This window comes from Fimbriimonadales bacterium (genome assembly GCA_035559795.1).
Taxonomy (GTDB): domain Bacteria; phylum Armatimonadota; class Fimbriimonadia; order Fimbriimonadales; family ATM1; genus DATMAR01.
In genome coordinates, this window is record DATMAR010000003.1 from 57,672 (window position 1) to 115,342 (window position 57,671).

Annotated in this window: 56 protein-coding genes and 1 tRNA gene (2 of these 57 cut by a window edge); 33 read left to right on the forward strand and 24 right to left on the reverse strand. The window is 46.9% G+C overall.

Going from position 1 to position 57,671, the window contains the following annotated elements; translation table 11 throughout:
• Both fabF and VNK96_00830 read left to right on the forward strand, forming a co-directional pair.
• Positions 1–1,069: the 3' portion of a beta-ketoacyl-ACP synthase II gene (fabF, locus tag VNK96_00825; protein ID HWP30259.1), read on the forward strand. 209 nt of this gene lie to the left of the window's left edge; the window shows 1,069 of its 1,278 coding nt (coding positions 210–1,278); the start codon falls outside the window, past its left edge; the stop codon is at positions 1,067–1,069.
• Entirely contained in the window at positions 1,053–1,481 is a 429-nt protein-coding gene (locus tag VNK96_00830; protein HWP30260.1) for a hypothetical protein, read from the forward strand. Before fabF ends, VNK96_00830 begins: the two co-directional genes overlap by 17 nt.
• 342 nt (positions 1,482–1,823) lie before the next feature.
• Here VNK96_00830 and VNK96_00835 read toward each other — a convergent pair whose 3' ends face one another.
• Positions 1,824–2,552, reverse strand: a complete 729-nt coding sequence (locus VNK96_00835) for a hypothetical protein (GenBank protein ID HWP30261.1) — start codon at positions 2,550–2,552, stop codon at positions 1,824–1,826.
• Between the two features lie 138 nt (positions 2,553–2,690).
• Here VNK96_00835 and VNK96_00840 point away from each other — a divergent pair, with 138 nt between their 5' ends.
• On the forward strand, positions 2,691–3,413 hold the full coding sequence (locus tag VNK96_00840) for a hypothetical protein (GenBank protein HWP30262.1): 723 nt from the start codon (positions 2,691–2,693) through the stop codon (positions 3,411–3,413).
• Between the two features lie 59 nt (positions 3,414–3,472).
• Here the strand turns inward: VNK96_00840 and groL are convergent, their stop codons facing one another.
• Positions 3,473–5,101 (reverse strand): chaperonin GroEL, encoded by a 1,629-nt coding sequence (gene groL / locus VNK96_00845; protein ID HWP30263.1) that lies wholly within the window; start codon positions 5,099–5,101, stop codon positions 3,473–3,475.
• A gap of 39 nt (positions 5,102–5,140) precedes the next feature.
• A complete protein-coding gene (groES, locus tag VNK96_00850; GenBank protein HWP30264.1) occupies positions 5,141–5,428 on the reverse strand; it encodes a co-chaperone GroES in 288 nt (95 codons plus the stop codon).
• A 102-nt stretch (positions 5,429–5,530) separates the two neighbouring features.
• Between groES and lgt the strand changes: the two genes are divergently transcribed.
• Together lgt and VNK96_00860 are read left to right on the forward strand one after the other, a co-directional pair.
• Positions 5,531–6,319 (forward strand): prolipoprotein diacylglyceryl transferase, encoded by a 789-nt coding sequence (gene lgt / locus VNK96_00855; protein ID HWP30265.1) that lies wholly within the window; start codon positions 5,531–5,533, stop codon positions 6,317–6,319.
• A 33-nt stretch (positions 6,320–6,352) separates the two neighbouring features.
• On the forward strand, positions 6,353–7,219 hold the full coding sequence (locus VNK96_00860; protein ID HWP30266.1) for an alpha/beta fold hydrolase: 867 nt from the start codon (positions 6,353–6,355) through the stop codon (positions 7,217–7,219).
• A gap of 302 nt (positions 7,220–7,521) precedes the next feature.
• Here VNK96_00860 and VNK96_00865 read toward each other — a convergent pair whose 3' ends face one another.
• The 3 genes from VNK96_00865 to VNK96_00875 form a co-directional block, all read right to left on the reverse strand.
• On the reverse strand, positions 7,522–8,109 hold the full coding sequence (locus VNK96_00865) for a thioredoxin family protein (protein HWP30267.1): 588 nt from the start codon (positions 8,107–8,109) through the stop codon (positions 7,522–7,524).
• Between the two features lie 117 nt (positions 8,110–8,226).
• Positions 8,227–10,281: a CARDB domain-containing protein gene (locus VNK96_00870; GenBank protein ID HWP30268.1), complete on the reverse strand. Its 2,055-nt coding sequence runs from the start codon at positions 10,279–10,281 to the stop codon at positions 8,227–8,229.
• Positions 10,282–10,311: 30 nt separating this feature from the next.
• A complete protein-coding gene (locus VNK96_00875) occupies positions 10,312–10,758 on the reverse strand; it encodes a cupin domain-containing protein (protein HWP30269.1) in 447 nt (148 codons plus the stop codon).
• A 147-nt stretch (positions 10,759–10,905) separates the two neighbouring features.
• Here VNK96_00875 and VNK96_00880 point away from each other — a divergent pair, with 147 nt between their 5' ends.
• The 4 genes from VNK96_00880 to VNK96_00895 all read left to right on the forward strand — a co-directional run bounded on the left by VNK96_00880 (position 10,906) and on the right by VNK96_00895 (position 13,875).
• Positions 10,906–11,622, forward strand: a complete 717-nt coding sequence (locus VNK96_00880; protein HWP30270.1) for a Crp/Fnr family transcriptional regulator — start codon at positions 10,906–10,908, stop codon at positions 11,620–11,622.
• A 425-nt stretch (positions 11,623–12,047) separates the two neighbouring features.
• Positions 12,048–12,683 carry an AAA family ATPase gene (locus VNK96_00885; GenBank protein ID HWP30271.1) on the forward strand — a complete coding sequence of 212 codons (636 nt, stop codon included), beginning with the start codon at positions 12,048–12,050 and terminating at the stop codon, positions 12,681–12,683.
• Positions 12,628–13,143 carry an AAA family ATPase gene (locus tag VNK96_00890; protein ID HWP30272.1) on the forward strand — a complete coding sequence of 172 codons (516 nt, stop codon included), beginning with the start codon at positions 12,628–12,630 and terminating at the stop codon, positions 13,141–13,143. Before VNK96_00885 ends, VNK96_00890 begins: the two co-directional genes overlap by 56 nt.
• 432 nt (positions 13,144–13,575) lie before the next feature.
• Positions 13,576–13,875 (forward strand): hypothetical protein, encoded by a 300-nt coding sequence (locus VNK96_00895; GenBank protein ID HWP30273.1) that lies wholly within the window; start codon positions 13,576–13,578, stop codon positions 13,873–13,875.
• A 49-nt stretch (positions 13,876–13,924) separates the two neighbouring features.
• On the opposite strand, the gene VNK96_00900 is transcribed toward VNK96_00895, so the two are convergent.
• Entirely contained in the window at positions 13,925–15,916 is a 1,992-nt protein-coding gene (locus VNK96_00900) for a pyridoxal-dependent decarboxylase (protein ID HWP30274.1), read from the reverse strand.
• A gap of 122 nt (positions 15,917–16,038) precedes the next feature.
• Here VNK96_00900 and VNK96_00905 point away from each other — a divergent pair, with 122 nt between their 5' ends.
• Positions 16,039–17,415, forward strand: a complete 1,377-nt coding sequence (locus VNK96_00905) for a hypothetical protein (GenBank protein ID HWP30275.1) — start codon at positions 16,039–16,041, stop codon at positions 17,413–17,415.
• Entirely contained in the window at positions 17,405–18,214 is an 810-nt protein-coding gene (locus VNK96_00910; GenBank protein ID HWP30276.1) for a Crp/Fnr family transcriptional regulator, read from the forward strand. Before VNK96_00905 ends, VNK96_00910 begins: the two co-directional genes overlap by 11 nt.
• Before the next feature lie 56 nt (positions 18,215–18,270).
• On the opposite strand, the gene VNK96_00915 is transcribed toward VNK96_00910, so the two are convergent.
• Entirely contained in the window at positions 18,271–18,843 is a 573-nt protein-coding gene (locus tag VNK96_00915; protein ID HWP30277.1) for a molybdenum cofactor guanylyltransferase, read from the reverse strand.
• 335 nt (positions 18,844–19,178) lie between these two features.
• Here VNK96_00915 and VNK96_00920 point away from each other — a divergent pair, with 335 nt between their 5' ends.
• From VNK96_00920 to VNK96_00930, 3 genes are all read left to right on the forward strand, one after another.
• A complete protein-coding gene (locus VNK96_00920; protein HWP30278.1) occupies positions 19,179–19,493 on the forward strand; it encodes a carboxymuconolactone decarboxylase family protein in 315 nt (104 codons plus the stop codon).
• Positions 19,494–19,531: 38 nt separating this feature from the next.
• Positions 19,532–20,656 carry a hypothetical protein gene (locus VNK96_00925; protein HWP30279.1) on the forward strand — a complete coding sequence of 375 codons (1,125 nt, stop codon included), beginning with the start codon at positions 19,532–19,534 and terminating at the stop codon, positions 20,654–20,656.
• Positions 20,657–20,744: 88 nt separating this feature from the next.
• On the forward strand, positions 20,745–22,292 hold the full coding sequence (locus VNK96_00930; protein ID HWP30280.1) for a VCBS repeat-containing protein: 1,548 nt from the start codon (positions 20,745–20,747) through the stop codon (positions 22,290–22,292).
• 188 nt (positions 22,293–22,480) lie between these two features.
• Here the strand turns inward: VNK96_00930 and VNK96_00935 are convergent.
• Positions 22,481–22,555: transfer RNA gene (locus tag VNK96_00935), tRNA-Thr, on the reverse strand.
• 273 nt (positions 22,556–22,828) lie between these two features.
• Here VNK96_00935 and VNK96_00940 point away from each other — a divergent pair.
• Genes VNK96_00940 through VNK96_00950 form a run of 3 tightly spaced genes read left to right on the forward strand, consistent with a single transcriptional unit; the run spans position 22,829 to position 25,535 of the window.
• Complete coding sequence (locus tag VNK96_00940; GenBank protein ID HWP30281.1) at positions 22,829–23,305, forward strand: hypothetical protein; 477 nt, start codon at positions 22,829–22,831, stop codon at positions 23,303–23,305.
• The gene (locus VNK96_00945) at positions 23,305–23,874 is read left to right on the forward strand and encodes a prepilin-type N-terminal cleavage/methylation domain-containing protein (protein HWP30282.1); all 570 of its coding nucleotides are present in this window, start codon (positions 23,305–23,307) and stop codon (positions 23,872–23,874) included. Before VNK96_00940 ends, VNK96_00945 begins: the two co-directional genes overlap by 1 nt.
• Positions 23,871–25,535 carry a hypothetical protein gene (locus tag VNK96_00950; GenBank protein HWP30283.1) on the forward strand — a complete coding sequence of 555 codons (1,665 nt, stop codon included), beginning with the start codon at positions 23,871–23,873 and terminating at the stop codon, positions 25,533–25,535. Before VNK96_00945 ends, VNK96_00950 begins: the two co-directional genes overlap by 4 nt.
• A gap of 116 nt (positions 25,536–25,651) precedes the next feature.
• Here VNK96_00950 and VNK96_00955 read toward each other — a convergent pair whose 3' ends face one another.
• Together VNK96_00955 and VNK96_00960 are read right to left on the reverse strand one after the other, a co-directional pair.
• Positions 25,652–26,383 (reverse strand): phytanoyl-CoA dioxygenase family protein, encoded by a 732-nt coding sequence (locus VNK96_00955; protein HWP30284.1) that lies wholly within the window; start codon positions 26,381–26,383, stop codon positions 25,652–25,654.
• 17 nt (positions 26,384–26,400) lie between these two features.
• The gene (locus tag VNK96_00960) at positions 26,401–27,459 is read right to left on the reverse strand and encodes a M42 family metallopeptidase (GenBank protein ID HWP30285.1); all 1,059 of its coding nucleotides are present in this window, start codon (positions 27,457–27,459) and stop codon (positions 26,401–26,403) included.
• A 167-nt stretch (positions 27,460–27,626) separates the two neighbouring features.
• Here VNK96_00960 and VNK96_00965 point away from each other — a divergent pair, with 167 nt between their 5' ends.
• Both VNK96_00965 and VNK96_00970 read left to right on the forward strand, forming a co-directional pair.
• Positions 27,627–28,793, forward strand: coding sequence for an ABC transporter permease (locus tag VNK96_00965; GenBank protein ID HWP30286.1), 1,167 nt, complete (start codon positions 27,627–27,629; stop codon positions 28,791–28,793).
• On the forward strand, positions 28,790–29,437 hold the full coding sequence (locus VNK96_00970; GenBank protein HWP30287.1) for an ATP-binding cassette domain-containing protein: 648 nt from the start codon (positions 28,790–28,792) through the stop codon (positions 29,435–29,437). The genes VNK96_00965 and VNK96_00970 overlap by 4 nt, the downstream gene beginning before the upstream one ends.
• Before the next feature lie 60 nt (positions 29,438–29,497).
• On the opposite strand, the gene aspS is transcribed toward VNK96_00970, so the two are convergent.
• Entirely contained in the window at positions 29,498–31,288 is a 1,791-nt protein-coding gene (gene aspS, locus VNK96_00975; protein HWP30288.1) for an aspartate--tRNA ligase, read from the reverse strand.
• 46 nt (positions 31,289–31,334) lie between these two features.
• Here aspS and VNK96_00980 point away from each other — a divergent pair, with 46 nt between their 5' ends.
• Both VNK96_00980 and VNK96_00985 read left to right on the forward strand, forming a co-directional pair.
• Positions 31,335–32,681, forward strand: a complete 1,347-nt coding sequence (locus VNK96_00980) for a right-handed parallel beta-helix repeat-containing protein (protein HWP30289.1) — start codon at positions 31,335–31,337, stop codon at positions 32,679–32,681.
• Positions 32,681–33,724, forward strand: coding sequence for a quinone-dependent dihydroorotate dehydrogenase (locus VNK96_00985; protein ID HWP30290.1), 1,044 nt, complete (start codon positions 32,681–32,683; stop codon positions 33,722–33,724). The genes VNK96_00980 and VNK96_00985 overlap by 1 nt, the downstream gene beginning before the upstream one ends.
• Here the strand turns inward: VNK96_00985 and VNK96_00990 are convergent.
• The 3 genes from VNK96_00990 to VNK96_01000 all read right to left on the reverse strand — a co-directional run bounded on the left by VNK96_00990 (position 33,719) and on the right by VNK96_01000 (position 35,571).
• Positions 33,719–34,663 (reverse strand): M48 family metallopeptidase, encoded by a 945-nt coding sequence (locus tag VNK96_00990; protein HWP30291.1) that lies wholly within the window; start codon positions 34,661–34,663, stop codon positions 33,719–33,721. The two genes, VNK96_00985 and VNK96_00990, sit on opposite strands and share 6 nt — an antisense overlap.
• 31 nt (positions 34,664–34,694) lie before the next feature.
• Positions 34,695–35,279 carry a LemA family protein gene (locus tag VNK96_00995; GenBank protein ID HWP30292.1) on the reverse strand — a complete coding sequence of 195 codons (585 nt, stop codon included), beginning with the start codon at positions 35,277–35,279 and terminating at the stop codon, positions 34,695–34,697.
• A gap of 148 nt (positions 35,280–35,427) precedes the next feature.
• A complete protein-coding gene (locus VNK96_01000) occupies positions 35,428–35,571 on the reverse strand; it encodes a hypothetical protein (protein HWP30293.1) in 144 nt (47 codons plus the stop codon).
• 223 nt (positions 35,572–35,794) lie between these two features.
• On the opposite strand from VNK96_01000, the gene VNK96_01005 reads away from it, so the two are divergent.
• Entirely contained in the window at positions 35,795–36,100 is a 306-nt protein-coding gene (locus VNK96_01005; protein ID HWP30294.1) for a hypothetical protein, read from the forward strand.
• Positions 36,097–36,537 (forward strand): hypothetical protein, encoded by a 441-nt coding sequence (locus VNK96_01010; GenBank protein ID HWP30295.1) that lies wholly within the window; start codon positions 36,097–36,099, stop codon positions 36,535–36,537. Before VNK96_01005 ends, VNK96_01010 begins: the two co-directional genes overlap by 4 nt.
• A 193-nt stretch (positions 36,538–36,730) precedes the next feature.
• Here VNK96_01010 and VNK96_01015 read toward each other — a convergent pair whose 3' ends face one another.
• On the reverse strand, positions 36,731–37,717 hold the full coding sequence (locus VNK96_01015; GenBank protein HWP30296.1) for a DUF3187 family protein: 987 nt from the start codon (positions 37,715–37,717) through the stop codon (positions 36,731–36,733).
• Between the two features lie 19 nt (positions 37,718–37,736).
• On the opposite strand from VNK96_01015, the gene VNK96_01020 reads away from it, so the two are divergent.
• Positions 37,737–39,812, forward strand: a complete 2,076-nt coding sequence (locus VNK96_01020) for a S9 family peptidase (GenBank protein ID HWP30297.1) — start codon at positions 37,737–37,739, stop codon at positions 39,810–39,812.
• A gap of 12 nt (positions 39,813–39,824) precedes the next feature.
• Positions 39,825–40,139 carry a hypothetical protein gene (locus VNK96_01025; GenBank protein HWP30298.1) on the forward strand — a complete coding sequence of 105 codons (315 nt, stop codon included), beginning with the start codon at positions 39,825–39,827 and terminating at the stop codon, positions 40,137–40,139.
• Between the two features lie 175 nt (positions 40,140–40,314).
• Here VNK96_01025 and VNK96_01030 read toward each other — a convergent pair whose 3' ends face one another.
• A complete protein-coding gene (locus VNK96_01030) occupies positions 40,315–41,370 on the reverse strand; it encodes a SurA N-terminal domain-containing protein (GenBank protein ID HWP30299.1) in 1,056 nt (351 codons plus the stop codon).
• 18 nt (positions 41,371–41,388) lie between these two features.
• On the opposite strand from VNK96_01030, the gene VNK96_01035 reads away from it, so the two are divergent.
• Complete coding sequence (locus tag VNK96_01035) at positions 41,389–41,775, forward strand: hypothetical protein (protein HWP30300.1); 387 nt, start codon at positions 41,389–41,391, stop codon at positions 41,773–41,775.
• Here VNK96_01035 and VNK96_01040 read toward each other — a convergent pair.
• Positions 41,760–42,545, reverse strand: coding sequence for a FliA/WhiG family RNA polymerase sigma factor (locus tag VNK96_01040; protein ID HWP30301.1), 786 nt, complete (start codon positions 42,543–42,545; stop codon positions 41,760–41,762). The two genes, VNK96_01035 and VNK96_01040, sit on opposite strands and share 16 nt — an antisense overlap.
• Before the next feature lie 465 nt (positions 42,546–43,010).
• Entirely contained in the window at positions 43,011–43,640 is a 630-nt protein-coding gene (locus VNK96_01045) for a hypothetical protein (protein ID HWP30302.1), read from the reverse strand.
• A gap of 61 nt (positions 43,641–43,701) precedes the next feature.
• Here VNK96_01045 and VNK96_01050 point away from each other — a divergent pair, with 61 nt between their 5' ends.
• From VNK96_01050 to VNK96_01070, 5 genes are all read left to right on the forward strand, one after another.
• Positions 43,702–44,178: a DinB family protein gene (locus tag VNK96_01050; GenBank protein ID HWP30303.1), complete on the forward strand. Its 477-nt coding sequence runs from the start codon at positions 43,702–43,704 to the stop codon at positions 44,176–44,178.
• Between the two features lie 79 nt (positions 44,179–44,257).
• The gene (locus VNK96_01055; GenBank protein ID HWP30304.1) at positions 44,258–44,752 is read left to right on the forward strand and encodes an NADH-quinone oxidoreductase subunit A; all 495 of its coding nucleotides are present in this window, start codon (positions 44,258–44,260) and stop codon (positions 44,750–44,752) included.
• Position 44,753: 1 nt separating this feature from the next.
• Entirely contained in the window at positions 44,754–45,356 is a 603-nt protein-coding gene (locus VNK96_01060) for an NADH-quinone oxidoreductase subunit C (protein ID HWP30305.1), read from the forward strand.
• A 2-nt stretch (positions 45,357–45,358) separates the two neighbouring features.
• Positions 45,359–46,576, forward strand: coding sequence for an NADH dehydrogenase (quinone) subunit D (nuoD, locus tag VNK96_01065; GenBank protein HWP30306.1), 1,218 nt, complete (start codon positions 45,359–45,361; stop codon positions 46,574–46,576).
• A gap of 7 nt (positions 46,577–46,583) precedes the next feature.
• On the forward strand, positions 46,584–47,204 hold the full coding sequence (locus tag VNK96_01070; GenBank protein ID HWP30307.1) for an NAD(P)H-dependent oxidoreductase subunit E: 621 nt from the start codon (positions 46,584–46,586) through the stop codon (positions 47,202–47,204).
• A gap of 191 nt (positions 47,205–47,395) precedes the next feature.
• On the opposite strand, the gene VNK96_01075 is transcribed toward VNK96_01070, so the two are convergent.
• The 3 genes from VNK96_01075 to hslU form a co-directional block, all read right to left on the reverse strand.
• On the reverse strand, positions 47,396–49,675 hold the full coding sequence (locus VNK96_01075; protein HWP30308.1) for a DNA gyrase subunit B: 2,280 nt from the start codon (positions 49,673–49,675) through the stop codon (positions 47,396–47,398).
• 131 nt (positions 49,676–49,806) lie between these two features.
• On the reverse strand, positions 49,807–51,342 hold the full coding sequence (locus VNK96_01080; protein HWP30309.1) for a hydantoinase B/oxoprolinase family protein: 1,536 nt from the start codon (positions 51,340–51,342) through the stop codon (positions 49,807–49,809).
• A 284-nt stretch (positions 51,343–51,626) separates the two neighbouring features.
• Entirely contained in the window at positions 51,627–53,075 is a 1,449-nt protein-coding gene (gene hslU / locus VNK96_01085; protein HWP30310.1) for an ATP-dependent protease ATPase subunit HslU, read from the reverse strand.
• 40 nt (positions 53,076–53,115) lie between these two features.
• On the opposite strand from hslU, the gene nuoF reads away from it, so the two are divergent.
• On the forward strand, positions 53,116–54,441 hold the full coding sequence (gene nuoF / locus VNK96_01090; protein ID HWP30311.1) for an NADH-quinone oxidoreductase subunit NuoF: 1,326 nt from the start codon (positions 53,116–53,118) through the stop codon (positions 54,439–54,441).
• 73 nt (positions 54,442–54,514) lie between these two features.
• On the opposite strand, the gene VNK96_01095 is transcribed toward nuoF, so the two are convergent.
• The gene (locus tag VNK96_01095; GenBank protein ID HWP30312.1) at positions 54,515–55,519 is read right to left on the reverse strand and encodes an isocitrate/isopropylmalate family dehydrogenase; all 1,005 of its coding nucleotides are present in this window, start codon (positions 55,517–55,519) and stop codon (positions 54,515–54,517) included.
• Between the two features lie 63 nt (positions 55,520–55,582).
• Positions 55,583–55,882, reverse strand: a complete 300-nt coding sequence (locus VNK96_01100; protein ID HWP30313.1) for a hypothetical protein — start codon at positions 55,880–55,882, stop codon at positions 55,583–55,585.
• A gap of 898 nt (positions 55,883–56,780) precedes the next feature.
• On the opposite strand from VNK96_01100, the gene VNK96_01105 reads away from it, so the two are divergent.
• Positions 56,781–57,671: the 5' portion of an ATP-dependent Clp protease ATP-binding subunit gene (locus tag VNK96_01105; GenBank protein HWP30314.1), read on the forward strand. Its footprint extends 1,590 nt past the window's final position; the window shows 891 of its 2,481 coding nt (coding positions 1–891); its start codon is at positions 56,781–56,783; its stop codon lies off the right edge, out of view.

A 57,671-nucleotide genomic window follows, 5' to 3' on the forward strand; every position in this document is an offset into this window, starting at 1 on the left:
AAAGGAGGCGCGCAGATTGACGCGTTTCATTCAATTCGCAGTCGCCGCAAGCGATATGGCGATTCGTAACGCATGCTTGGATCTGGAAAGCGAAGACAGAAACCGAATCGGCGTGCTTATCGGGTCGGGAATCGGAGGGTTGGATATACTTACCGAAAATCTGAGAAGGCTTTTTTCCGATGGACCCGATAAAGTCTCTCCGTTTTTAGTTCCTTATATGATTCCCGATATGGCGAGTGGTTACGTTTCGATTCGTTACAATTTGAAAGGTCCGAACAGTTGTGTCGTAACGGCGTGCAGCACAGGGGCGAACGCAATCGGCGATGCTGCGGCAATTATCAAACGCGGGGAAGCGGACGTGATGATTGCAGGGGGGGTTGAAGCGCCTATCGTGGAAATTTCATTGGGGGGGTTCTCCGCTGCTCGCGCATTGAGCACGAGAAACGATGACCCGGAACACGCAAGTAGACCTTTCGATGCAAAACGCGATGGTTTCGTGATGAGTGAAGGTGCAGGGATTCTGGTATTGGAATCATTAAGCCATGCACGAGAAAGAAATGCAAAAATTTTCGCAGAAGTCGTAGGCTATGCACAAACTGCCGACGCGTTTCACATCACGCAACCCGAACCGAGCGCAGACGGAGCGGCTCGTTCTATGGCATTGGCAATGAAGTATGCTTCTTTGAATCCAGAAGACATCACGTATATCAACGCTCATGGCACTAGCACGCCTTACAACGACCGATTGGAAACGCTCGCAATCAAAAAAGTATTCGGCGAACATGCGTACAAAGTACCCATTAGCAGTACGAAATCCATGATTGGGCATTCCCTCGGTGCGGCTGGGGCTTTGGAATCCATCGTGTGCATCAAAGCCTTGCAAGAAAACTGGATTCCGCCGACAATCAATTATGAATTTCCAGATCCTGAATGCGACCTGGATTATGTTCCGAACAAGGCTCGACAAACGGAGATGCGTTTCGCAATGAAGAATTCTTTCGGTTTCGGAGGTCACAACGCAACTTTGATATTCGCTAAGGCGGGATTGCTCGATGGAACAAATGACTAAGGATTACAGTGCATCGAAAAGAAAGGCTTACTTCTTTTTTACAATCGGTTGGATATTGACTTTGGTGAACCTTTTCGGAGTCGCATGGGCGATCTATCTTCCTTTCGATTTGAGCACGCGCATAGATAGATTCGGCGGATTGTTTTTCTTCGACGAGCAAGGACGTTACGCCCTTTGGATGTCTCTCGCTCTTTTGGGTTTTTCGATTCTCGCAATATTAGAGATTCTTTTCACGAATAAAATTGTCATCAAACTCGTAGATGACATTCCGGAAACGTATTACGCCGAATCCGCATTTCGGCTCGCTTATATCACCTCTTGGGTTACGGTGATATTCTGCATGACTTCCTTCATGTACGACATTCGCTTCGCCAGAGACTGGCTGAAGATTTACGAACAAATACAGAGGTAGCTACGCTTTCGCTTATAAGCCTCAACTGCAGGAGCAGTTGAGGCATCGAAAGTAGGAGCGCCGTAAGGCGCGATAAGATAATTATTTATAAACAAACCAACCACTAAGAATGGCAAACCAACATATACGTTCCCAAACAGATTTTGGGAACGAGAATCAGATGCTTATGCTCTCGCTTATAAGCCTCAACTGCAGGAGCAGTTGAGGCATCGAAAACCGTTTTTGCAGAATGATTCCTTCAAGAATTCCTTAGTATGGTACGTGCTCGAGCAAATTCTTCAATAAAGGTTGGGTATGCGCTTGGGCAGTTTCCTTAAAAATAATAAAAATCCCGATTTCTTATCAAGTAAGTCTCGCTAAATATCCTGCCAAAGCCTTCGGATTGAAGCGGTTTTCGGGTTTGGGCTCGCCGTATTTCAGTGCGTTCACAATCGGATTCTGTGTATTTTTCAAAAGTTCCCCCCCCAAATATTCCTCGGAGCGAATCCATCTCAAAATTTGATGCGCAAGAGGAAGGCGTTCCTCTTGCGACAGCGCTTCAGGCCAATCCAAATGAATCGCCTCTACGGCGAGAAGCGGCGCCGTCAACTCGACGGGGCGAACGAGATTCACCACGAGCGCATTCCGCGCGAGGTTCGGAAGAAGTTGATTCACTTCCTCGAAAATCGGATTCAACAAAATCGCGCGCATAAAATCGAGTCGTTCTTCCTTCGAAGTTTCCGCATGCTCGCGTTCGGGCAATTGTATGCCGTTCAAAACGCACCATGCTTGCAAAAGGTCGATTTCTTCGTCTTCTTCTCCATAATGACCCAGCCCGAAGGCGAGTACGACATGAGTTGCATCTTTCAGTGATGCCTCCATAGAATCGGTCGTGACCCGCAAATTAGAACGGCTTTCCGCAGCGAAACAACGCGCAAGACGCTCCGATAAATCGAGGCGTTCCTCGTTCGTGTCTACCAAATAAAGCATGGAATCGGGCTGCCACCAACAATTGAAAATCCCCGCGAATACGGGCGCACAGCAACGTAGACTCCCCGAACCCACGAAAACGATTTTTGCGCTGGTGTCCATAGGCAGATTTTACTTGGTGGAAGAGAATGTGTCTTTTTACTTGTTGCTCGAAAAGAATTCGAGTTTCATCGAGTCAGCCCTCAACATATACTTTTCATTGTATTATAAGAATAGAAGCGCTACAACAGAGCAAGAAAAATGAACCGTTGGAGCCCTATATCCGTCCGAGTGGCAATCGGGTTCAGTACCCTTATCCTTTCCTGCCCGGGATGGGGACAAAGTTTCAATATAGACCTCGATTTACCCACAGACCCACCGCTCGGAGGCGGACCTCCGAGCGATTCTTTCCCTGGCGCCGCAGGACAGCCCGGTAAGTGGAATGCCCTCGACGCTACATGGATAGGAGCTTTTCGGCTAAAAGATTTGAAAGGAAACTCCACCCACGTCACCTTAACCGTCGTCAAAGGTTCGGGGTCAGCCGGAGGATGGTCTTATATTTATAACGGAAATACGGGTGATTATGCTTTGTTGTTGAATGATATTGCGAGAGTAAGTGAAACCGGTAGTATTTATCGTTTCGAAGGACTCTCGGATGGAAGATACTTGCTGTATTCGTATGCAGTGAATGCCATAGGATACGAAGCTCCCGTCGAGGTAACGGTTCCCGGAGCGTTTCCTCCTAACCCTCAAATCGTAACGGGTCCGATGCCCGGAAACGACTTCGAATTGGGAATTACCCATGCAGTCCATACGATAGACGTCGTGGGGGGGCGTCTCGAAGTTGCTTTTAACGCTACTTTCCCTAAGGGGCACATCAACGGTTTTCAAATCGTTGCAGTTCCAGAACCATCGTCTTTGCTTTTTATTACTGCTTTTACGATTATCTTATTCAAGAGAGTTCGTAAGAATACGTCGAAGTAACGAATAAAAACGAGGCAACCGTTAGAGGTTGCCTCGTTTTGTTTCCAATCACGAACGACTTACATATCGTAGTCTTCCATTCCACCCGGATGGGGGGGCGTTGTTTTCTTCGGTTCTGGTTTCTCTACGACCAACGCCTCCGTCGTGAGAACTAATCCAGCGATGGAAGCGGCATTTTGCAAAGCGAAGCGAGTTACTTTCGCCGGGTCAATGATGCCAGTTTTCACCATATCTACATATTGCCCGGTGCGGGCATCGAGCCCGATTCCGCTTTTGCTCGCGCGAACCTTCTCGACAACCACGCTGCCTTCATAACCCGCATTTTCGGCAATCGTGCGAATCGGCTCTTCTAACGCGCGTTTGACGATGTTGATACCGGTTTGTTCGTCCGGGTCATCGCTTTTTACTTTCTCGAGCCCTTCGATGCACGAGAGCAAAGTTACGCCGCCACCCGGAACGATGCCTTCTTCGACAGCGGCGCGCGTCGCGGAAAGCGCGTCTTCATAGCGTGCTTTCTTTTCTTTGAGTTCTGTTTCGGTGCTCGCACCGACTTTAATAACGGCAACACCGCCGCTCAATTTGGCAAGTCGTTCCTGCAATTTTTCTTTGTCGTAACTCGATTCGGTCGTTTCGATTTGCTTTTTAATCACGTTGATGCGACCGAGGACGTCTTCTTTCTTTCCGGCGCCTTCGATAATCGTCGTGTCTTCGCGTGTTACGACGACTTTCTTCGCCGTGCCTAACATTTCGAGCGTAACGTTTTCGAGTTTTATGCCGAGGTCTTCAGAAATGAATTTGCCGCCGGTGAGAATCGCGATGTCTTCGAGCATCGCTTTTCTTCTCTCACCGAAACCTGGAGCCTTCACGGCACATACTTGAAGAACGCCGCGAATTTTGTTGAGGACTAATGTTGCAAGTGCGTCGCCTTCGACATCTTCCGCAATCACCAATAAAGGCCTGCGCGAAGCGGCAATTCTTTCCAAAAACGGCAGAAATTCCTGTGCATTGCTGATTTTCTTTTCATGCAAAAGAATGAGCGGATTTTCTAATACTGCCTCCATTCGTTCCGGGTCTGTAACGAAATAGGGACTGATATATCCGCGATCGAATTGCATTCCCTCCACCACTTCGAGGGTCGTTTCTCTGCCTTTACTTTCTTCGACGGTAATCACACCGTCTTTTCCCACTTTGTCCATCGCTTCGGCGACATGTTTGCCGATTTCAGGGTCGTTGCCAGCAATGCTCGCCACGAACGCGATTTGCTCTTGGTTTTGCACCTTTTGCGCCATTTTTTGAATTTGACCGACGACGGCTTCGACTGCCTTGTCAATCCCTCGACGCAAAGCGACTGGATTTCCTCCTGCAGCGACATAACGCAAACCTTCCGTTACAAGTGCCTGCGCAAGAATCGTCGCCGTGGTCGTTCCGTCACCGGCTACATCGCTCGTTTTGCTTGCGACTTCTTTGCAGAGTTGCGCACCCATGTTTTCGAAGGGGTCTTCCAACTCTACTTCCTTAGCGACGGTAACGCCGTCTTTGGTAATCGTGGGGCTTCCCCATTTCTTATCCAAGACGACGTTTCGCCCTTTGGGACCTAAAGTGACTTTTACTGCGTTTGCGACTTTATTGACACCGCGCTCCAACGCGCGTCGCGCATTTTCATCGTATAAAATTTGCTTTGCTGCCATTATTTAGAAACCTCCTTTATTTGTAATTGCTTTACTGCTTTATTTGATGATTGCGAAGATTTGGTCTTCGTCGAGAATCATGTACTCCTTTCCATTCACAGTGACTTCGTTGCCACCGTATTTCGAAAACAACACCTTGTCGCCGACCTTCACCGTCAAATCTACTCGGGTACCGTCTTCTAAAATTTTTCCATCACCGACGGCAACGACCTTTCCGATTTGCGGTTTCTTTTTTGCCGTGTCGGGGAGGTAGAGCCCTCCTGTAGATTTGTCCTCTTCTTCGAGAGGTTCTATAACGACTTTGTCGTACAGGGGTCGAATATCCATCTACAAAAACCTCCGTTTTTGAATTAGCACTCTCTGGTTTAGAGTGCTAATTATACCCGTCTCGGGAACTTTTGTCAAGTCCCGGTAAACTCTTTAGTAATAATGCTTCCGGAGCTCTTCCGTTTAGGTCCCATTCCCATCCGCAGTTTCGGTTTGATGGTCGTTCTCGGGACACTCGCCGCCCTTTGGATGGGGATACGCAGGGCGAAACGATTTCGAATTCCTGGAGAAGGATTAGTCGAGTTAGCCTTTTGGATGGTGTTGATCGGCATCATCGGCGCGCGACTGGTGTACGTTGCACTCGAATGGAAGTCTTACTCCCAAAACCCTTGGGCAATTTTTAAATTTTATGAAGGCGGAATAACGAGTTTCGGAGGGATTTTATTCGGGTTGCTCACGATGGCGATATGGTCGAGGAGGGCGAAGATTTCTTTCGTACGAGTGTTGGACCTTGCAGCTGCACCAGTTTTAGTCGCATTCGGAATAGGAAGAATCGGATGTTTTCTCAACGGTTGTTGTCATGGGGGACCTTGCGAGTTGCCGATCGCTGTGCATTTTCCGAACGTTCCTTACGCCGCTCATCCAGCGCAACTTTATGACACGGCGATGAATTGGATAGGAGCAGCTATCCTTTTGTGGATTGAAAGAAGAAGCCTCGTAAATGGTTTGGTCTCGTTGAGTGCAGGGATGCTCGCCGCGTTAGGGTTCGTATTTTTCGGAGTTAGCCGTTTCATTTACGAAATCTTTCGGATTGGTGCGAGTTCAGAACCGGTTGTTCAAGGTGCATCGGTAACAAGCGCACAACTCGCTGCGATTTTCATGGTCGCTTTCGGGTTGCTTTGGCTTTTGCGTTTACAATGGAAACGAACGGCGACGGCGCATCTCGAATGACAGACGCTGGCAAAGGGAAAGCGAGCCTCTAAGATGACGACTCTTCTTATCGCACTTGCGGTAGGGGGGGGAGTGTATCTGCTTTTTTTGTTCCTGGTCGCATGGATTGCGATTCATCCTCCACGTTCTCCGATATTTTTATCTCCTTCTGCATTGGGTGCTCCCACCGAAGAAATCGAATTCGAAAGCGATGGATTGAAATTGCGTGGTTGGTGGGTGCCCCACCCCGACCCACGTGGTGTGTTCGTCCTCGCGCATGGTTATGTGATGAATCGCTCAGAAAATGCCGCGTTAGCCGCTCGATTCTACGATTCGGGTTTTTCCTCTTTACTGTTCGATTCACGCGGATGTGGCAAGAGCGAGGGAACAAACGTCGGATTCGGTTGGCTCGAGAGAATCGACGTTTTGAATGCATTGCGTTTCGCTGCTGCAAAGGCACCGAATCTTCCGAAAATTCTTCTCGGCTCCAGCATGGGAGCGGCGGCATGTGCTTTCGCTCTCGCCGAAGAGCCGTCTTTAGCGGATGGACTCGTTTTAGACAGTTCCTATCATGATTTGCCTTCTGCAACATCGGGATGGTGGAATTTTTTGGGGGGGAAGACCGCGTCGGTCGTTTTATTTCCTGTGATGTTCATAGGTTGGCTTCTCACTGGAATTAATCCTTATCGCGTGAACGTTGGCGATGCTTTAAAGAAAATCGATAAAAAAATTCTGATACTGCACGGTAAGCGAGATGTCATGATTCCGCCTTTCCATGCCGTGAAAAATCACGAAGTATGTAGTAACTCTCGATTGATATGGTCTGAATCCGCTGGGCATGCTGAGATGCGCTGGATAGAAACGGAACGATATATCAAAGAGGTTATGGATTACGTACGGGAAATAGTTATTGGAAAATAAATGCGTTCCCAAGCGGAGTTTGGGAACGAGAAAAATTATTTCACCCCCTCCTTAAAGGTTCCCCCTCTTCGCTTCGCTCGAAGGGAACCGGGATGTTAAAGTGATCTTAAGTGCTTCAAACAGAGTTTCGGAGCGAGAAAACAGAGTTTATAGAGTTTGGAAACGAGAAACAGTAACGAAAAGAAAGCGTTCCCAAACGGAGTTTGGGAACGAGAAACACGAGAAACGAGAAATTATTTTTTGTTATGCGTCAATATTAGGAAACGCTTGGAAGTACTACGATTCCTAATTTTAGAAATCAATTACCTCATAACCAATTTCATGTACTCGGGTTCGTTTCCGGGTTTCCACTTTATGCTGCATCCGACACTCGGCTTTTGGTTTTCGCTGGGTTTTTCTCCTGCGAGGACCGCATCCAAAGCGTGGCGTAAATCGGAGCCAGTAACGGGAATGTTATTTCCGGGGCGGCTGTCATCGAGTTGCCCACGATAAACCAATTTCTTGTTTTCATCGAACACGTAAAAATCAGGAGTGCAAGCCGCACGATAGGCTTTAGCAACTTCCTGGGTTTCGTCTACGAGATACGGAAACGTCCAGCCCCATTCTTCCGCCTTGATCTTCATATTCACGACGGAATCTTCGGGATATTGCTCTGGGTCGTTCGAATTGATTGCAAAAATGGCAACTCCTTTTTCGGAATATTCCCTTCCGATTTCCCCCAATTCTTTCGCTACATGCATGACATAGGGGCAGTGGTTGCAAACGAACATAATCAAATACGCCTTTGCGTCTTTAACATCGTCCAGGGAGACTATTCTTCCTTCGGTATCTTTCAATCGAAACGAGGGTGCTTCCGACCCTAAAGGTAGCATCGTCGAAGTCGCAGCCATAATCGAACCTCCTTTAAAGTTCTTTTTTGCTTTATACCCAAATTGAAAATTCCCTATTTATTTGTAACGTAGATTCGGGAAAGGTTGTCGCTAATCATCATCTCAGCACGGCAGAAATTATTTCAGCACCACCTCGACTAACCCACTTTCCAATCCATGTTCACCGACGGACGCCACGGCGAAACGATTCACTTTCGAAAACCAATAGAGTTCATCAGGAGCGCTGCGCAAATCTAAAACGACTTCCCGAGCGTTCGGGCCGAGAGTCGCCACAGGAAACCACGGATGGTCGTTCAGCCCATCGTTGGAAATCCGCCGATACACACGAAATCCAATCACGCGGTCGAGATAGTGTTGCGAACGCTTTTGAGGAGGTAGGTCCCATGTAACTTTTACATGGTTGTCATCCAACTTCGTAACGGCGACATCTATAGGCGCGAGAGGTGAATCTTCAGAGCCGTAGGAGGTCTTCAAAAGCATTTCGAAACGATTTCGATGCCCTCTGAAATACGCGACGTTGAAATCGAAAATCTCCAACCAAAAGTAACACGGTTTTTCGTCTTTCGTGACTTTCACGAGCATCAAACCTCGTTCGCCTACTACGTTGATATTTCCGAACGGATTCGGTTTGCGATGAAAACCATTGAGAGTTCGAACTTCTTTCACAGGACGATTCAGCAAACGGAAAACTCCATTTTTGTCCGTTTTTCCGGTAATCACGGGGTCTTTCGAAACCCTCTTTCCGAAATTTCCGTCTTCTATAACCGGATAAAAGACAGCGCCATTTCGCTCTATCGGTTTTGCATTTTTATCTACTTCCGCCCCCCTCTGGAAAATCTCAATTCGAGCGTCTGGAACTCCTTTGCCGTTGATATCCACGATGCGCAAAAAATTCTCTTCGGGAATTGCGAAATAGAAATCACCGAAATGCCCACGAGGTTTGTCCCAAGAAGTGTTGAGATATCCTGCGCATACTTCGGACCACAAATGCGGTCCGTGCCAATGCATCATCGTGAGTGGGCGCGTCATGAAATGCGTAACTTTTTCGCCTGTATCCGGCATCGTGTGATAATCGTCTCCATCGTAATCTAACGCATATAAATCGGTTAATCCTAATTGATGTCCTAATTCATGAGGGAGAGACCATTCCGTTTGATTGCGCCATTCCTTCGTGGGGGGCTGCCAATTCTTTTGACGGTCTTGGTCGTCTATCCAAATCCACAGCCCTTGGTCGTATCGAATTCCGTCTGGCGCAACGAGTTTCTCGACTTCTTTTTCGACATCGTCTGCATACACGATTCTGTCCAATCGCACTCTCGCTTTAATTCCATTCGGTGCGGATGGATAAATGCTGTTTTCGAAAAGTAAATTCATAATTTCGATATGCCAGCGATAAAAATCCTCGAAAGAAAACGTTCCGTATGCCGTTCGATTCTGATGCCATGCATTCACACGTCCTTTGTGCACGACATAAACTAAAGCGAAACCCCACATCGGGTCGGTTACTGAATTATTGATCGTCGCGATTTCGGCTTGCTGTGGAACGACACGCGCAGTGATATAGTGCTCCCCCTCTCTCCATGGAGTCTTATAACTGAATGTCGTCTCCTCCATCTCTTTCAAAGAACGATTGAATTGTTCTTCTTTCATTACCTTTCCATCGAGAATCCATTGAAAACGGAACGGCTTCGACGAGGCGAATCCGACATTTTTTACATGCGCAGTGAGCGTGAGAAGTTCTCCTTCTTTGTATTTCAGTTTTAATTTGCGAGCCGCTCTTTCTGGAAAAAGATAACTATCTTCGCCGAGGTCTTCGATTAGAGCACTTCCCTGCATTTTCGGTCGTCCGAAAATGTCGTAAGACACTCGACCATGAAGACCTGCTAATTTCGGATTGATTTCGATGAAGGTAACGGAAAGGTCGGGAAGATTCGGTTTTTTATCCCACTCCTCTCCGCGTTCGATTGTATAGCTCTCTACTGTACTGCGAGGATAGGTAAGAAAGCCGGGAGAACCTACTTCTTGAAGCAACTGCCAAACTTGAATTCGAATCCCTTCGTCTCGAATGTAGACTCCTGTTTTCACTCGACCGTCTTTCAACTTCAGTGTATCTGCAAAACAGGGTATCGAAAAGAATAAAATGAATAGAGCGATAAGAAAATGAAAACGCATCGAATTCCCTCCTTTTAGGGTCAATTTAATTTATTTATCGTCCACGAAAATACGGTCTTTTCCATCGAAAGTCGGAGAGAAAACAGAAACGACCACACACTCCTGACTTTGCAATGTAAACCCGTGAACAGTATTTTTAGGAATATACATCAAATCGCCTGACTTTACCGTGTATGTGCGATTTCCCAAACGCATCGTTCCCGTGCCCGATACCACATACACTACCTCTTCGTGTTTGGCATGATAATGCGATTTTATTTGCGATTTCGCTTGGATTACATTAACCGTGCAATGCTCTCCTTGCGTAAAAATTCGTACAGGGGAATTCTCTTGCGGTTTTATATGCTCGAGTATGGAGTCTACCGACATGAGTTTCGGTTCGAATTGGCTTCTCTTGTCGGGTGTGGATTGGCTTCCGGTCCAACTCGTTAGCAGGCATAGAGAAACACTGCATAAAGCAAAAACATAAAACTTCATATGACACCTCACATCTTCTCGTAGGAGCGCCATAAGGCGCGACCTGCATTACCTTCCCGTAGGAGAGGCTATAGTTCCAGGTCTAGGTTCACATATAAACCTGATTTTCATCATACCGAAGCCTAAACTGGTACAATAGTGTCAACGATGCCCGGGGAACAAGAAAAAGCGAAAGGGCGCGTGCCTGTCATGGAGGCTCTTGAAATGAGTTCCCTACTCAACGCCCTTCGCCCCGACCAGAAAGCATCGCTCGCGGCGTCTGCCATTCCAGCACAAGCCTCGAAGGGAGAGGTAATTTGGGTGGCCGGAACCAATCAGGAATATTTCGGGCTCGTGAGGTCGGGTTTCGTAAAGATGGTACGAGCGGATACGGGGGGGACAGAAACAGTACTCGAACTTATGGGTCCCGGTCAAATTTTCGGAATGCTCGGCCTTATCGAGGGGAGCGGTTGTCCACTGAGTGCAGTCGCTATTACGGATGTCTCCTATCTCAAAATTCCCAAGCGAGCGCTTTTGCCGATTTACGAACAAAGCATGGCACTGAAAGAACAGTTGATTCGTCGAATCACGACAAGACTCCACAACACACATGAAGTCTTGGCGCACATGACGAGAGGGCGAGTCGAAGAGCGAATCGCTTCTATTTTACTTTTGCTCGCGCAATCCTACGGTGAGAGAATAAACGACAGCATTGAAGTGCAAGTACCTTTGACGCGTCAAGATATCAGCGATATGGCGGGTACGACCGTCGAGACGACAATACGAATATTGAGCCGTTGGCAAAAAGACAAAATTATATCTACATCGAAACACTACATCACGATTCTCGACGAGCACGCCTTAGAATCGTTTTTAACAGTTTGAATTCGTTTAACGGTGTTATTTTGCCTTCACTAACATCACAAGTGACTCCGACATTTCGATTGGTTACGTTCATAGTAAGCCCAGGGATTAGCGGGATTTTTAGATTATCATGAGGGGCACGAACCCTCCGCTGGTTTTCTTCGTTCCCCCTATCGGAGGGATTGACAACGCTGCCGAAGGGGGTAAAAATTACAACAATAGGTCGCTGGTTCATCTGAAGGGGTGTATGGAACAAAGGACAGGTATACAATACTTACTTTCGGAGACTGCATTAGGAGTATCAAGAAAGTACCGGAAGTGGTAAAGAAAAACATATAACAACAGAAATTGTTGAGTAATATTCGAATTTTGTTAAGAAACGAGTTATCTGCCCTTGCCAAGAAAGAAACTATGACTAAAAATAGAAATATAAAGGAGGTCAAACCATGGCCATAAGGAAAATCAGAATATCGAACTTCAAGAGTTTTGAGAATATAGAAGTAGAGCTTGGTGACTTCAATATATTGATTGGAGCTAACGCTTCTGGGAAATCTAATTTTATACAGGTATTTAGATTTTTAATGGATATACCAACCCATAAATTGGATAATGCAATATCTATGCAGGGAGGCGTTGAATATCTCAGGAATATAAACATCGGTTCATCAAAATGTCTTTCATTAGAAATAGTATCCGACAATAAATTTGCACGATATGGACGAGTGTTAAAAACAAAAGCGAAAGAGCCGATGGGAATGGAAGTTTATGAAACGATTTATAAATTTGCCATTAAATTTAACAAAAGAGGAAGTGGATATGAAATTAACGAAGATAAATTAACACAAAGAATTAACATTGTTAAATTTAAAATTCATAAGAAAAAAATAGAAGAAAGAAAGAAAATTGGTCAAGGAGAAATGGTTTTTTCAAATATAAAAGGAAGACTTAATACTGACTTAAAACTGCAGGAAGGGCTGCCAATAGAAAAGGATGATATTATCCCACGTTTTTTGAGAGACTTTAAATTTGGGCACAAAAACCTTGCTTATAGGACATCCCTTCATTTTCTCACCTCTTTTTGATTTTTTCACTGATGCTATCGAAATATATGATTTTGATCCCAAGTTGCCAAAGAAAGCCATTCCCATAACTGGAAAAGCCGATTTGGAAGAAGACGGAAGTAACTTAGCCATCGTACTCAAAGATATCATAAAAAGCAAGGATAAAAAAAGAAAACTCTCCAATTTGGTGAGGGACCTTTTACCATTTGTGGATACTTTAGATGTGGAAAGGTTTGCAGATAAATCTTTGCTCTTTACCTTGCGAGAAATATACGCTAAAAATCGGTACTTGCCAGCATCATTGATTTCTGATGGGACAATAAACATAACGGCTCTAATTATCGCTTTATATTTTGGAAGAAAATCATTAATAATAATTGAAGAACCTGAGCGGAATATACACCCTTACCTCATCTCCGAGATAATTAAATTTGATGAAAGATGCATCGCGGGAAAAACAGATTATTGTTACCACTCATAATCCCGAAATAGTTAAGCATGCAGATTTGAAAGATATCTTACTTATCTCCCGGAATAAAGAGGGTTTTTCTACTATCTCGAAGCCTGGTGAAAAAGAGGATGTAAAAACATTCTTGAAAAATGAAATAGGGGTGGAAGAACTTTATGTGCAGAATTTACTGGAGATGTAAGGTATGAATTATAAGAGGTTATTTCTTTTTATTGAAGGCAACGACGATGAACGTTTCTTCGGAAGGATAATAAAGCCTATATACGAAGAAAAATATGATGTAAAGCTATGGAAATATGCACATCAAAAAAATAAAAAAATCGAAAATTTTCTTAAGAGTGTAAAATCCATGAAAGCTGATTATATCTTCGTAGCAGATATTAATCTAGCGCCATGCATAGCGGATAAGAAACAAATAATACAAAAAAAATAAATAATCTAGATATGGATAAAATAGTGGTGATAGTAAAAGAAGTAGAGAGCTGGTATCTTGCTGGACTAGACGACGACTCCTATAAAAGACTTGGAATGAAATGTTTTAACGTTACTGATGATACTACTAAAGAGCAATTCAACAATGTTATCCCTCGTAAATTTAATTCAAGAGTGGATTTCATGATTGAAATTCTTAACCTTTTTTCTATAGAGATAGCAAAGCGTAAAAATAAATCATTTAAGTATTTCTGTGAGAAAACATGTTCACGTGATTTAAGAGATAATGAAACAACTGACAATATAGCATAAAAGGTTCTCGTCTTACAGTATTTACCCAAATTTTACGCTTCTTAAAAACTTAGTGATATAAAGTTTTTGCTTCAATCTTTTCTCTCGTCATAGATTCCCAGATACTATTCGCTTCTCGATACAATTCTTCTACGAATTCGCTCAAGAAGTATCTTCCTTTTTCCTTTGCGAGCGTGTACCAAGGATTCATCAAAACGACGCGTAGGAGGAAAACGCCTTCCTTTCGGTACTCCTCGATAGACACACCAAGACGTTTCAAAAAATCCGCAAGCGTTTCTTCGGAATAACGTTCTGTGGTAATCAACGTGCGGCTGATGAAGAATTTCTGAGTATAGACAGAAGAGCGGGCATCAGGGGATATGCTGAATTTTTGGAAAATCCGCGAATTCAATTCGTTGATTTCCGCTAATGACGAGACACGATTCACAGGGCGGAAAAGAAAGCAAACAACATTCGAATCGGGGGGGCAAAGCAATAATCCTTCGCAAGTTGAGTTTTCTGCAAATTCGTTCCGCCGTTCCAAAAGCGCGGCGAATTCGCTCGCGTTTCGAACGGTTTCTCGAATCAATAGTCCATGTCCTTCGTTATCGAGAGGAATAAGCGTGTGGCTCAACCAAACCGAGGCGGCTGCGGCTCCCGGTTTGCTCCCTTCCAAGATGTAAGAGCCGATGCCATCCGTAAATTCCGGTGCAACGCTTATCGGCAACTTTTCGATATACGGAGCGTATTGTCGTACGACCCATTTGACAAGTTTGGATTTAAAGCATATCGCTCCGGCAGGATAAGGGCAGTATCCTAATTTGTGGGGGTCTACGCTGTTCGAGTCGCATTTCCCCAAATCTTCGAGTGCATCACAAACCGACTTTTCCGGAAGATGCAGATCGATTTTCCGAACTTCCCCCCCTAAAAGCACTTCCGCAGTCGGTTCTCCCAACCCTATACGCTTCGGAACCGTTACCGTGCGAAGATAACCACCATAAGCGGAGTCAGCATGAATCCAAAAAGAAGATGCCCCCCCTGATTCGCGTTCTTCTCGAAGCGAAGTTATGGCATCCACTGGGTCTATCGCTCCCTCTTCGGTCGTTCCAACCACGGGCACGACTGCTAAAACATGTTTTCCTTCCTTCTCGATTTCGTGGATCTTCTCTTCCAAGTCTTTTACCTTCATCCGAAAATGTCTGTCTACTTTGACTCGAATCAACGAATGACGCCCTAATCCCAATATGTCTGCAATTTTTGAGAAACTATAGTGGTGCGTTTCGGGCATCAATAACACGGGCTCGGATTGCAACATATTACAGACCGACACTAACCCATACTCCGCGACATTATAAGGTGAATTCCGATACGACTCCAAAAATCGTGCAAATTCATCGGGTTCATTACCGAATTTCGCAAGAAAGGCACTCCAACACTCCTCGAGGAAACCCAATGCGCGCTGAGGAGACATACCGAGAAGTTTCGTTTGCGACATCTCCGACAAAGGCGATTCGATACCAAGTTCCTTTACTACATCGCGCAAAACGAAAGGCAAATACTTTACGGAACGTGCAACCCACAATCCTTCTAAATTCGCTATAGTGCCGCAACTCGTGAGATGCGCCCAAGAATTCTCGTCGTATCCCAGCATTTTCGCAATCATTTGGGCGGCTTCTAATTCGAGACGAACCGTAACGGGGGCTGCTTCTGAAGTTACGTTGTTCGGATTATAAAGCATGGTTGCGAAATATCCAGCGATGCTCGGCATGGTTTGCGCAGAAACCATGTGGGCTGCATAGCGAGGACTGTGAAACGGAAAATCAGCCTTGAGCCTCGCCAGAAGTTCCATCAATCGGTCTTCGAACCGGTCGTTAAATTCCTCCTGCATGCGACGCATGCTCGAATCCACGATAAACCCATCTTCGGGAAAATAATTACGGCACCAGTGATGGTAATCGTCTACGATTCTTCGAATTAAAGAAGCGAATTCCTCACCATGTTCCGCTTTAGAACCCGAAAACCAAGCGCTAATCGAATGGAGCGAATCTTTACATTTTCTCACAGAGATAAAATATTTTTGCCTTTTCTCCCTCGCAAAACCATGATAAAAATCATATTCTTCGAATTCGCAAAAATATGATGTACATCATGGAAAGTATTCATTTTTGACCCTATGATGTTCGTGTGATTTCCGAAAAACGAACACTTCGGCGCATCCCCCTTCGTGCGGCACCTGCCAAGAATGCAAATTCGAGTGAAGTGGCAGCCCAAACCTCTATATACCGCCCATTTTTCCTCGCAGGCATTCTCAGCGTACTAACCGCCGGATGCTTGCTCGGAGCAGTGGCTTTGTTAGGTATCTCTTTCAACCAAAACTACACTTTAAGCGCATGGAGCCCTTACATTCTCGCCCACGCCAATTCCCAAGTCTATGGATGGGTCGGTTTTTTCATCATGGGCTTCGCTCTGCAACAACACTCGCCCTCCCTATCGAAGGTCGTTTTATTTTATCGGTTGGCTTTCATTTCTCTGGTTTTGATGGGTTTAGGAATCGCACTGCGTTTCGCGGCTGAACCTCTATCGAGCGTAGAACCCGAAATTTGGATACCCATCGGAGTTCTATCCACAGTGATGCAAGCCATCGCTGTTGCGCTTTTCATAATCAATATTAGAATAACGCGTTTTGTCGCGCCTGACAGCACTTCTACATGGCAAACGAAGTTCGTATTCCTTTCCCTCTTTTGGTGGCTCATTGTCGCTTTTTCCGAACCTTTTTATTTCTTGAATTCTCACCAATCGGATTCTACGGCGAGCATCATGTTCATCGCGAAATGGTTTCCGCCGTATCGTGATGTGCAATTCCTCGGTTTCGTTTCCATGATGATTTTCGGGGTGGCTTTTTCGAAACTCCATTCCTGCTTCGGATTCGAAGCGGCAGAACGCAAATGGGGACATATCGGGTTATCGCTATGGACGATAGGATTACTCATGCGAATCTTCGGATGGTTGAGCGGTTTCGACGCTGGTTTTTCGGGGGGGAGCAAAATCATTTTCAATGCTGGCAATTGGCTTCTGCTTTTAGGTGCGATTCTTCTCGTTTGGAATACGAAAGTGTTCTCCACACCGGAAGTCTCTCTTCCCTCGCATAAATTTTTACGCGCTGCGTTTTCTTGGTTATTGATTGGGGGGGTGCTAATGGTTCTCGAACCGTTTCATCTACAAGCGATAGGCGCACCGTTTTCCCATGCCTACGTAGGCGCTATACGCCATGCTGTCACCGTCGGTTTCATTTCACAAATGATCGTAGGCGTATCGTTATTGGTCGTCTCGCGAATGAACGACGTAGACCCTACGAAACAAGGCGAACTGTGGTCTGTTTTTTGGCTTTTGAATTTAGGAAATGCTGCGAGAGTCTTTTTAGAAATCGGCACGGATTATTCATCTTACGCTTTTCTCCCGATGGGTCTAACCGGATTCATCGAACTCTCTGCCCTGGGTATTTGGGCATGGAGTATATCGCGAATCATGTTGCGCAAACAGATGGTGAGTTATGCAAACTAAATCGAACCTAACAAAAGCTAAGAAACTCTATTCCAAACTTTGGAACAATTTCCACATTCTAAAGAAAGAACTTCTGCACGCATCTCCACAAAAGATTTTCGAAGCGAGCCACTTAAGTGAAATTCTAACACCGAAAGAAATCGCTCTTATGTCGGAGCAATCCTACCTTGCGTCCGCTGAGCGTGGAGAAATCCTTTGGCTCGCCGGCATGCCCGCGGATTACGTAACTTTGATCGTGAAAGGTTTCGTAAAACTTACGAAATTATCCGTTTCAGGGCAAGAAGTCGTCGTAGACATTTTAGGACCGGAGCATTGGGTGGGATTAGTTACGGCAGTCGAAGGCTTAGGACATCCTTGTCATGCCGTAGCAGGAACTCGCGTTTGGTACTTGAAAATTCCCACTTCAGCATTTATGAGTGTTTATACAAAGAATACGAAATTGAAAGACAGCGCATTGAGAGAGTTAGGGGAACGACTTCGACGCGCTCACGAAATGATGGCTCGTTTATCCTCGGGAAATCTCGAGGAACGATTAGCGGCAACATTGCTGATTCTAAGTAGTCAATATGGCGAAAACACTCCAAAAGGCTTAAAACTTAAAATTCGTTTACCTATAAAAGATTTAGCAAATATCGCGGGGGTCTCGTATGAAAATACAGAGCAAATCTTAGATATTTGGAAAAAGCGCAATATTTTACATATCGACCATCGCAATATTCTCATCCAAAACCAAGAGGCACTCGGTGAAATAGTAGCCCAAATCTCGATTCCGCCTTCCACAGAAACGACTTTGCAATGAAACAAAAAGAGGGGGACTCGAAAATTTAGAAGAAAATGTAGATATTCTTTGATCTTTCATCTCTTCCGAGATGACGAGGAAAGAAAGTGCTCTAATTCTTCCGGAGTATTTATATTTCGTATCGCCCAAGGGTCGAAATTCTCGAAAAGTTCATCCTCCTCAACCACTTTTACCCTGAGACGTTTTATCCAACCCATCACTCGTTTTTCTCCCGACTCGACTAAATCTTTTAAAATTCCGAATGCTTCCCTCTTATACAAAGCGCAAAGGGGCTGTAGTTCGCCATCCACCCTCGGTATCGCGACATCCCCCCCCATAGAACGTTCATAAAGAAAGGGAACCAACTTTGCATCGAAGTTCGGAATATCGCAAGAGACTACGAACACGTAATCTTTTTCGGGCACGAACTTCGAGAGCGCACGAGCAGGTCCTGCATATGCCTCTTCGTCTTTCAAAAACCTGCAGCCTTCGATAGGACGATTCCCTAATACCGTAATTGGAATGCCCAATCCGCGAAGCTCTTGGACGATTCGTTCGGCGATGGTCTTGTCTCTTATTTTTATCTCTCCCTTATCACAGCCCATGCGAAGGCTCGCGCCTCCTGTAAGAAGAACAGCCTCGATTTCCACAGCAATAAGATTACCTTTACAAAATAAGATTACCTTTCTAAAATGGTTGCCTTATGTCTAAATCATGTCCTTTATAATGCCTTTTTAGGGGGTGTGATAGACGACTCGTTTTCGAATTCGTTCGTCTAAACACACAACCTTCCTGCATAACCGCCGTAAGGCGCATGATCAGAGGTACATCTTGTAGGAACGTCGTAAGGCGCGATTCTTGCAGAGCACTTAAAGTCGCGATCAAAAAACAAACGTAATGAGGAGTCGTAATCCGAATCCCTCTGCTATTATTGAAGGGAATAGTAGCGGCGTCGAGCCGTAAATAAAACATCAGGAGGAAAAAAATGAGCAAACTGCCGAAACATTACACGGAGTTTTTAGAAAAGTATCCGAAAATTGCCGAGACATATCGTGCTTTAGGTGACGCAGTCTCCTCAGTGGGACCGCTGGATACTAAAACGAAGGAACTCATCAAATTGGCTCTCGCAATCGGTAACCGCCAGGAGGGAGGTGTGCACAGTCATACTCGTAGGGCACTCGAAGCAGGAGCTACGAAGGACGAAATCCGGCACACCGTTTTGCTTTCCCTTACGACGATTGGCTTTCCGAACATGATGGCGGCTCTTTCTTGGGTCGAAGACGTTCTGGAAAAAGATTGAATCCACGCGATTGAAAAAAGCATAAAAAAGGAAACTAAATGCAATTCGGTTGGAACATACGCACCACCACCTTCGACACTGATTCGGAGGCGTTAGAAAAAGAAATCGAATTCCTGAAGAAAGTCAACACGAAATTCGTCCGAGACCAAGGTGCTGCTGCAGATGCAGTATTTCATCGCAAACGAAACATCCTTTTTCATCCGGAGCATGAACATCGAGTTATTCGCGCCTTGGAAAAGGCGCGCATCGAATTTCGCATCGTCCTCGTTCATTCAACACCTTGGGTCATCGATGCTGCCCCCCCAGAATGGGTGCAAGCGATGCGCGACTATCGCCACCCGGATGGGACGCAAATCCCCCCCTGGCATATCGCTCCTGCGCTCGTTACGCTCGGTTTTTTCGGAAAGCATTCCGCATGCGACGAACTGCGCGACGCGATGAGGCATTGGGTCATCTTCGCGGGAGCCTATTTTCGTGGATTTCGCAACGTTCGCGCCGAAATCGGCAACGGTTCCGATAATCAACGCTGGCACAAATGGGGTCCTTGGTCGTTTCTCAATCCTGCATGGCGAGCGTTCGTGCAAGAAAAACTAGGCGTGCGTGAAATTTATTCTTTCAAAGAAGTTTTGGATTTCGAAGCGGAACTCGGAGATTTATTCACATTCCACTCGGGAGGATTGCCCATAGATCCCGCCTCAGGCTTTGCTTATATGGGCAAAGACGGTGTTATAACGCTTACCGGACCGAGAGAGACGGAACAAATGCCCGAGGGTCGCATTCAAACCCCCCCCGTGCAATGGTACGGACCTACACCGAAAATCATTTCCGAATGCGGAGTGACCGACAAACTTATTCCGGAGCGAGGAAAAAAATTTCTCGAAATGATCAAGTTCTTGGAAAGTAAAGGCGTTACTCATATCGGATTTTTCGAAGGGACAGAAACCCGCCTGTGGCCTTTCGTCGCAGAAAGCGGCGCGACCCTCTCGCTTTGGGGTCTCGGAAAACGCCCGTATCGCGATTACCTGGACTTGGTGCGCGAGCACCTGAATGGTGAATTCCCCGAGTTCTCTGCCCTTTTCGCCCTTCGCCACACCGAGCCAGGATTGGCGGAACTCTTCGAATTTTTGGAAAAGCAGTCCATCTTACCGCGAACGCCTATATAATATAATCAATACTTTTCGAGAGCAGCAGGCTTCGCTTGCGAAAAAAATTATCATTCTCGGAAACTCTACATTAGAGGCTCTGCAATAAATGAAAACGTTGATTCTATTTCTGCTCGCGTGTATTGCGCAAATTAGTTTCGCCCAACTCAATTACGTCGAATCCTCGACGGGACTCCAAGCTCCCGCCATGGAAGCGGGACCGACTGAAATCGAATTCGCCGACGTAAATGCAGATGGCAATCTTGATATCGTTTGCATCGGTGACCACGGCTCTCCCTATATCGGCTCAGGCGAACACGGTGTCATGGTATGGTTCGGAGACGGGTTGGGAAATTGGTCGGTCCTTCAAGTCGGGAATTTCGGATACGGGGGGGTCGCTCTCGGTGATATCAATAACGACGGTTTGATGGACATCGGATATGCAATGCATCACAATTACTCTTCGACGGATTTCGGAAATCAACTTATGGAAGTCGCGCTCGGAGACGGAACGGGAACGAGTTGGATTCCATGGGACGATGGGTTAGCGACGAACGGTGAGACATACGGAATGTTCGGATGCGATTTTGCCGACATCGACAACGACGGGGATTTGGATTTCGGCTCTATTTCTTTCGGATGCTGTGCTGGAGTTCATGTGTATCGAAACAATGGCGATGGAACGTGGACGCAAACGTTCGGATTCACGGGGGGGAATTCGACACTGGTTTTCGTCTTCGGCGAAATCAACGGAGATGGATTTGTTGATTTTGCTTGCGGACATGGCCAAGGTGCTGGTTCTGTGTATTTAGGCGACGGCAAAGGTGGATTCAAACCCGGCGATGGCAATCTCCCCCCCGCTGGCAATTACGGACGTTACGGAATTTCTCTCGGAGATATAAACGACGACGGAAAAGACGATCTGGCATATGTAACCGGCAGCGGAGCCATCAAAGTCTACAGTTGGGCTTCCGATGGAAGTTGGACGAATCTCACCGGCTCACTTCCCACTTCCGGTTTTTACGGGACGCAAATCGCGGACATGAACTTGGACGGTCATGGTGACATCGTCGGTTTTGCACTGGGAAGCATCAAAATTTTCACCGGTGACGGGAACGGGAATTGGACGCTCATGGCTACGATCACGACTCCCAACTCGTGCGACCTCGCGGCTTGGCGCGCTGGTTACGACTTCGACCATAACGGTTATCCGGACGTCGTTCGAATCGCAGAAGAAAACTGTTCATGGTCGGGGGGGCAGAACCGACCTCGAGCATATAAAGAAGCCTCGACTCCTCAATCCCCGTGGATTTTTCCGAAAACCCCGAGGGGGGGCGAGACTCTCGTGGCAGGCTCCGTGCGATTCATCGAATGGCATGCTGCCGTCCCACAAGAAGTCATGCCTGCAACCATGAGCATCGAAATTTCCACCAAAGGTGCTTCGGGACCTTGGCAAACCATAGTCAGTGGAGCTCCGAACAATGGCCGCTTCCAATGGCAAATTCCTCGCACTCTCCCTTCTTCGAAAAATTGCTATTTGCGCTTTACGCTGACGACTTCGAATGGCACAATTCGCACGACTACTTCGAAACCCTTTTCGATCGTGCACACATATTCTCCGACAGATCCGAAACCAGCCCCCCCAAGAGGCGGATAGTTTCCGAAGGCTAAAGTTGTAATATAAAAAACACTTGTCTATTCACGTTCCTAAAACGCGCCGGAACATCGTTCCGCTTTTGTCGCATAGCAAGTTTTTTGCCCGGAAACTAAAGAGAAATCCCTTCGATACACATCCACTTGGGCTCTATCGCTCCTTAAAAAGGAGCCGTCAACTAATGAATAGTCTGGAGCCGGCGACAGGATTCGAACCCGCGACCCGCGGTTTACAAAACCGCTGCTCTACCACTGAGCTACGCCGGCAAAGCAAACATTAGTTTACTTTCTGAAAATACCCAAGTAAAAACACCGTGCATCGTTCACTCTTTCCTCCCCCAACTTAGAGACCACGAATTTTAAAACAAAAAACGAGGTGGCGCGGTAGTCAATACACTTTTCTGATAAGCAAAGCGCTTTTCCCAGACGGCGCGAGGATTCGAGGGGAAGGACAGAAAAAGTGCCAGTTTTTTCGGGGGATTTCTCCAAATATAGCGCAATCTACGGAAGAAATCTTTTGTGCCAAGCGTTTTCTGCCGAGTGCCAGCTTCTTTGTTCGCGCGTAAGACGGGCAGACATGAGAAGGGTTTCAGCGTCGTAGACTGCCTGTTTGCCTTTCTCGTGCTCGGAATAGGTTCTCTCTCTCTCATGGCTTTAATGAGCACCCTCGGTCGCAGTCACTATATGTCCGACGAGATGTCGAGGGCAGTGCAGATCGCCTCGCGTCAATTGGAGCAACTCCGGATTGTGAAATACGAGAACCTCGAGCCCGAGAAGTTGTCCTCCTTAGGTTTGATTGACCCTTGGGACGGCTCTGGACCGTTGACGTTCTCGAAACTTCCCGGCGAAGAAGCGGTGAAATTCTCTGTTTCGCATTCCCTGAAAAAAGGAATCGGTGAAGTAGAGATCAATGACGTGAGCGACACCGTACGCGAGGTCATCGTTCGCGTGAAATGGGAAGCGCCCTCAGGAAAGACTCGCTCGGTGGAACTCTCCGCCATCATAGGAAAATACTGATGAAAAAACGAGGTGCAACTTTAATAGAACTCATGGTGGGGGTTTCTCTCACTGCGCTTCTCATTCTTTCTGCGCTTACGCTGTTCACGGAAGGTTTGAGTTCGCTCAATCGAACGGACACGCGTTTGGTTCTAACACAAGATGGCGCACTAACCATGCGAAGAATTACAGAATCTCTTCGCGAAGCGTGTTCCGTAGAAATTTCACCCGATGGACGCACTTTGTATTACGAACTTCCGTTGCGAAACACGGTGCCCGACCCTTTAACAGGTGAATACGAATTCGTCACTCCCATCGTGAGTGATGGTATCGAAAGGTCATATTACGTAAAAGAAGACACGCTATATAGTCAAGTAGGAAGCAGTGCCCCAATACCCTTGATGTCAGGTATTTCGTTGAAAGACCCTGAAAAAGGTTCTTCATATAGTTCTCCATATCCTGTATTTAGTTTTACGAGTTTAGGTTCGTTGAAGGGAGTTCGAATTACATTAATCTCCGAACAGAAGACGCCCCGCAGATTGGAATATTCGCGTATGTCTTCTGTCGTTGAACTGAGGAACATAAAATGAAGGATCGCAAAACAAAACTTTATCGCAATCGAGGAATCACATCCGTAGTCATGCTTTTGGTTTTAACCGTGCTTCTTTTGGGAGCATTAGCGGTAAGCGGTATCGCGGGTTCAGGAATGTCGCGAGCACGCAGAGAATACTATGCCGCTCAAACATTCCAGGCTGCTCAGGCTGGCGTGGATTATCAGCGGCAAGAGTTAATCAATTATCTCGAACAGCACGGGCTGAAACTTTCCTATCAAGAAAGAAAATTGGAGGACTTGCCCATCACGCTTCCCGAAGGTGTTACGGGAAAAATCACCGTGATGCCTTTCGAAGGAGACCGCGCTTGGATAACTTGTGAAGCGCAACTCAAAGGTGTCTCGAGGAGCGTGCGTGTTCTCGTCAAAGCCCGAGACGTCAGCATTTGGAACAACGCAATTTTCGCCGGAAGCGGAGCGAGTGGACAAGCTATCAATGGAAATGTGGATATTCGCGGCTCCGTTCATTTGTTGGGAAACGGCGAAGCGTTCAGCGATTTGAACGGAAACGGCAAGCGCGACGATGCTGAGCCTTTTGAAGACAAAAACGGTAATGGAATGTGGGATGCTGGTGAAAATTTCACCGATTCTAACGGGGATGGCGTGTGGAATCCAGCAGAGCCTTACAACGACTCGAACTGGAACGGGAAATACGACCCCCCCATGACCGTTACGGAATTGAATTCGTCGTTTTCCGGGACTGCGTATATCGGGAACAATTACAACGGCGCTCCTGCCGATTTGATCTCCAAAATCCCCCCCATTCCTGAAGTGGATGGCAAGAAGTCCCTTTCCACGGAAGTACGCGTGAAACACGGTCAAATTAAGATACAAGGGTCTGCGACCGTAGGCACACAATACAACTACAACGGTGCGAAGGGACCTGTGGACGGGACGTATGTCAGTGATGGATGGACAGGTAGTCCCGGAGCCGGAGGCGTTTATTCGGATAACGGCACTGGTGAGCAGTATGACTTGGGTGACAAAGTGGAATTTCCTCTCATAGACGGAATCGGCGCAGAGCCTTATTACGATGCTGTTACGGGGACTACGTATTCGACATTCAAAGATTACTTAGACGATAACAGCATGACCGTAAATTTATCGTCGTTCAGCACGAGCATGAGTGCATTCACTTATGGTCCTGATGCTCAAGGGAATTATCTCTCATGGGATCCCAGCACGAACACGCTCACCATCAAAGGGATTATCAAAATCAATGGTAATTTCACACTCGGACAGAAAAAACAAACCATTAACTTCGATGGGAACGGAACGTTTTACAGCACGGGAACGATTGACATTCACGCAAATCTTCTGCCGAAGAGCGGGAAACTATTCCCCACCGGTGCGGTCATTGGACTCGTTGCTTTGAAAGATATTAATCTTGCAACGGGTTCAGGAGATTCTCAACTCATGATGATGGGCGCATTTTATGCGCAAGGTACGATTCGTAGCGCGAAACAAAATCAAATCGCCGGAACTTTCGTCGCGAACTATTACGACATGGGAACGAACGTACCGAACATTTATCAAGTACCTAAGTTAAAAGATCACCTACCGCCAGGAATGCCGGGTGGAGAAATCTATGTCACCGTGAAACAACTCACTTGGCGGGATAGAGTTCCGAAAGACGGCTAAAGCCCATAAAATAACTTCGTTATCGCTATAGTGCTGGTTTTCTAACCAGCACTATTTTTTCATATTCTGATGACTATAACCACATTTAACAGTAACGGCGGCATGTGTAACAATCTTCAATGCAATTGTGATTCGCCTTCGAGTTTCGTACTCGCTTCTCCCTCGTAATGGCATATAAACGCTCTTCGAAAACGGTCCGAAGTTTTATTCGGCAAACTTCCGTGCAGAGTAAGCCCTGAAAAAAACAAAACATCGCCAGGTTCTAAAATCACAGGGACGAAGCGAATGCCTTCTGGAACGTAACTACCCTCTGCTGTAAAAGAGAGGTCTGTATCCGCTTCGACGCGTGGTAGTAATCCTAATTTATGCGAACCAGGTGCCATCAACATCGTGCCGTTTTCTTCATCTGCAGGATCGAGAGCGACCCATGCAGCTGCTAATGGTGTCGTTCGAAGATAGAGATTATCCTGATGAAAAGATTGACCTCGCGCACCTGGCGGTTTGAAATATAACATCGTTTGTGTCAGCACTGCTTTTTGACCCAAAAACGCGCTAATCGGAGTTGTCAAACGAGAATCGAGCATCCATTCTTTCGTTTTGTCATCGTAATAGTGCATTTGAATGAGACGGGGATACTGCTGAAGAGGGTCGTATGCATCGGTTTGTGTTTTTCTCGGTACTCCTGCAAAATCTCCCGGATGGGCTCCTTGCTGATTTATTTTCATATAGTGTTCGATCATTTCCAAAATCTCATCGGTCGAAAACAATCCGCGAATCACGAGATAACCGTTTTCATGATAACTTTTTAATTCGCTTTCCGATAGATTCACACTGCGAACATCTCTCATTCGTAAGCCTCCTGGTTTTAATAGCGATAATTTCCTCGATGTGCATCCTCGATGTATCGCGTGAGAAGCTGCACGCAAGCGTCCACATCGTCCGAATGCACCGTCTCGTTTACAGTATGGACATAACGCGTCGGAATGGAAAGAGTAAACGAAGGAATCCCTCCGTGCAATCTTTGGATACCTCCTGCATCGGTTCCTCCACGAGGAAGAATTTCGATTTGATGCTTGATTTCGTACTTTTCTGCAAGAGAGCGAAAATGTTCCACCATTTTAGGATGACAAATTAGAGAACTGTCCATGATTTTAATCGCAGCGCCTGCTCCTAAACGAGTGACCGTTTCTTGTTCCGGTATTCCCGGTATATCGTTTGCGAGTGTAATATCTATTGCTACAGCGATATCGGGCTTGATGCTCCATCCGCTCGCGCTCGCGCCGCGAAGCCCCACCTCTTCCTGTACCGTCGCCACCGCAAACACATCTACTTGATGTTTTTTGACCGCTTTTAGGGCTTCAATCATCACATAGATCGCAACGCGGTCATCCATGCTTTTACAAGTAAGCAACTTGCCCATTTGCATCAATGTTCGATTCATTGTGACCATATCGCCTAAACGCACCGTCGCTTTCGCTTCGTCTGCGCTCATCCCGATGTCTACTACGAAATTTTCCATCTCGGGAGGTTTTTTTTGTTCCTCTGGCGTTTGCATATGAACCGGTTTCGTCGAATAAAACAAAACGCCGTTGAGCATCCCGTTTCTCGTATGGACAAAAACCCTTTGGCTAAACATTTGTCGTGGGTCCCATCCTCCGAGTGGCTGCACGCGTAAAAAACCCTTATCGTCTATATGTTTTACGATGAATCCAATTTCATCCATATGCGCGGCTATCATCAGACGCTTCGGTTTGCCGCTGCGAGGCTTCACGGTCGCTTTCTTTTTGCAGATGAGATTGCCCATCACATCCACTTCGAATTGACAAATCCCTTTGAGTTCGTTTTTTACGATATCTCGAATAGCATCCTCTTGACCGGAGACTCCAGCAGCCTCCGTAAGCGTTTTCAGGAGTTCGATATTCATAGTTTCTTTTTACCTTTATTCGGAAAACTCTTTGCTCTCTTTCGCGAAGTCCTTCTGCACTTTTTCTCAGTATACGAGTTCCCGAGCAAGAACTTCGAGGAAGAAAAAAATCATAATAATGCAAGCCGCAGGATTAACCCTGCAATGGGAAAGCATAATTAAATTCGATGCCGTTACTTTCCCGAAAAAGGATGCTCCGCAAACCGCTGGCTGCATGGGTTTTTTATTCGAGAAATCCGGGAAAATCCGTGCCGATTATTCTTGCGATACTTCTCGCAATTACTCTGATTGCGGGTGTCGTCGCCGTAATGAACTCCGTCCCACTTTCCATTCGAAAAATTTACGGACACGGACGTTTCTTTACTGGAGCGACCTCACGAGGGGATATGCGTTTCTTCCCGGAACTTTTGACACATTTCGAAAAATCCCCAGTGCCTATCGAAAGAAAAGTCGTATGCCAAACAGCGACATTCGAAATCAAAAGCCTCGTCGGTCCTTGGCCATTTCTGGTTTACGGATTGAAATCGAAAGACGTGGAGTACGTTACTAAGAAATTAGGACTTCGTGTTTTAGAAGGTCGACTGCCTCGTCCCGGAGAGCCGGAAGCGGCAATCACTCTCCCCGTTGCACGCAATCTCCGACTTTCGATTGGGGATGTTCTCCTCGCTCCTGATCGAGAGAAACGTTATTCACCGCAACCTGTTCGAGTCGTCGGCATTTGGAATAGCGAGGAGTGGTTCGCTATAACGTCCTACGAATATCTTTTTCACAATCATTTTCCGCCATTGGATGCTCTGCTCGTATTTGCAAAAGACGGAAACATGCAGCGGCAACTGGATGTTTGGGCGGAAAAGAGCCTGTTGGGAAAACACGCTCGAGCATACACTTATATTCAACTCGAAAAAGAAACGAGGCAGACTTTTGCGACACTTTTTGCGATTCTCAATCTCGTAATCGGGATGCTCGTGATTCTCGTTACGTTGATGATGAGCATGTTGATTCAAATTTTTCTTTCCCAGCGTTCCACCGAGTTCGGCTTGTTGCAAGCCATCGGGTTTACGAAAAAGCAATTGATGCGCAGGGTGCTTGCAGAATCTTTTTGGATTACCATTGTCGGTTGGATTTCCGGGGCGATTTTTGCGCTTCTCATTTTTCTAACCGTAAAGAATATCTATTTCGAACCACGAGGGTATTATCTCAATCCTTTCGACGTTCCCGCGTTTCTTTACACGGCTCCCATCCCCTTGGCGATATTTTTAGCGTCTTTCTTTACCGTTTGGAATTGGTTTCGTCGTTTCGATCCGATAACCATCATCGAACGGAGGATTGCATGATCCTCGTGCGCGATGCGTCTTTGGTTTATAAAGATCGTGGAACCGAAATTTACGCATGCCGCAATCTCAATTTGCATATTCGCGACAAAGAATTCATCGGAATATTAGGACCCAGCGGCAGTGGAAAATCGTCGTTGCTTTATTTGCTGAGCGGTCTTAAAGATCCGACTCTCGGAGAGGTACTTTTTCGAGGAATTCCATATCGAGAATATCGCGAAACAGAACGAGCGCGAATTCGGCTAAAAGAATTCGGATTTCTTTTCCAGTTACCCTATCTGATTGGTTATCTTACGGCATTAGAGAATGTAGTTCTCGTTAATCCGTCCTTACCGAATGCACGAACACACGCCGAACATCTTTTAGAGCAACTGTGTTTGAAGGAAAAAATGCACAGATTGCCGAACGAATTATCGGTGGGGGAAAGACAACGCGTTTGTGTTGCAAGGGCGTTGTATTCGTCTCCCGATGTGATATTCGCGGACGAGCCCACTGCATCGTTGGATTCTATAACGGCACGACAAGTCATGCAGATTCTGGCGAAAAAACGACAAGGAACTTTGATTGTCGCGACCCACGACTCGGGGATACTCAGTTCGGCGGACCGCGTCTTTCGGATGCAAGACGGGAGGTTGATAGAAAACTGATTTCAAAAGAATGATTTCAAGGCAATGCGCATCCCCCCTTTCTAAGGAGGACATATGAGACTATTCTTTACGCGGTCTTAACATGAGCCCGAGTTCTTCCCATTGTTCGGGTTCGATGGTATCGGGAGCGCGCATCATCGGGTCGTATCCCGCGGCGATTTTCGGAAAGGCGATGACTTCGCGTATATTTTCCTCGCCCAATAGAAGCATCACGAGCCTGTCTATCCCGGGTGCGATTCCGCCATGAGGGGGGGCACCGAAACGGAACGCATCCAACATATGCCCGAAACGTTTTCGCTGTCGCTCCTCGTCGATTCCCAGCAACCGAAAGACGCGTGCTTGGATGTCGGAACGATGAATACGAATACTTCCGCTTGCCCATTCCACTCCGTTGCAAACGATATCGTAACAATCCGCTCGAACTTTTCCAGGATTCGTTTCGAGAAATTCCAAATCTTCCGTTTTAGGTGCTGTGAAAGGATGATGGCTGGGTTGCCAAGACTTCGTCTCTTCATCCCAAACGACGAGCGGAAAATCTAAAATCCAGCAAAACAGCAATTTTCTTTTGTCTCGCAATCCGCATCGTTCGCCGATTTCTACACGCAGTCTCGCTAACGATTCACATACGATTTCCGGCTTATCCGCTACGAACAGCAAAAGATCTCCTTCGTTTCCTTTAGAAAGTTCGAAGATTTTTTCTAATTGAGGTTGTGTGAAATATTTTGCGATTCCCTTCTTCTCTCCGGACTCGTAAGTGAAAGGCAGATTGGCTAAACCCTTCGCTCCGAAGTTCTTCGCGAAGGTTTCGAGTTCGGAAACTTGGCTCCTCGAAAGCCGAGCCCCCCCTGGATAGCAAACTCCTTTCACGATTCCACCCGATTCCACTACTGAGCGGAACACATTGAATTCACTTTCTTTTGCAATCTCGCTGATATCGAAAAGTTCCAAAGCGAAGCGTAAATCCGGTTTATCCGTTCCGAAACGCCGCATGGATTCATCGTAGGTCAAACGAGGAAAAGCACCGACAGGCTCTAAATCCAACCCGAATTTTTCGATGACTCGATTGCAAACCGTTCGCGTAACCCCTTCTGCAATTTGCAAAACGTCCTCTTGCTCGACGAAACTCATCTCTAAATCCAGTTGTGTGAATTCCGGTTGTCTGTCTGCGCGCTGTGCTTCATCGCGGAAGCATTTCGCGATTTGGTAATAGCGTTCGATGCCAGCGACCATGAGGAGTTGTTTATATTGTTGAGGGCTTTGCGGCAAAGCATAAAATTTTCCTGGCTCTAAACGATAAGGCACGAGATAATCGCGCGCCCCCTCCGGCGTGCTTTTCGTAAAAATCGGCGTTTCTATTTCTATAAATCCTCGTTCGTCGAGATACTCGCGAATGAGGCGAACGCATTCGGCGCGCACGACGAGATTGCGAAGCATCGTCGGTCTGCGGAGGTCGAGGTAGCGATACTTGATTCGCAACTCCTCGCTCACTTTTTTCATTTGCTCCTCGTCCGAAATCGGAAAAGGAAGCACATCGCACTCGTTCAGAACTTCGTAATCTTCGACAATGACTTCGATTTCGCCCGTGGGGATTTTCGGATTCACAGTTTCCGGACTTCGAGGAACGACTTTTCCGGTGACGCTGAGACAAAACTCGTTGCGCAATTCTCGGAGGTTCGGAAAACGAGAGACGTCGAAGTTCAACTGGCAGATGCCGCTACGGTCGCGCAAGTCTACGAAAAACAAACCTCCCAAATCTCGCACGCGATGACACCAGCCATTCAGCGTGATTGTTTTTCCTACATCGGATTTGCGTAATTCTCCGCAAAAGTGCGTCCGCTTCTTGAATCGCATTTGAGTCTTCAAGTATAGCCTTTACGAGTTTGGGTAACTTGACTTTATGCGTTTGAAGCCTAAAGACGGAATGCTCCTCGATAAAAGCGTTCAACTCGAGCCGGGAACGTATGTGCTGCCGTCCGGCATTCGTATCGCAAAATCAGGCATCGAGATAGGTGCGGAAGGGGTTACGCTCATCGGCGATTCTCGTAAAGGGGTTGGAGTCAGCCTAAAAGACCTCGAAGGCGTTGTCCTACGCGGTCTCTCGCTCCGGGAGTATTACTACGGCGTCTCTGCCGAGAGCTGCCATTCGCTCACAATCGAGAGGTGCAGTATTACCTCGACTGCGGAATTACCCCCGAATACGGAGTTTTTAGACATCTGGCTTCCTGCGGAAAGAGCCTATGGGGGAGGGATAAGGTTAATCAACTGCGAAGATTGCGAAATTCGAGAGAACGATTTACAGCATCAAATGTGCGGTTTGCTCACCTACTATTGTAAGAACTTGAGTGTCCGTCGAAACCAGTGCAATTACAATAGCGGCTTCGGTATCCATTTATACGCGACCTGCGATTCCGTGTTTTCGGAAAATTCCTGCGACTATTGTTGCCGTTTCGAACCTCGAGAGGGGGGGTTGCATTACGGACATATGGGAGCGGATTCTACGGGTTTTCTGATCGTTTACAATTCTTGTCGAAACAAATTCCTTCGGAATACCGCTCGTATGGGGGGGGACGGGTTTTTCTTGGCTGGTCTTTCCCCGAATTTCGAGCCATGCGGTTGTGACGAAAATCTCTTCGAAGAAAACGACGCCTCTCTCAGCCCGAACATCGCCTTCGAAGGCACGTTCAGCAAAGGAAACATTTATCGAAAGAACTATGCCGATAGATGCAACTATGGTTTTTGGTGCGGATATTCGAGAGATTTCGTCATCGAAGAAAATCGAATGCTTTTCAATCGTCAGGCGGGAATCGCCGTGGAAAACGGTGTGGGGTTTATCGTTCGAGGAAATACTTTTCAATCCAACGGACACGGAATTTTACTCTGGAGTCGGTATCACGAGGAATTTCTCAAATCCTATCCCGACAGAGACACGAGCCGCGATTGGGAAATCGTAAAAAACAAATTTTATCGCAATGGAATCGGCATTCGCATTGCAGCGAATCAAGACCACGGAATTCGAAATCTTCCCGAGGAAGCGAGTGCTCCCCCCCACCTCTATCCGCACTCTCACCGTATCATAGAAAACGATATTCAAGACAACGGAATAGGTATCGAACTTTATCGAACTAGCCGCAATATTATTAAAGGAAATATTCTCAACAAAAACGTGGAAGCGAATTTGCGTTTGGACGACGCTGAAGACAACGAAATCGTAAACAACTTGGGAAGTCGAGGAGCGTACTTATAATTTACGAGAAATTCATAAAACCGCTACTTTTCGCATTACCCCCTGAAACGGCACATCAGTTGGGGTTGACTGCAATATCTTTGGAAATCCCGAAGGTTCCGAAAGTAGACGACGAACGTTTACGATGCAAAGTGTTCGGAAAAACATTAAAACATCCCCTTGGATTGGCTGCGGGATTCGACAAAGACGGAATCGCATTAGAGGCTTGGGAGAATCTCGGCTTTTCTTTCGTTGAAGTCGGGACGGTAACTCCCTTGCCGCAAAAAGGCAATGCACCCCCCCGTCTTTTTCGTCTCGTCGAAGACGAAGCATTGATCAACCGAATGGGATTCAATAACGAAGGCATAGACGCTTTGCTCGGAAAACTCGAAGAAAGGACCGTCACGATTCCCGTCGGCGTCAACATAGGGAAAAACAGGGAGACTCCTATCGAAAAGGCTTTCGAGGATTATGAAATTTGTCTAAAAAAAATTCGTGGTGTTTGCGATTATGTGGTCATCAACGTGAGTTCTCCGAACACTCCCGGGTTGCGCGAACTGCAAAAAAAATCCCATTTGGAAAATCTTCTCGCTTCCTTGAAAAAAATCGCACCGAACGAGCGCATCTTTCTCAAAATCTCTCCCGATTCGAGCGACCAGGAATTGAAAGAAATCTCCGAAATTGCGCGAAAACTGGAAATCTCCGGTTTCGTTGCAACGAATACGACAACAGCGCGAGAGGGTTTGAATTCTCCTTTGCAAAACGAGGAGGGGGGGCTTTCGGGAAAACCTTTGCGCTCTCGTGCATCGGAAGTATGCAAAAAACTTCGAATGTATGCGGGAGAAGAAATGGAGATCATCGGTGTGGGGGGGATTTTCACTGGGATGGACCTCTTCGAACGCCTGCGTGACGGAGCGAATGCCTGTCAGATATTTACCGCTTTGGTTTATCGAGGACCTGCTGCCGTCGCCCTTATTTTGCAAGAACTTATCGAATGTATGGAGCAAAAAGGAATCTCTTCGATAGAGGAAATTCGCAAAAGCGCTTCGCGTTGCCCATCATGAAGTGTGTTCCTCTACGCGTTTATGACCCATATATCCCATAGCCCTTAGCCTACGGATACGCTCCTCCACGGGGGGGTGGGTGCTGAAAAGACTCGTATCTCCCAAAAAACCTACTTTTTTAAAGGGGTTCACGATGTACATGTGCATCGTCGCTCGATTCGCAGCCTCTAATGGTTCTGGATCCTTTGCAATTTTTTCGAGAGCGTCTGCTAAAGCATCCGGATAACGTGTAAGTTGCGCCGCGGTAGCATCCGCTAAAAATTCTCGAGAGCGACTAATGGCCATTTTGATTAAAATCGCAAACAAAGGTGCGAACACCATCAGCAATACGATGATGAGCATAACGATAGCATTCGCCCCGGAATCATTTCTTCTGCGTCGAGGTCTGAGCCCTACACGAAAAAACGCATCGCGCAAAAGGACGATAATCCCGACGGTGAGAGCGAGTGTCATCATCAAGCGGATATCGTAATTTCTGATATGTGACATCTCATGGGCAACTACACCTTGCAGTTCGTCGCGATTCAACTTTTCTAACAATCCGGTTGTCACACAAATCACGGCATGCTGCGGGTCCCAACCTGTTGCGAATGCATTCGGCGCACTGTCTTCGATAACATACACTTTCGGCATCGGAATTCCCGCGGCTATCGCTATTTCTTCAGCGACGTTGCGAAGCATGCGGTCTTCTTCTTGCGTTGCTTCTCGAGCACCCGATAAACTCAACACCCACTGCGCACCTGAATCTTTCATCAACAAAAAATAAATGCCTACTGCAACGGAAGCACCCAGGCTCCCCACCCACCAGAAATCGGGTTCGTAAAAGTAAACGAATCCGCCCGCAATTGCAGCGAGCAGACTCATCATGAGGAAAACTAAGATGAACGTGCCGCGTTTGTTTGCGCTGATTTCACGAAAGAAAGTCGTGCGGCTCGACATCTCCAATTATTTATTCGTGATGACGTAGCGATTATGTGAATTTAACTTGCACCGGCTCGCGTGCTTCCGGTTCTTCGATTTCGAATAACTCCTCAGGCTTGAAGCCGAACATTCCCGCGATTATATTGGTGGGAAACTGCTGCAACTTCGTGTTGTATTGCATCACGCTATCGTTATAAAACTGCCTCGCAAATGCGATTTTGTTTTCCGTCGAACGCAATTCCTCTTGAAGTTGTGCCATCGTTTGGCTCGCTTTCAATTCGGGATAATTCTCTGCCAAAGCGAATAACCCACCGAGCGCCCGCGTCAACGCATTCTCCGCCTCCGCTTGTTGGCGTACACCAGAAGCGCTGAGAGCCTGCGCACGCGCTTGCATCACTTTCTCGAGCGTCTCCTGCTCGTATTTCATATAGCCTTTAACTGTTTCCACCAAGTTGGGAATCAAATCGTATCGTCTTTTCAATTGAACATCTATTTGGCTCCAAGCATTTTTGACTTGCTGCCTCAACCCAACCAAAGAGTTGTACATCCCGATCAGCGTTAAAGCGATGAGGACGATAACTCCGAGGAAAATCCAAAAACCCACCCCGATCTCTGCTAACAACATTCGTTCCATTCTCTTAGAAACCTCCGTAGGCGTATTCTACACAAGAACGCCCAGAGACAATAAAAATCTACGCTAGAACTTGCATGAGGGTTGCAAAAAACAAAAGGCGCCTATGAAATGAACACTTAGGCGCCTAGACGAATCGCTTTCGAGGAAGCTAGCTACTCGGTTCCTCCGTTTTCTGCTGGTCCTGTGTCGGTGCTGTACCCTGGTCTTTTTGTTCTTCCTGCTGCTGCGTACAGCCTGCCAGGACTCCTGCTAATACGGCGACCGCCATCAAGAATGTAAGGATTCGTTTCATAGATTCACCTCCTATGGGTTTAGATTACGCCGGACGGAATGCCTCCCTCTCGGCACACTACCTTTATACCCTTATTCAGAAAAGAAAGGCTGCGGTATCCTCATTTTTCATGTCAAACGGTGGCAATGTCCTCGTAGGGGTTGCTACATCTTTGCTGCTCTCCGCCCTTGCCTTAGGGGTCTTTTCCATGAAGCAAATGGATGGGCCCGAGGGGAGACTCCATATGTTCTTCCGTGCTGTACGGCACGGAAACGAGGAACAGGCTCTGAAGGCTGCGAGTGGTGATAAGAGGGCGATAGCCCTTCTTGCCAACGAAGTTTTGCGTCTTCTTCAAAGCGGCGCTCGGTATGACGTCATCGAAGTAAAACGAGAAAACAATGAAGCGATTGCTCTCGTCGAGTTTCGACTGGGTCGTTTCATCGAGAGGTCAGTTTGGTTTCTCAGGCGGTCCGAGGGGGAGTGGAAGGTGGACGCGAATCGTACAGCGCTCGCCTCTTACGGATATCCACGACGTTATCTTCCACTATGAAAAAGGTTCTTTATCTTCGTTTAGATGCTTTGCTTGTTTTTTTAGCCATCCTCGTTTTAGGGGGGCTTGCAATCTACGTTCTTCAGCAACAGACACCTGAAGAGGCGGCGGAAGAGTTTTTGCAAGCGTTGGCTAAAAAAGACATAGATAAACTCCTCCAAGTTACTTATTTAGAAAATCCCACCCGCCCTCTGCGCGAGCAATGGGATTTTTGCCTGAACCAAGCGGCGAAAAATTATATATTCATTTGGAACTATGTAGGCAGTCAGAGAATAGACGAAGAACATGCTTCGGTAAAAGTCGAGTTCATGGTATTTCATGGACTCGAACCATCTTACGAAGAACCGATAGAAATCCCCTTGGTTTTGCGTGACGGAAAATGGAAGGTGGATTTGAATTCCCTTTCGAGAAAGTTCTTTCCCGCGCTACCGAAATAAAGGAAAACCCAAGAAAAAAGTCGAAATTTTCCCACTTCGCAAAGGGAATTGAATGTGAGCAAAGCAAAATGAGGTAGGAGTTTAATAAACGATTTGCGTTCCCAAACAGAGTTTGGGAACGAGGATACCGTAATAAAAGAATGTAACGAGATAAGCACGCTTTTTATTCGCACTTTACGAAAAAAGAATAGGATTAATTCTTTATTCCTCCATAGCGCAAACCGAAAGTTACATCCGGACCTATTCCGAGGATCCTCGGCAAAGTGCTATATAAAAAATCGCCATTCTCGCTCATAAATATCTCCATCCAAGTGCCATTTGAATAGTATCTTCGATAACCGAACGTCAACAACCGATGGGGTTCGTCTATTCCTTCGATTCCAGTCCTCGTAGGTGAACTTTCACGAGACCATTGCAAAACCCATTCTGTTGTCGGACCTGCTTTGTACACCAAGGCGACGAGTTCTTGACGAGCGAATGGCTCTGCCTCGTAAACTTCCCCCCCTCTGCCTTGATGAATCAAAGCGAACTGCCCCAACAAAGTCATCCGGGGAAACAATTCGAACTTCGCATCTATCGCTAAACCGAAATCGAAATTCCCACTTCCCAACAGTTCCGTAGGATTTCCTGTCGGTATCTCTAACGCGGAACGGAGGACCAGAGAATCCGATACATCGTAACGATATCCCACTGCGATGTCTCCGACTCCTTCACCACTCCTTACGTCGTACTCTCCCTCTAAAAAAACCCTCGTTTCTCCATCGGAAAATCCAATTCTCGGGTCGCCATCCCAACCGATTATCGCATCATGCCACCATCGAATCACGGAATCCATAAACCCACTCCCACGAAAAACGAGTGGGATCTCGACGAAGATTTCACTTCGTTTGCCAATCGCTTTTCGATACTCCGTGACGAAGCGGCTGATTTCGTAGTTCTCGATGAGTTTCGTTTTATCGTTCTCCATAACGATTCGAAAATCGTTTGCGTTCGTGTAGGAAAAACTCCACTCTTCTTCCCCTGCCTTCAGAGAATTTTTTGCGGGAAGAAAACGATAAAAGAGCAACGACAGCGCGCGGTGATTGCGAGTTCCAATCGGTGATTGCCCGAAACCACTTACCAACATCGAAAACAAAGCAAGAAAACACAAAAAGCGAATCGTCTTACAAAAATAAAGCATTTCGTGGTAAAACTCTGTTATGCGACGTGAGCAAAAGACAAAAAGCCGATCTGAGGTTCGAAAGAAGCGTCTTATTACCGCTGAAGATTTGCTGAAATTCCAACTCGTGAGCGACCCCCAGATTTCTCCCGATGGACGTTGGATACTCTTCACCAAGAAACATATCGGCGAAAAAAACGATTCCATCACCAATTTATGGGTAGTCGGTTTCGATGGTGAGGGCCTAAGGCAATTCACGAGCGGAGGAAAGGACGGTTCGGGTCGCTGGTCACCGGACGGGAAAAAAATCGCCTTCATCAGCGGCAGAGAACAGCCCAAAAGTCAAATTCACGTTATGCCAGCAAACGGAGGAGAGGCGATTGCTCTAACGAAATTCCCGGAAGGAAAAATCGGCGGTTTCAAATGGTCTCCGGACGGCAAAAAACTCGCTGTGAGTTTTCGAGAACAGGACCCGGAATGGACGACGGAAGCAAAGAAAGAACGAGAAAATAAAGGTCTTTCGATACCCCCCCGTGTCATTGACACCATTTGGTATCGTTTGGACGGAGATGGATATTTCAACAGCCAGAGATACGCGCTTTATCTCGTAGATGCGGAAACGGGCAAACACGAAAAAGTTTTCGATAAAGATTTCTTCGGATTCTTCGATTTCGATTGGTCTCCGGATTCTAAATGGATCGCGATTAGCGCGAACACGGATAAAAAGGCATTTCTGCATCCTTGGAACGACAGGATTTATCTTCTCGATGTCGCTACGAAAAAACTGCGCGAAATCCCCAATCAAAAAGACGGGAATAAAGGCTCGGTTAAATTTTCACCGGATGGAAAATCCGTCGCTTTCGTAGGTCGAGAAGGACGTAAAGAAGTTTGGGAGGCGAGGAACGTTCATCTTTTCGTTATGGCTATCGCAAGCGGAAAAACTAAAAACTTGACGTCCCATACGGATTATTGCATGCAGGCAATAACTCTAAGCGATGCACGCGAAGCCGCATTCGATGCGAACTTCTCATGGTCACCCGATGGAAAAATCATTTATGCGCAAATCGGTTGGCATGGAGAATCCCATATCGCAGGAATACCCATTTCAGGAAAGGAAATTTATTTCATCACGAAAGGCGAGGCGGAACATATGCTCGGAAATATCAATAAGGATGGGGAGCGTTTCGCCTTACTACGCTCTAATTTCCTGGAACTCCCCGAAGTGCACGCAGGAAGACTAACATCCAAAGAACTCTCGCTAAAAAAAGTCACTCATTTCAACAAAGAACTTTTCGAAGAATTAGAACTTTCCAAACCGAAATCCTACTGGGTCCTTTCGACAGACGATACCAAAGTACAAGTATGGGTGATGCGCCCCCCCAAAGCGAAACCGAACGAAAAAACGCCCGCCGTCCTCGAAATCCATGGTGGACCTCATGCGCAATACGGAACCGTTTTCTTCCACGAGTTTCAATTGTTGGCTGCAAACGGCTACACGGTCTTTTTCAGCAACCCACGCGGAAGCAAAGGATATGGAGAAAAGCATTGCAACGCGATAAAAGGCGAATGGGGAGTAAAAGATTGGGAAGACATCCAAGCTGTCATCCAATTCATGACGAAACAACCCTATGTCAATACGAAAAAAATGGGAGTCATGGGAGGGAGTTATGGAGGCTACATGACGAATTGGGTCATTGGGCATACGAATCAATTTGCAGCTGCTATCACCGACCGATGCGTTTCGAATATGATCAGCATGGCTGGCTCGAGCGATTTCCCCGACGTCCCCGACACTTACTTCAAAGGAGCGCCATGGGATAGACCAGAATCGCTTTGGAATCAAAGCCCTATTGCTTATTTCAAAAATGTAAAAACTCCGACGCTTATTATTCACAGCGAAGGAGACCTGCGGTGCAATATCGAACAAGCGGAACAGGTTTTCAGCGCATTGCAAGTTTTGGGTGTTCCCTCTCGATTCGTGCGCTATCCTTCGACCACGAGTCATGGCATGAGTAGGAGCGGTCCGCCCGACCTTCGCATGCATCGGTTGAAACAAATCCTCGAATGGTGGGGAAAATATTTGAAAGGTCAGCAGAGCAAGAGCGGTCAAGGGTAAAAATAACTGCTTATGCGCTTCCGAAGAATCTATTGGGTAACGGAGCAACTCGACAAAGAAGGCCGGAGCGAAGTGACCGGAGTTTACACGTCAATTCCGGATTTAGTGGAAACTGGAATCAAGATGAAGGATTTTTGTAAAAAAAGAGACGGCTTTCGCATCACATTATGGGCATTAGACACTGATAACCCGCCTTTGTTGGAAATATGCTCACCAGATTTCCACGACGTGGAAGAAAAGTTGAAGCCGTTTATTCAAACAGGCGAAATTACACCTGAAGAAGCAGTCCGACTTGCAGAAACCTTACAGAAATTTCAAATAAAGTAATACAAATTGTTGTTTGTACGAACTTATTTGTGATTACCTAAAGAATTGATTACTCCATAGGCTCGAAACTCACTAAGTTTTTATCGCGCCTTACGGCGCTCCTACAAATCATTTTCATTCGGCTTTTGTCGAAAAAGAACAAAGGTATCGCTGCACCTGAAGCGCTTTTACATTCCTATTTCGCTTTTGTCGAAGGGGTGGTCCCCACTTCGTCCGCTTTCTTTTCAGGAGCAGAACCTAACATCTCGGTAGCAGCATCTTTAAGTTGCTCACGATACGATTCCCATGTTCTTCGCAAATAGGGAGGGAAAACTTTAATTTCTGCTTCGATGATTTTCTGCAAAAGGAGTCTATCGAGTTCGTTTCCGATACCGTCTTGTATCATCAACTGGCGCTTAATCTTCTCTTTCATCGCTGAGGTCAGCGTCATTTTCTGCGCAGGGGTCTTCGATTCCACATAGATCTTCGCGCGTTTTCCTTGATAGTCGAACCAACCGCTGATCTTTCTCTCCGGAGTGCTCTCCGCGGCTTTTCGCAAAGGCGGGCTTAAACGATCTATCGGAACAGGCCGAGGTTCTTGGGAGGTCGCCGGGAAAGAACCGTTCGACAATTTCGCATCGGGGACGATGCTGAATTCGCTCGCTACAGCACCGAAAGTGAGACCTTTCCCCAATGCATCATCTACTTTCTTTTCCATTCCCTTTTCGACTACGATCCATCGGAACTTGACAGTCGCAGGCTGGATGAACTGCTCGGGGTTTTCTTTGACGTACTTATCTACGTCGGCGAGTGTTTTTTCGGGGACACCTCTTGTAACCAACCTCTCCCTGGCAAGTTCTACTAACACTAATCTCCTGATATCGTCCAGAGTGAATCCTTGCTCTTTGAGATTATTGAGCCAATTGGACTGAAGTTGTTCGTTGAATTGGATTTCCTTATCCACATCTGCTTGGGTCGGCATCACCCCCTGGTCTTTTGCGACTTGGAGAAGCGTTTCCTCTTGCATGAGGGAACGGAGAGCCTGGGCACTCAAAGGCTCAGCGACAGGGGCGAGCACCCTTTGACCCCGTATGACTACATATACGTTCGGGAGTGTTTCCAGCCTCTTGAGGTACTGGGCTTCGGTGATCGGGCTGTTGTTGAATTCGGCAACGGGTTTGTCCGAGCCACCACCACAACCTAAAATTGACAAAAAGAACAAAGAAGGCAAAAAAAAGATATAGCGATTCATAGTCGTTCGATTCTCCAAATGCATGAGTTAGAATACCTACTCTCCATCGAGGCAAGCGTTCATTTAAACAGTCCTGACCCCCTGGATTGCTCCCTTCAAAGCCCTGTTATAGAAAAAATCGCGCCTTACGGCGCTCCTACAGGCAGGATGATGCAGTTTTTTTTACGTCGTTATATCGAGGTGATTATCAGAATCCGTGGTAGTTCCGAAATCGGAGTCGAAGGATTGCTCCTCTTCCAAAGAAGGCACTTCTTCAAAAGATTGGTGTTGATTTTGTTTTTTGGGTTTTCGCTTTTCGTGCTGTTTTTCGGGAGCGGAAACCTTTTGACTTATTGCAAGGTATTGCTGGACTCGCTCGATGTCGGGATTCATTTCAGAGGTTCGAGTGTTTACGGGGTTGCGTAGATCCCACCTTGTGTTTGCATATAAGTGCGAATTCGCAACATGGCTTGTGTATGAAGTTGATAAACCCTGCTTTCAGAGACCCCCAGGACTTGGCCAATTTCTTTGAAGGTTAGACCTTCGTAATAGTAGAGTGCAATCACGAGGCGTTCTCTTTCCGGAAGTTTATCGATTCCTTTAGCGAGGATTCTGCGAGCCTCTCTGCCTTCGGCTTCTGCATCCGGTGCGGAATTTTCGTCGATGATTAGTTCAGCGAAGTGGAGATGCTCCTCCGCGTCCGTTCCTGTGAAGATGTCGTCGAGGGAGAGGAGACCTGAGCGCGCTTCTTGTTGATAGAGAATTTGGAGTTCGTCTTGGGTCAATCCCATAAGATCGGCGATTTGTTCATCGGAAGGTGGTTTGCCGTTTTTTGCTTCGTAATCCATTATTGTTCTTTGCAAAGCGCGTATTTTCTCGCGAACGGAGCGAGGCACCCAATCTTCCCCTCGTAACATTTCTAAGACAGCACCTCGTATCAGGGCGATGGCATAGGTTTCGAATTTGACGTCTCGATTGGGGTCGAATTGATCAACTGCCTTTATAAGGCCTATCATTCCTGCACTGATGAGGTCTTCTCGGTCTATGCCGTTGGGGGTGGAGGTGACGACTCTTCCAGTAGTGATTTTTACGAGGTGGGCGAAGTTTTGAATAATTTGGTTTCGTGCTTCTAAATCGCCATTTTCTTTATATGCTTTCCACAATCTTCCTAATTGTTCTCGGGTCAAATTTGTCATATCATCCTCTCATCCCGGTTTAAGCTGCTTTCCGGTCCTTTGTACTTTCTCCCTGAAATTCCGGGGGATCTACCTGATGCTTTTGTGAGATTACCTTGCTAACAAAGAAGGCATACCATACTTGTGTGAGAAGTGAGCCAATGACGAAGGCCATAGATGCGCGCAAGATTGTGCTCCATGGCTCTGCTCGAGCCAATATGGACGCTGTCAGCGCCATCAAAGCGCAAACTAGCCCTATTAGTTTCTCCATCAAAACCAAGTCACCCTTTCGAAGACGAAGGCCCCTCAGGCGGGTTCTCTTTGGGAGTAGCCCATTGACCCTAGTATAGGTTTCGGGATTTCGGGGGGTTTCTTTAGAGTCGAGTCTTAAAGATTTTTATTCCTTAAAATCGCGCCTTACGGCGCTCCTACCTTGCAGTGAACTACCTTGAGCTAAGCATAGACAAGCGCAAGCTTAGTGGACTTTTACTTTTCGCTAGGATCGTGCACGGTGCTTTTGCTTTCGGTTCGCTCTAAAACCATCTTTGCCACAATCGTGCTCGGGACATCACAATATTGAGCGACACGCTCGACGCATCGACCCAAGTTTCTTTCTCCACTCTCGTCGAGTTCTCTTCCATCGAGCGCTTGAGCGACTACGTCTACCAATGCATCCAACAGTCGAGCCTTTTGTTGGGGCAATGATTTATTCGGGACGGCTGCGTATTCACGGCTGAGTTGTTCATATACATCGTCCCAACTGCGCGCAGCCTCCTGCTCGCGCTTCGCCCGTTCTAAATCCTTTTTTCGTATTTTTTCGGCTTCTTGCTGACGCCGTTTGTATGATTCCCAATCATTGATTGTCGCCCCCTCGAGAAGATGAACTTTAATCTTTTTCCCGAGGCGGCGTCCTAACTCTTCCTCCATGATTCGGATCGTTCCCGGTACTTTCAAATAGCCTATCAAGTCCAGGTCTTTGGGTAAGAATCCCAAAACGAAAGTGTCATCTTCGAGTACGATGGGAATGGCGTTGTTAAGGGCAGTCCAAACACTAACACCGGTAACTCTACGTTTGATATCCTCTAAGGAGGCGTTCCAAGCATCGTAAATGTCCATAAAAACTCGCTACTGATTATGGCAAAGTACGTATTCTAAAATAGCGAGATCTAAAATAGCAATGAACCCTTACCTGTTGATAGGACTCGAAGCCACGCAAAAAAGCATTGCGAGGCTTTTCGAGGAGTTTCGTCAAGGCGCTTACGACATTCGTCCCGATCCAAAACGGTTCAGTATGCGAGAAGTGATTGCTCATTTGGCAGACTGGGAACCGATTTTTCGGGAACGAATGAAGACCGCTTTAGATTCCCCTGGAAGTGCTATCGAGGCTTATGACGAAGGTGAAAGGGCTATTCAAGGGGACTATGCCTCGAAGAATCCTCTCGAACAAATAAAAGCATGGGAAGAGGAGCGAAAGAAAACGATTGATTTCCTCAAAAGCATCTCTAAGGAGGATTGGGAAAAAACGGTCGAACATCCCGAGCGAGGAACACTGACCATCGAAGACATCGCACACACGCTCGTTTGTCACGACCTTTACCATCTCGACCAACTCCAAGAGATGCTCGAGGCTTCTAAAGTCGTAGATACTTGGTGAGAGTTATTTTGCAGGCATCCATCAGCTCATCGGATTTCGTGATAAAATTCACAAGCCTCATTTGCCTTATTGAAAGAAAATGAACCCATACGTCGGCATCGTCATTCTTCTCATCGTAGGGGGTCTTCTCTGCGCAATGATGGTGCTCCTGTCGACTCTTTTAGGTCCTAAAAAATCATTGCCATACAAAGAAGCGCCTTACGAATGCGGAGTGATGCCAGAGGGAACTGCAAGACAGCGCTTTCCTATCAAGTTTTATCTTACGGCGATGTTATTTATTCTTTTCGACATCGAAGTGGTGTTTCTTTGGTCGTGGATGACAGTTTTTTTGGACTGGGTAAAAAGCGGAGATCCCGCCGCTACATACAGTTTTTGGGCAGTTTTGCTTTATATGTTCCTTTGGTTTTTAGGCGATGCTTATGTACTGCGTTCTGGCGCATTGAAATGGGAGGAAGCCGTAACATTACATCCAGAAAAGTTAGGCGCAATCGCCGAAACGCCTCTCGAAGAAGACGAAATGGTTTATCCGAAAGAACACGAGAAAGTAGAAATCCCTGTGGGGAAGGCGATTTAAAATGCCGGTTCCTATTTTGAACGGCGAACGTTTAGAAGTCGTTCTCATTCGTGAAGCATTTCCCGATGCAATCCTAAAAGTAAAAGAGTTCCGAGGAGATACTTGGATTTGCATAAAAAGAGAACTTCTTCATGATGTGGTTCAATTTTTAAGAGACTCTCCCGAGTTGGAATATAAATTCTTTTCAGAATGCACATGCGTTGACTATTCCGCTTGGAAACACGAACGTGATCTTCCGGAGCGTTTCGAAGTAATTTACAATTTGTTTTCTTTGAAATATCACTCTCGCATTTTTCTAAAAGTCGGTGCTGACGATGGAATACCCGTGCCATCGCTGATTCCTATTTTCCCCGGAGCGGAATTTCCCGAAAGAGAAATCTGGGACCTTTATGGTGTCGTATTCGAAGGACATCCCAAACTCGAAAGGTTTTTGTTGCCGGATGATTGGGTCGGTTTTCCTCTTCGCAAGGAATTTCCTTTGGGTGGTGAAGACGTAGATTTCGCACAAGGAGAAAAAGGTCCGGCTGTAGAGGATTTGTCTATGCCTCATGCCGGAGAAAGTTTCGAAGGCAAAACTGGTTCGGAGGATGTAAGCGGAAGATAGTTATGTCGGAACAACCTTACATGCCGACAACAGAAACCCACTTCGAAAAAGTGGGGGGGAGCACACTTATTTTGAACATGGGTCCACAACACCCGAGCACGCATGGCGTGCTTCGTGTGGTGCTGGAACTCGAAGGTGAAACCATCGTCAACCTCGAATGCCAAATCGGATATTTGCACACAGGAATGGAGAAAGAGGGAGAGTATCAATCTTATTTGAAATGCGTTACGATGACGGATCGCATGGATTACCTTGCGGCGAACAGCAACAATCTCGCTTTCACTTTAGCAGTAGAAAAGCTTTTAGATATCGAAGTCCCCCCCCGTGGACAAGCGTTGCGCGTCATTCTTTGTGAACTCAGCCGCATAGCGAGCCACCTCGTTTGGTTGGGGACACATGCACTCGATTTAGGAGCGATGACTCCTTTCTTCTGGTGTTTTCGAGAGCGAGAAAAGATTCTCGATATGTTCGAAATGTTTTCGGGAGTGAGGATGATGCCGTCTTGGATAGTACCGGGGGGGCTAAGAGGGGATATGCCCGATGGTTTCGAAGAAAAACTGCGACAATTTTTCAAAGAGTTTCCTCCGGCTCTGGATGAAATCGAAGGATTATTAGTAGAAAATCCGATTTGGATAGAAAGAACGCAGGGAATCGGGGTGTTGTCGGCTGATCAATGCCTGGCTTTAGGACTTTCGGGACCGATATTGCGAGGAAGCGGTATTCCATGGGATATTCGAAAGTCGAATCCTTATTCCGGATACGAAAAATACGATTTCGAGATACCCGTAGGGAAAAACGGCGACGCGTATGATCGTTTCTTAGTGCGTTTAGCAGAAATGCGTCAATCACAGAGAATTTTGGAGCAAGCCATAGATGGTTTGCCATCAGGAGACTATAATAGCAAGGACCGTAAAGTCGTTCCGCCCCCCCGACCGGAATTGGACACTTCGATGGAGTCACTCATCCACCATTTCAAGTTATGGACGGAAGGATTTCATCCGCCGGTGGGGGAGGCTTACGCGGCAGTGGAGGGACCGAAAGGCGAACTGGGATTTTATGTCGTGAGCGACGGGAGCAATCGCCCTTATCGTTTTCACGTAAGACCGAGTTGTTTTATGAACTTGCAAGCGCTGAAACCGATGTGCATCGGAGGGCTGATTGCGGATGTCGTCACGGCCATCGGAAGCATAGACATCGTATTAGGGGAAATCGACAGGTAAAAGAATTATGCGAACTGTACACTCCTTATCGAAATCGGAAAGAGCGAAACCGCCGAAGCCTGAAGAACTGACGCTTCATTTTTCGGAAAAAGCGATAAAGGAATTAGAAACAATCATCACGCATTATCCCGAGAAAAAGGCTGCGATATTGCCGGCACTTTGGATTGCGCAGAGAGAATATGGCGGATTTCTCCCCCCCGAAGCGATAGCAGAGGTCGCATTCCGACTCAATCGAAGTTACGCAGAAATCGAAGGGGTAGCGACTTTCTATACGATGTATCACGTCGGTCATAAACTGGGAAAACATCTGATAGAAGTATGCACATGTTTAACTTGTGCCGTATGCGGAGCCTATCGAATTGCAGATTATCTCAAAGAGAAATTAGGAATAGATTGGGGGGATACCACACCCGATGGCTTATTCACGTTAGAAGAAGTAGAGTGTTTGGACGCATGCGATAGAGCACCAGTGCTTCAAGTAGGAACGGAATATTACGGACCTGTAGATAAAGACGCAATCGATAAACTCATCGAAGATTTGAAAGCGAAAGAGGAGTCTACAGTAATCGAGCTCGCGGATACTTTGGTCTCTTTACATTTTAGGAAGAACGAGGTATCGGGTTCATAGATTAATTCTTGCCAAAAGAATTAATCTCTTGCATAAAACTCTCGATAACGATATCGCGCCTCACGGCGCTCCTACAAGATTGCGATATAACAAGATTGTGATTGAAAAGGAAATCTTTTATAATGTAGTCTAAGAATCGCGCCTTACGGCGCTCCTACATTTATCCTTTACGAACGTTTTTACAAAGAAGATTAATAATGCCAGTCTACGTCGGTTGCTTCTTTCGCGTGGCGCTCGATGAAGGCGCGGCGCTGATCGACCTTATCTCCCATCAAATGCGAAAAGATAGTTTCGGATTCGGTTAAATCGTCCGGGTCGAGAGTGATTCTCAAAAGCACTCTCGTGTTTTTGTTCATCGCGGTTTCTTCGAGTTCTTCCGGTTGCATTTCGCCGAGACCTTTGAAGCGGGTGATTTTCACGTCTTTTTTCTTTATTTTTTTCAGAATCTCGTCTCTTTCCGCTTCGTCACTCGCATAATAACGCTCGTCTTTTCCCGCCTTGATGGAAAAAAGCGGCAATTTCACGAAATATACGCGACCTGCTTGAAGCAGCGGACGCATGTAACGGAAGAAGAACGTCAACAAAAGTGTTCGAATGTGCTCGCCATCTACATCCGCATCGGAGAGGATGACGATCTTGCCATAACGAAGTTTAGTAATATCGAAAGAAGAAACACCATTTTCCTCGCCTTCTTCACCATTACGGCTCACTATGTAATCTATTCCCGTGCCAATCGAAGAAATCAGCGCTTTGACTTCTTCGTTGTCGAGCGCTTTATCGGGTCGCGCACGTTCGACATTGAGAATCTTTCCTCGAATGGGAAGAACGGCTTGAAAACGTCTATCGCGCGCATTCTTCGCTGACCCCCCCGCAGAATCTCCTTCTACGATGAACAACTCCGTGTTTTCGGGGTTTTTATCCGTACAATCGGCGAGTTTTGCGGCGAGTCCATAACTCTCGAGGGCACTGCTACGTCGCACCGCTTCTGCAGCTTTACGAGCCGCCTCTCGAACGCGCTGCTCTTGAATTGCTTTCTCGATGATTTTTCTCGCTACGGAAGGATTTTCATCGAAAAACTCCGAAAGTCCTTCATTCACAATCGAGTTCACGATTCCTTCCACTTCGCTGTTTCCTAATTTCGTTTTCGTTTGACCTTCGAATTGAGGTCGCAGAAGTTTCACTGCGACGACCATCGTCAATCCACCGCGCACATCTTCGCCCAAAAAGTTGGGGTCTTTTTCTTTAAGGAGTCCCATTTTTCGCGCATACTGATTGATAACACGAGTCAAAGCAGTTTTCGCGCCTGTAGCGTGCGTTCCCCCTTCGACTGTATTTATGTTATTAGCGAAGGTCAAGATAGTGTCACGATAACCTGTGTTGTACTGAAGGGCGACTTCACACTCGAGGTCTTCACGCACTCGCTTGAAATAAATCACTTTATGCAAGACTTCGCTCGCCGCATTCAAATCTTCGACTAACGCTTGGATTCCTTTTTTGTAATGGAAAACTTCGTTATCTTCTGGATTCTGTTCGTTGATGAACTCAATGGTTACATTCGGATTCAAATAGGCGAGTTCTCGAATTCTGCTTTTGAAAATACGCGGATCGTATTTAATTTCGCCGAAGATCTCCGGGTCTGGATACCAATGCGTGGTCGTGCCGGTGCGTTTCGAAGTCCCGATGACTTTCACAGGCTCTTCGGGGACTCCTCGACGATATTTCTGATAATAAATCTTTCCGTTCCGTTCTACAGTAACTTCGCACCATTCGGAAAGCGCATTTACGCAGGAGACACCGACACCGTGCAAGCCTCCTGAAACGTGGTAGCCACCCCCCCCGAATTTCGCACCTGCATGCAAGGTGCACATTACGATTTGCAGTGCAGAGACCCCGTATTTTTCATGTATCTCCGTCGGGATACCTCTCCCATTATCCTTGACGGTCAACGAATTGTCCTTATGGAGGATGCAAACGATGCGGTCGCAATGCCCCGCGAGTGCCTCGTCTATCGAGTTGTCTAAAACTTCGTTGAAAAGATGGTGGAGACCGCGTACGCTCGTGTCACCGATGTACATGGCAGGTCTCTGCCGTACCGCCTCCAAGCCTTCCAAAACTTGGATGTTTTCTGCAGTGTATTCCGATTCCACCCGAACAGCGATCGTATCCGAGGGGGGGAGAGGCTTTTCTTGAAGTCGGGTTGCTCGAGTCGGTTGTGTTTTCGCCTCTCCGGATGCGACGCGTTTATCCTCTAATTTCTTATCCTCTAATTGTAAAGAGGGTTGCGTCGGTTTTTCTATGGATACTTTCGAGGTTGGTTTGGATGCTGAAACTTTTTTTGCAACCTGTTTCGTTTGGCGGTTGCCGAGTACTGGTTTCGATGTCTTTGCTGATGGAGTCTTAGATTTCGGTTTGGGTTTAGGTTTTATTTTCGTCTGCTTGGCCTTTAATTTTGCTTGCTTCGTTTTCGCCATATGTTCTTATTTTCACCCTCCGTGGGTCGATAAATATCCTTGTAAAAATTATACCCTATAAACCTTGTCGAAACCCTTATTAATACCTCATGAAAAGGCACTAAAAAACTTCATGATAAAGCCCGAATTCGCTACGATTTACTTCCGAATCCGCCGCCTCCCGGAGTCTCGATTCGGATGGTATCGCCGGCGTTTAAAATCCATGCACCTTTAGAGGGCAAAGACTCCTCTTTCCCCTGCCTGATTAGGACGTTTCTGCCTGGCTTTCCCCCTTCACCCCCCGCGAAACCAGGGGGAGAGACGACCCTTCTATCCGTCATCAGGCTGAGAATGACTCCCTCCTCCAAAACCCGGATTTCTCGAACGACGCCGTCTCCACCTGGCATTTTCCCCTTACCACCCGAACTACTTCTGATGGCATATCGCATCGCTTGTAGCGGGAATTCGACTTCCAATGCCTCTATCGGCGTGTTTCTCGTATTCGTCATATGCGTGTGAATTGCACTTGCACCTCGGCGGCGAGGACCTCCTCCAGCGCCACCCGCAATCGTTTCGTAATACGTCCATTTTTCTGTTCCGAGTGCGAGATTGTTCATCGTGCCTTGACTGCACGCCGGGATTACGTCGGGCAATGCTTTCGATAAAGCCTGTAAACACACATCCACGATTCGCTGACTCGTCTCCGTATTTCCTGCGACTACCGGAGCGGGATACTGCGCATTGACCAATGTCCTGGGTTCGGTAATCACCGTGATGCCCCCCCAGCATCCTCCGTTCGTCGGGGCATCGGGGACTAAACAACGTACGACGTAATAACAAGCAGATTTCGTTACAGCCTCAGTCGCGTTGATTCCGATATCCTGCTGAGGGCCTGTTCCTGTGAAATCGAAAATAATTTTGTCGCCTTCGGTGATTACACGAAGCGCGATTTTTACGAATTGCCCAGGCTTCGGCACGTCTTCTAAAACATCCTCCGCTTCATAAACTCCATTGGGGATTTGCGCTAAGGTTCGCCGAGTGAGCGAATGAGCGTATTCGAGACATTCTTCTACATATTCATCCAAGCGCTCTCCATAGCGTTTCGCGATTTCCTTGAAACGATGTATTCCGACGTGAATGGACGCTCGTTGCGCTTGCAGATCTCCTAACCGTTCATCGGGATTGCGCGTTCTTTCGAGAACACGTTCGATGATTTCTTCGTTCAATTCCGAGGGAGCAATAAGAAAGCCCTCTTCGTGAACGTTTTGCACAGGGGCGAAACTTCCCGGCGCAGCCCCCCCGATATCGGCATGATGTGCCCGAGACGCGACGAATCCTATCGTTTTCCCATCGAGAAATACTGGGGCAATCACCGAGATATCGGGAAGATGCGTGCCCGCAAAAAACGGGTCGTTGGTAATATACATTTTTCCCTCTTCGAGAGGCGGCCCGTCTATGAGCCATTTTTTCATAAGGGTTTCCATCGCCCCAAGATGGACGGGGATATGCGCGGCTTGTGCAATCATTCGCCCGCTTTTATCGAATAAAGCACAAGAATAATCTCGTCGCTCTTTGATATTCGGCGATGAAGAAGTGCGCTCTAAAGCGACACCCATTTCCTCTGCGATGCTGCTCAAGATTTCCGTGTAAAGCGCAACTCGAATCGGATCGAAAGAACGATTTTGCATTTATCTTTTATTGTGATAACAGGATTGTACTCATGTAATTTAATAACAGGATTGTACTCGCGTTCTCGCTCTTCGGTTCGTTCCCTTCTCACATTCCGTAGGAGCGGCGTAAGCCGCGACCAATCATATCAAAATGTAGGAGCGGGGTAAGCCGCGAAAATTTTTTGAAATTGGGGAATCGCGCCTTACAGCGCCCCCACAGAGCTACTAGAAAAAAATCAAGCCTTACGGCGCCCCCTACAGAGCTACTAGAAAAAACTCGCGCCTTACGGCGCTCCTACAGACTATAAAATATATTTCGATAAATCCGTATCCTTCACCAAATCGGAAAGTTTCCGATGTACCCACTCGGCATCGATAACTATTCGTTTTGTCTCTGTATCCGGGGCTTCGAAGAGAATATCTTCCAACAATTTTTCCATTACCGTATGCAGACGTCGAGCGCCGATGTTTTCCGTTCGTAGATTTACTTCATGCGCCATGTGCGCGATTTCGTCAATCGCATCTTCTTGAAACTCGATGAATACACCATCGGCAGCGAGAAGTTGAGCATATTGCTTCGTGAGAGCATTTTTCGGCTCGGTAAGAATTCTGCGCAAATCCTGTTCTCCCAAATCGGTCAACTCCACTCGTATGGGAAGACGACCCTGTAATTCAGGAATTAAATCGCTCGGCTTGCTCACGTTGAACGCTCCTGCGCAAATGAACAAAATATGGTCGGTTCTTACAGGTCCGTATTTCGTAACCACAGTAGAGCCTTCGATGATGGGAAGCAAATCTCTTTGTACACCTTCTCGAGACACATCCGGTCCTACTGTGCTTTCTCTTCCTGCGATTTTGTCAATCTCGTCTAAGAAAACAATTCCAGTTTGTTCTGCGCGTTGAATTGCATCGCGAGTCAACGCAGAGCGGTCAATCATTTTTCGCGCTTCTTCTTCTGTTAGAATTACTTTTGCCTCAGCAACAGGAACTCTTCGAAAGGTAGTTTGTCTTCCGAATGCGTTCGCTAATTGTGCTGATAAATCGAAACCCATTTCCTCCATGCCTTGAGGCGTGAACACTTGCATAAAAGGCGTATGGGCTTCTTCGACTTCGATTTCCACGAGTTCATCGTCCCGAGCGCCGGATTCGATTTGCTCACGAACTTTTCGCTTTTGCCTTTCGTATGCCGCATGAGTGCGTTCCTCGTAGTGCGGTTCTTCTTCTGCAGGAGGGGGGGGAGGCTGAGAAATAGTTGCACCTATCACGCGTTCGAACGCTTGGCGAAAACTATCTTCCGTACGAGTCGTCGTTTCGAATTCTCGAGGAGGTTTTACTAATAGGTCCACGATTCTGTCTATCGCGCGTTTTTCCGCAACTGGACGCACTTCCTCGATTTTTTCGTTTTCGACCAATCGCATCGAAACGTTCACCAAATCGCGAATGATGCTGTCCACATCTCTTCCGACATAGCCGACCTCTGTGAATTTCGTCGCTTCTACTTTGATGAAAGGCGCACGAGCGAGTTGCGCTAAGCGTCTTGCAATTTCTGTCTTCCCCACTCCCGTCGGTCCAATCATGAGAATATTTTTCGGAATGATGTCTTCACGCTGTTCTTTCGGAAGTTTTTGTCTGCGATAACGATTCCTTAATGCGATTGCGACTGCGCGTTTTGCTTCTTCCTGACCCACGATATAGTTGTTTAACTGTGCGACGATTTGTCGTGGAGTCAGATTTTCGATTGGTATTTCCATAACTTTTTTATTTTACCTTGCGTGTATAATAACTTCCGTTATGCCGGAAAAAAGACTTCTTTTAGAGCATTCTGGCGACCCTTCCTATCGAAGCATCGAAGGTTATATTGCGAAAGGTGGATATAGAGCCTTGAAAAAGGCGCTCGGTATGGAACGCCAAGCCGTTATAGACGAAGTCAAAAAAAGCGGGCTTCGAGGAAGAGGAGGTGCAGGATTTCCCACTTGGATTAAATGGAACGGACTTCCGAAAGAAAAAACGAAACCGCATTACGTTCTCTGCAATGCGGACGAAGGTGAGCCGGGAACATTCAAAGACAAAGAACTCATGGAAAACACACCGCATCTCGTCATCGAGGGGATGATTCTCGGCGGATATGCGACTCAAGCCGACGCCGGTTACATCTACATTCGCGGAGAGTTCGTTGACGCTGGGAAAGCGATTCGTAAAGCAGTAGACGAAGCCTATGAAAAAGGATTTTTAGGGAAAAACATTTTAGGTTCTGGATGGGATTACGACATTTTCGTTCACATGGGCGCGGGTTCTTACGAGGTCGGCGAAGAGAGTGCGATGATGAGCAGTCTTATGGGCGAAAGAGGGATGCCGAGGCTTAAATTTCCTCATGTTCCTTTGCCGACGATTGCAGGGCTTTGGGATTGCCCCACGCTGATCAACAATGTGGAAACGTTTGCTACCACTCCCTTCATCATCGAAAACGGGGGGGATTGGTATGCGACGATGGGAGCATCCACGAAAAATTCGAGAGGGACGAAGATTTTCAGCGTTTCTGGGCATGTGAACAAACCCGGGAATTACGAAATCGAATTCGGTATGCCCCTTATGGAATTGCTCGAATTGGCGGGGGGGATGAAAGGAGGAAAATTGAAGGCATGCATTCCTGGCGGCTCTTCCGTGCCGATGATCAATGCCGAGACTTGTGAAAAGGCAATCATCGGATACGAGGAATTGAACGAGGTGGGGACGATGGTCGGTTCAGGGGGTTGTATTTTTCTCAACGAACATACGTGTATCGTTACATTCATTTGGAGAACGTGTTTGTTTTACGCTCGGGAATCTTGCGGTAAATGTACGCCATGCCGGGAAGGGACGAGCTGGCTGGTGCAAGTTTTCGAGCGAATTCGAGAAGGGGGGGGACGTAAAGAGGACATCCAGTTATTGGAAGACATTTGTCGGCAAATTGACGGGCGCTCTCTTTGTGCCTTAGGAGATGCCGCCGCATGGCCTGTGCAAGGCGCTTTGAAAGCCTTTCGGGAAGAGTTCGAATATTACATCGAGCACGGAAGAAGTATCGTGGATACTCCGGAGAGCCGTTTCATGCTGCCGGAAGCACTGATTAAGTTAAGATGAAAAAGTACGCTTACTGAGATAAGGACCTAAACAGACTTTATAGCTTCGTGTTGTGCGGCATGTCGTGAGTTTTCTAACTTCTTTTCAATTCCTCGCACACAGCTGCTGCGAATTCGCTCGTTTTCGCATTGCCCAACAAATCGTATGTTTTAATTCCCTTCACCAAAGTCCTCTCGACTGCCTTTTCGATTCTATCCGCAGCCTCTTCTTCGCCCAAATACCTTAGCATCAAAGTTGCACTCAGGAGTAAAGCGGTGGGATTCACTTTATCTAATCCTGCGTATTTAGGAGCGGAGCCGTGCACGGCTTCGAAAACGGCGCAATCCTTTCCGTAGTTCGCACCGGGAGCCACTCCTAGCCCCCCCATCATTCCCGCAGCCAAATCGCTCACGATGTCGCCGTACATATTCGGTAAAACTAACACATCGTAGTTTCTCCATTTCGTAACCAATTGCATGCAAAGCGCATCTACGATGATGTCGTAACTCTCGATGTCCGGATAATCTTTGGCGACTCTTTGAAACGTACGTAAGAAAAGTCCATCCGCAATTTTTTGGATATTCGCCTTGTGAACGCATGTAACAGCGCGCCTTCGATTTTTTCGCGCGAATTCGAAGGCGGCACGCGTAATTCGCTCCGTCGCTGATTCACTGATTAATTTCACGCCGGCGGCGACGGTGGGGGTAACCATGTATTCGATTTGCGCATAAAGGTCTTCCGTATTCTCACGAAAGATTACGATATCGAGACCCTCGAAAGGAGTTTGGATTCCCGGCAACGCTCTCGCAGGGCGAACGCAAGCATATAAATCCAATTTTTTTCGTAGCGTTACATTCGGACTCACCGAGCCTTTACCAATCGGAGTCGTCATCGGCGCTTTCAATGCGACCCCCACCTCTTTGATCTTTTCTATCGTTCTGTCGGGGATGATCGGCTCTCCCGCTTCGACGCATTTCAAACCTGCATCCAAAGGAATCCAATGGATGTCTACCTTTGCCGCTTCGAGGATTTTCATCACCGCATCGGTGATTTCCGGACCGATGCCGTCACCTCGAATTACGCATACATCGTGTTTCATCGTTCGTTTCTAATTCTTTTCATAATTGCAAAGCAAATCTTATTTCGAAAGGAGTTCAGTTCTCTAATAGGGCTGGCTGTATAATTTTTCTCCTTCCTTTGCGAATAACTTTTGCGCTTTCACCCACTTGAAGTTATTGCGTGCGAGTGTTTGAAGAAGCGCCTCGATGTCTGCATCGCTAACATTTTCCCCTTCATAACGACACTGCATTAAATCGGTCATCTCCGTTTCAGGAGGCGGACCTGGAAAAACCCGCATGCCTCGATTCGAAATAAAAACTAATTTCAAAGTGCCATGTTCAAGTGGCGCATCGGGAATTTTCTCACTTTGCAAATAGACATCTACTCCGACAAGTTGAAACATATTTTTTTCGTTATGCCTCGACAACTTTCGCCAAGGCTAAGATTTCCCTCCAGGGCAAAAAGGATTATACGAAACTCAGCGTTCGAAAGTCAAATTCGGGCTTTTTTTGTATGTCCGTTTCAACACTTTGCTCGGGAATTATCGAATTTCTAAACCTTCGGAAATATCCTCCCCTGCCACAACTGCGGTAGTTCGAACGTCTGGAACTAAAGCATGGATGCTTTACGTTATTGGTTGACTACACCCACACACCAAAACCTCTTCCCTGTCTGGCAAGTAAGGGAAACAGTACAGGCAGCCATGATTTTTGCCGATTCTTGGATAGAGAGGTTTATCCCGCTGGAGGGAAACCAAGACAACGTCATGCTTCATTTAGCGAATCTATCTGAGTTCGGTGGAAACGAAGTAGCCGCAAGAAAACGGCTCGAACCAGATTTCGAGGGTCAAAGGTTGCTTCGGGGGAAGGACCTAGGTAGAGCTGACTCCTTACAAATGAGTACAACCCGCACATATACTCGGAAACACAGTGGGACAATTCGGCATCTGATAAGTAGAGAACAAAAATTCCGCTCTCATTTCGCGGAAAAACGACCCGCGAAAGAACGGAATTCTCTAAAAAAACGCGAAGATCGCGAGATTCTCGGCCTGGAAAACGGCGATCGCAGCCTTGAATGGCTAAGAACCGGAGTACTCATGAAATTCGTGCCTGAGAAGATACGGGAAGTAGGCATGCTGTTGACGTTGGTGCAATGTCGCGAGGGAAATTCCCCTTCGACGAACCCACAAAGCGCAAAACTTTCGGGCGAGTCGGGCCTTAGGGCAGCGCAAACACCTATGGAACGGGTAAACGTTAATTGTATTAGGAGTATCCTCAACGCTCCTTAAAGAAGATAAAGCAATGTGGCAGAGATTTACTGAACGAGCAAGAAAAGTAGTCTTCTACGCTCAAGAAGAAGCGCAGAGGTTCGGAGAAGGTTATGTCAGTACTGAACATCTGTTGTTAGGACTTGTGCGAGAGCAAGACAGCGTGGCAGCCCGCGTATTAGAAAAACTCGGTGTGAGCTTGTCGAAAATTCGCGCTGAGGTAGAGAAACAACTCCCTCGAGGCGAGCACAAACCCGTATCCGAGATGACCCTCACGCCTCGCGCGAAGCGCGTGATTGATTTAGCTTACGAAGAAGCGCGTCTTCTCAACAACAATTACATCGGCACAGAGCATCTCCTTCTCGGGCTCATCCGCGAAGGTGATGGCTTAGCAGGACGCGTTTTAGCGAAATTGGGCGTAGAGTTGGAGCGCGCCCGTCGAGAAGTGATGAACTTGCAAGACAGCGAGGCTCCCGCACGCACCGGGCGCTCTCATCGTTCCCAAACACAGACCCTCGACGAATTCGGTCGCGACCTGACAGAACTTGCTCGTCAAGGCAAGCTCGACCCGGTAATCGGGCGTCACACGGAAATCGAGCGTGTGATGCAGATTTTGAGCAGACGCACGAAAAACAACCCGTGCTTGATTGGAGAACCAGGCGTCGGTAAAACCGCTATTGCCGAAGGTCTTGCTCAACGAATCGTTGCGGGCGACGTTCCCGACCAAATCAAAGACAAACGCATTGTCGCTCTCGACCTTGCTGCTTTGGTCGCAGGAACGAAATATCGCGGTGAATTCGAAGAACGAATGAAACGCGTTATGGACGAAGTTCGCAAAGCGGATGGCGAGGTCATTCTCTTTGTGGACGAGTTACACACGCTTGTTGGGGCTGGCGCCGCAGAAGGCGCGATCGATGCTTCGAAC

Bases quoted from the DNA above. Each gene is read 5' to 3' on its own strand.
- VNK96_00880 (HWP30270.1), top strand. From the start codon at position 10,906: ATGCCCGGGGAACAAGAAAAAGCGAAAGGGCGCGTGCCTGTCATGGAG.
- VNK96_00840 (HWP30262.1), top strand. From the start codon at position 2,691: ATGAACCGTTGGAGCCCTATATCCGTCCGAGTGGCAATCGGGTTCAGT.
- VNK96_01060 (HWP30305.1), top strand. From the start codon at position 44,754: ATGCCGGTTCCTATTTTGAACGGCGAACGTTTAGAAGTCGTTCTCATT.
- VNK96_00995 (HWP30292.1), bottom strand. From the start codon at position 35,279: ATGGAACGAATGTTGTTAGCAGAGATCGGGGTGGGTTTTTGGATTTTC.
- VNK96_01025 (HWP30298.1), top strand. From the start codon at position 39,825: ATGCGCTTCCGAAGAATCTATTGGGTAACGGAGCAACTCGACAAAGAA.
- VNK96_01000 (HWP30293.1), bottom strand. From the start codon at position 35,571: ATGAAACGAATCCTTACATTCTTGATGGCGGTCGCCGTATTAGCAGGA.
- groES (HWP30264.1), bottom strand. From the start codon at position 5,428: ATGGATATTCGACCCCTGTACGACAAAGTCGTTATAGAACCTCTCGAA.
- VNK96_00955 (HWP30284.1), bottom strand. From the start codon at position 26,383: ATGAGAGATGTTCGCAGTGTGAATCTATCGGAAAGCGAATTAAAAAGT.
- VNK96_00885 (HWP30271.1), top strand. From the start codon at position 12,048: ATGGCCATAAGGAAAATCAGAATATCGAACTTCAAGAGTTTTGAGAAT.
- VNK96_00920 (HWP30278.1), top strand. From the start codon at position 19,179: ATGAGCAAACTGCCGAAACATTACACGGAGTTTTTAGAAAAGTATCCG.
- VNK96_00895 (HWP30273.1), top strand. From the start codon at position 13,576: ATGGATAAAATAGTGGTGATAGTAAAAGAAGTAGAGAGCTGGTATCTT.
- nuoF (HWP30311.1), top strand. From the start codon at position 53,116: ATGCCGGAAAAAAGACTTCTTTTAGAGCATTCTGGCGACCCTTCCTAT.
- VNK96_00965 (HWP30286.1), top strand. From the start codon at position 27,627: ATGCCGTTACTTTCCCGAAAAAGGATGCTCCGCAAACCGCTGGCTGCA.
- VNK96_01045 (HWP30302.1), bottom strand. From the start codon at position 43,640: ATGGACATTTACGATGCTTGGAACGCCTCCTTAGAGGATATCAAACGT.
- VNK96_01095 (HWP30312.1), bottom strand. From the start codon at position 55,519: ATGAAACACGATGTATGCGTAATTCGAGGTGACGGCATCGGTCCGGAA.
- VNK96_00925 (HWP30279.1), top strand. From the start codon at position 19,532: ATGCAATTCGGTTGGAACATACGCACCACCACCTTCGACACTGATTCG.
- VNK96_00830 (HWP30260.1), top strand. From the start codon at position 1,053: ATGGAACAAATGACTAAGGATTACAGTGCATCGAAAAGAAAGGCTTAC.
- VNK96_01075 (HWP30308.1), bottom strand. From the start codon at position 49,675: ATGGCGAAAACGAAGCAAGCAAAATTAAAGGCCAAGCAGACGAAAATA.
- VNK96_00860 (HWP30266.1), top strand. From the start codon at position 6,353: ATGACGACTCTTCTTATCGCACTTGCGGTAGGGGGGGGAGTGTATCTG.
- VNK96_00835 (HWP30261.1), bottom strand. From the start codon at position 2,552: ATGGACACCAGCGCAAAAATCGTTTTCGTGGGTTCGGGGAGTCTACGT.
- VNK96_01035 (HWP30300.1), top strand. From the start codon at position 41,389: ATGCATGAGTTAGAATACCTACTCTCCATCGAGGCAAGCGTTCATTTA.
- VNK96_00980 (HWP30289.1), top strand. From the start codon at position 31,335: ATGCGTTTGAAGCCTAAAGACGGAATGCTCCTCGATAAAAGCGTTCAA.
- VNK96_01020 (HWP30297.1), top strand. From the start codon at position 37,737: ATGCGACGTGAGCAAAAGACAAAAAGCCGATCTGAGGTTCGAAAGAAG.
- hslU (HWP30310.1), bottom strand. From the start codon at position 53,075: ATGGAAATACCAATCGAAAATCTGACTCCACGACAAATCGTCGCACAG.
- groL (HWP30263.1), bottom strand. From the start codon at position 5,101: ATGGCAGCAAAGCAAATTTTATACGATGAAAATGCGCGACGCGCGTTG.
- VNK96_00875 (HWP30269.1), bottom strand. From the start codon at position 10,758: ATGAAGTTTTATGTTTTTGCTTTATGCAGTGTTTCTCTATGCCTGCTA.
- VNK96_01040 (HWP30301.1), bottom strand. From the start codon at position 42,545: ATGACAAATTTGACCCGAGAACAATTAGGAAGATTGTGGAAAGCATAT.
- aspS (HWP30288.1), bottom strand. From the start codon at position 31,288: ATGCGATTCAAGAAGCGGACGCACTTTTGCGGAGAATTACGCAAATCC.
- VNK96_00910 (HWP30276.1), top strand. From the start codon at position 17,405: ATGCAAACTAAATCGAACCTAACAAAAGCTAAGAAACTCTATTCCAAA.
- VNK96_00865 (HWP30267.1), bottom strand. From the start codon at position 8,109: ATGGCTGCGACTTCGACGATGCTACCTTTAGGGTCGGAAGCACCCTCG.
- VNK96_01015 (HWP30296.1), bottom strand. From the start codon at position 37,717: ATGCTTTATTTTTGTAAGACGATTCGCTTTTTGTGTTTTCTTGCTTTG.
- VNK96_01010 (HWP30295.1), top strand. From the start codon at position 36,097: ATGAAAAAGGTTCTTTATCTTCGTTTAGATGCTTTGCTTGTTTTTTTA.
- VNK96_01070 (HWP30307.1), top strand. From the start codon at position 46,584: ATGCGAACTGTACACTCCTTATCGAAATCGGAAAGAGCGAAACCGCCG.
- VNK96_01080 (HWP30309.1), bottom strand. From the start codon at position 51,342: ATGCAAAATCGTTCTTTCGATCCGATTCGAGTTGCGCTTTACACGGAA.
- VNK96_00990 (HWP30291.1), bottom strand. From the start codon at position 34,663: ATGTCGAGCCGCACGACTTTCTTTCGTGAAATCAGCGCAAACAAACGC.
- VNK96_00960 (HWP30285.1), bottom strand. From the start codon at position 27,459: ATGAATATCGAACTCCTGAAAACGCTTACGGAGGCTGCTGGAGTCTCC.
- VNK96_01005 (HWP30294.1), top strand. From the start codon at position 35,795: ATGTTCTTCCGTGCTGTACGGCACGGAAACGAGGAACAGGCTCTGAAG.
- VNK96_01030 (HWP30299.1), bottom strand. From the start codon at position 41,370: ATGAATCGCTATATCTTTTTTTTGCCTTCTTTGTTCTTTTTGTCAATT.
- VNK96_01050 (HWP30303.1), top strand. From the start codon at position 43,702: ATGAACCCTTACCTGTTGATAGGACTCGAAGCCACGCAAAAAAGCATT.
- VNK96_00945 (HWP30282.1), top strand. From the start codon at position 23,305: ATGAAAAAACGAGGTGCAACTTTAATAGAACTCATGGTGGGGGTTTCT.
- lgt (HWP30265.1), top strand. From the start codon at position 5,531: ATGCTTCCGGAGCTCTTCCGTTTAGGTCCCATTCCCATCCGCAGTTTC.
- nuoD (HWP30306.1), top strand. From the start codon at position 45,359: ATGTCGGAACAACCTTACATGCCGACAACAGAAACCCACTTCGAAAAA.
- VNK96_00950 (HWP30283.1), top strand. From the start codon at position 23,871: ATGAAGGATCGCAAAACAAAACTTTATCGCAATCGAGGAATCACATCC.
- VNK96_01055 (HWP30304.1), top strand. From the start codon at position 44,258: ATGAACCCATACGTCGGCATCGTCATTCTTCTCATCGTAGGGGGTCTT.
- VNK96_00970 (HWP30287.1), top strand. From the start codon at position 28,790: ATGATCCTCGTGCGCGATGCGTCTTTGGTTTATAAAGATCGTGGAACC.
- VNK96_00870 (HWP30268.1), bottom strand. From the start codon at position 10,281: ATGCGTTTTCATTTTCTTATCGCTCTATTCATTTTATTCTTTTCGATA.
- VNK96_00930 (HWP30280.1), top strand. From the start codon at position 20,745: ATGAAAACGTTGATTCTATTTCTGCTCGCGTGTATTGCGCAAATTAGT.
- VNK96_01100 (HWP30313.1), bottom strand. From the start codon at position 55,882: ATGTTTCAACTTGTCGGAGTAGATGTCTATTTGCAAAGTGAGAAAATT.